General features: G+C 65.6%; 45 protein-coding genes, 3 tRNA genes, 1 other RNA gene and 1 pseudogene. 16 read left to right on the top strand and 34 right to left on the bottom strand.

The features are described 5' to 3' along the window. A pseudogene (locus QRO95_RS09480) lies at positions 1 to 2,018 on the top strand (hypothetical protein); the annotation flags it as partial. 75 nt (positions 2,019 to 2,093) lie between these two features. Here QRO95_RS09480 and QRO95_RS09485 read toward each other — a convergent pair. The 14 genes from QRO95_RS09485 to QRO95_RS09550 all read right to left on the bottom strand — a co-directional run bounded on the left by QRO95_RS09485 (position 2,094) and on the right by QRO95_RS09550 (position 13,425). Then, positions 2,094 to 2,168: transfer RNA gene (locus QRO95_RS09485), tRNA-Val, on the bottom strand. Positions 2,169 to 2,303: 135 nt separating this feature from the next. Further along, positions 2,304 to 2,657 carry a PilZ domain-containing protein gene (locus QRO95_RS09490; protein WP_005412452.1) on the bottom strand — a complete coding sequence of 118 codons (354 nt, stop codon included), beginning with the start codon at positions 2,655 to 2,657 and terminating at the stop codon, positions 2,304 to 2,306. Continuing rightward, positions 2,654 to 3,610 carry a DNA polymerase III subunit delta' gene (locus QRO95_RS09495; protein ID WP_164079917.1) on the bottom strand — a complete coding sequence of 319 codons (957 nt, stop codon included), beginning with the start codon at positions 3,608 to 3,610 and terminating at the stop codon, positions 2,654 to 2,656. Before QRO95_RS09495 ends, QRO95_RS09490 begins: the two co-directional genes overlap by 4 nt. Then, positions 3,607 to 4,272, bottom strand: coding sequence for a dTMP kinase (gene tmk / locus QRO95_RS09500; RefSeq protein WP_032127760.1), 666 nt, complete (start codon positions 4,270 to 4,272; stop codon positions 3,607 to 3,609). The genes QRO95_RS09495 and tmk overlap by 4 nt, the downstream gene beginning before the upstream one ends. Beyond that, positions 4,269 to 5,330: an endolytic transglycosylase MltG gene (gene mltG / locus QRO95_RS09505; RefSeq protein ID WP_049400647.1), complete on the bottom strand. Its 1,062-nt coding sequence runs from the start codon at positions 5,328 to 5,330 to the stop codon at positions 4,269 to 4,271. The genes tmk and mltG overlap by 4 nt, the downstream gene beginning before the upstream one ends. Before the next feature lie 151 nt (positions 5,331 to 5,481). Further along, complete coding sequence (locus QRO95_RS09510; RefSeq protein ID WP_285302412.1) at positions 5,482 to 6,846, bottom strand: aminodeoxychorismate synthase component I; 1,365 nt, start codon at positions 6,844 to 6,846, stop codon at positions 5,482 to 5,484. A 134-nt stretch (positions 6,847 to 6,980) separates the two neighbouring features. After that, positions 6,981 to 8,243 carry a beta-ketoacyl-ACP synthase II gene (gene fabF, locus QRO95_RS09515; protein ID WP_049400645.1) on the bottom strand — a complete coding sequence of 421 codons (1,263 nt, stop codon included), beginning with the start codon at positions 8,241 to 8,243 and terminating at the stop codon, positions 6,981 to 6,983. A gap of 143 nt (positions 8,244 to 8,386) precedes the next feature. Then, positions 8,387 to 8,626: an acyl carrier protein gene (gene acpP, locus QRO95_RS09520; protein WP_005415509.1), complete on the bottom strand. Its 240-nt coding sequence runs from the start codon at positions 8,624 to 8,626 to the stop codon at positions 8,387 to 8,389. A 152-nt stretch (positions 8,627 to 8,778) separates the two neighbouring features. Then, on the bottom strand, positions 8,779 to 9,522 hold the full coding sequence (gene fabG, locus QRO95_RS09525; RefSeq protein WP_004146899.1) for a 3-oxoacyl-ACP reductase FabG: 744 nt from the start codon (positions 9,520 to 9,522) through the stop codon (positions 8,779 to 8,781). Between the two features lie 82 nt (positions 9,523 to 9,604). Beyond that, entirely contained in the window at positions 9,605 to 10,549 is a 945-nt protein-coding gene (fabD, locus tag QRO95_RS09530) for an ACP S-malonyltransferase (RefSeq protein WP_032127764.1), read from the bottom strand. A 135-nt stretch (positions 10,550 to 10,684) separates the two neighbouring features. Next, positions 10,685 to 11,467 (bottom strand): hypothetical protein, encoded by a 783-nt coding sequence (locus tag QRO95_RS09535; protein ID WP_032127765.1) that lies wholly within the window; start codon positions 11,465 to 11,467, stop codon positions 10,685 to 10,687. Between the two features lie 77 nt (positions 11,468 to 11,544). Then, positions 11,545 to 12,522 (bottom strand): beta-ketoacyl-ACP synthase III, encoded by a 978-nt coding sequence (locus QRO95_RS09540; RefSeq protein WP_032127766.1) that lies wholly within the window; start codon positions 12,520 to 12,522, stop codon positions 11,545 to 11,547. Positions 12,523 to 12,613: 91 nt separating this feature from the next. Continuing rightward, a complete protein-coding gene (gene rpmF / locus QRO95_RS09545; protein WP_004154640.1) occupies positions 12,614 to 12,808 on the bottom strand; it encodes a 50S ribosomal protein L32 in 195 nt (64 codons plus the stop codon). A 107-nt stretch (positions 12,809 to 12,915) separates the two neighbouring features. Then, positions 12,916 to 13,425 carry a YceD family protein gene (locus QRO95_RS09550; RefSeq protein ID WP_032127767.1) on the bottom strand — a complete coding sequence of 170 codons (510 nt, stop codon included), beginning with the start codon at positions 13,423 to 13,425 and terminating at the stop codon, positions 12,916 to 12,918. A gap of 113 nt (positions 13,426 to 13,538) precedes the next feature. Here QRO95_RS09550 and QRO95_RS09555 point away from each other — a divergent pair, with 113 nt between their 5' ends. Then, positions 13,539 to 14,108: a nucleoside triphosphate pyrophosphatase gene (locus QRO95_RS09555; protein WP_285302418.1), complete on the top strand. Its 570-nt coding sequence runs from the start codon at positions 13,539 to 13,541 to the stop codon at positions 14,106 to 14,108. Positions 14,109 to 14,206: 98 nt separating this feature from the next. Here QRO95_RS09555 and QRO95_RS09560 read toward each other — a convergent pair whose 3' ends face one another. Then, positions 14,207 to 16,042, bottom strand: a complete 1,836-nt coding sequence (locus tag QRO95_RS09560; RefSeq protein WP_032127769.1) for a glycosyltransferase family 39 protein — start codon at positions 16,040 to 16,042, stop codon at positions 14,207 to 14,209. Positions 16,043 to 16,084: 42 nt separating this feature from the next. Here QRO95_RS09560 and QRO95_RS09565 point away from each other — a divergent pair, with 42 nt between their 5' ends. Genes QRO95_RS09565 through QRO95_RS09580 form a run of 4 tightly spaced genes read left to right on the top strand, consistent with a single transcriptional unit; the run spans position 16,085 to position 20,451 of the window. Further along, entirely contained in the window at positions 16,085 to 17,038 is a 954-nt protein-coding gene (locus QRO95_RS09565) for a MoxR family ATPase (RefSeq protein ID WP_032127770.1), read from the top strand. A gap of 23 nt (positions 17,039 to 17,061) precedes the next feature. After that, positions 17,062 to 17,985 (top strand): DUF58 domain-containing protein, encoded by a 924-nt coding sequence (locus QRO95_RS09570; protein WP_285302432.1) that lies wholly within the window; start codon positions 17,062 to 17,064, stop codon positions 17,983 to 17,985. Beyond that, entirely contained in the window at positions 17,978 to 19,927 is a 1,950-nt protein-coding gene (locus tag QRO95_RS09575; RefSeq protein ID WP_149908909.1) for a DUF3488 and transglutaminase-like domain-containing protein, read from the top strand. The genes QRO95_RS09570 and QRO95_RS09575 overlap by 8 nt, the downstream gene beginning before the upstream one ends. Continuing rightward, entirely contained in the window at positions 19,924 to 20,451 is a 528-nt protein-coding gene (locus QRO95_RS09580; protein WP_032127773.1) for a Slp family lipoprotein, read from the top strand. Before QRO95_RS09575 ends, QRO95_RS09580 begins: the two co-directional genes overlap by 4 nt. Positions 20,452 to 20,549: 98 nt before the next feature. Here QRO95_RS09580 and QRO95_RS09585 read toward each other — a convergent pair whose 3' ends face one another. The 4 genes from QRO95_RS09585 to dnaX all read right to left on the bottom strand — a co-directional run bounded on the left by QRO95_RS09585 (position 20,550) and on the right by dnaX (position 24,080). Further along, on the bottom strand, positions 20,550 to 20,909 hold the full coding sequence (locus QRO95_RS09585; protein ID WP_014646179.1) for a histidine triad nucleotide-binding protein: 360 nt from the start codon (positions 20,907 to 20,909) through the stop codon (positions 20,550 to 20,552). Between the two features lie 66 nt (positions 20,910 to 20,975). Continuing rightward, a complete protein-coding gene (gene recR / locus QRO95_RS09590) occupies positions 20,976 to 21,575 on the bottom strand; it encodes a recombination mediator RecR (protein ID WP_032127775.1) in 600 nt (199 codons plus the stop codon). A 141-nt stretch (positions 21,576 to 21,716) separates the two neighbouring features. Then, complete coding sequence (locus tag QRO95_RS09595; RefSeq protein WP_004154630.1) at positions 21,717 to 22,037, bottom strand: YbaB/EbfC family nucleoid-associated protein; 321 nt, start codon at positions 22,035 to 22,037, stop codon at positions 21,717 to 21,719. A 6-nt stretch (positions 22,038 to 22,043) separates the two neighbouring features. Continuing rightward, entirely contained in the window at positions 22,044 to 24,080 is a 2,037-nt protein-coding gene (gene dnaX / locus QRO95_RS09600; protein WP_183080197.1) for a DNA polymerase III subunit gamma/tau, read from the bottom strand. 162 nt (positions 24,081 to 24,242) lie between these two features. On the opposite strand from dnaX, the gene QRO95_RS09605 reads away from it, so the two are divergent. From QRO95_RS09605 to QRO95_RS09615, 3 genes are all read left to right on the top strand, one after another. Beyond that, positions 24,243 to 24,335: transfer RNA gene (locus QRO95_RS09605), tRNA-Ser, on the top strand. A gap of 371 nt (positions 24,336 to 24,706) precedes the next feature. Next, positions 24,707 to 25,813, top strand: coding sequence for a DUF3667 domain-containing protein (locus tag QRO95_RS09610; RefSeq protein WP_285302422.1), 1,107 nt, complete (start codon positions 24,707 to 24,709; stop codon positions 25,811 to 25,813). Between the two features lie 75 nt (positions 25,814 to 25,888). Continuing rightward, positions 25,889 to 26,332, top strand: a complete 444-nt coding sequence (locus QRO95_RS09615) for a GNAT family N-acetyltransferase (RefSeq protein ID WP_182267333.1) — start codon at positions 25,889 to 25,891, stop codon at positions 26,330 to 26,332. A gap of 57 nt (positions 26,333 to 26,389) precedes the next feature. Here QRO95_RS09615 and QRO95_RS09620 read toward each other — a convergent pair whose 3' ends face one another. Both QRO95_RS09620 and sugE read right to left on the bottom strand, forming a co-directional pair. Continuing rightward, positions 26,390 to 37,291, bottom strand: a complete 10,902-nt coding sequence (locus QRO95_RS09620; protein ID WP_285302423.1) for an autotransporter-associated beta strand repeat-containing protein — start codon at positions 37,289 to 37,291, stop codon at positions 26,390 to 26,392. A gap of 357 nt (positions 37,292 to 37,648) precedes the next feature. After that, positions 37,649 to 37,966 carry a quaternary ammonium compound efflux SMR transporter SugE gene (sugE, locus tag QRO95_RS09625; RefSeq protein ID WP_010483859.1) on the bottom strand — a complete coding sequence of 106 codons (318 nt, stop codon included), beginning with the start codon at positions 37,964 to 37,966 and terminating at the stop codon, positions 37,649 to 37,651. A gap of 300 nt (positions 37,967 to 38,266) precedes the next feature. Between sugE and ffs the strand changes: the two genes are divergently transcribed. Beyond that, positions 38,267 to 38,363: signal recognition particle sRNA small type (ffs, locus tag QRO95_RS09630), an RNA gene on the top strand. 78 nt (positions 38,364 to 38,441) lie between these two features. On the opposite strand, the gene QRO95_RS09635 is transcribed toward ffs, so the two are convergent. From QRO95_RS09635 to QRO95_RS09645, 3 genes are read right to left on the bottom strand one after another with little or no spacing between them, the layout of a single operon-like run. Further along, complete coding sequence (locus QRO95_RS09635; protein ID WP_180838460.1) at positions 38,442 to 38,831, bottom strand: DUF4440 domain-containing protein; 390 nt, start codon at positions 38,829 to 38,831, stop codon at positions 38,442 to 38,444. Next, complete coding sequence (locus QRO95_RS09640; RefSeq protein ID WP_285302424.1) at positions 38,828 to 39,595, bottom strand: MBL fold metallo-hydrolase; 768 nt, start codon at positions 39,593 to 39,595, stop codon at positions 38,828 to 38,830. The genes QRO95_RS09635 and QRO95_RS09640 overlap by 4 nt, the downstream gene beginning before the upstream one ends. Continuing rightward, positions 39,595 to 40,344, bottom strand: coding sequence for a 3-deoxy-D-manno-octulosonic acid kinase (locus QRO95_RS09645; RefSeq protein ID WP_049400634.1), 750 nt, complete (start codon positions 40,342 to 40,344; stop codon positions 39,595 to 39,597). The genes QRO95_RS09640 and QRO95_RS09645 overlap by 1 nt, the downstream gene beginning before the upstream one ends. A 20-nt stretch (positions 40,345 to 40,364) precedes the next feature. Between QRO95_RS09645 and QRO95_RS09650 the strand changes: the two genes are divergently transcribed. Beyond that, entirely contained in the window at positions 40,365 to 41,411 is a 1,047-nt protein-coding gene (locus QRO95_RS09650) for a glycosyltransferase family 9 protein (RefSeq protein ID WP_049421589.1), read from the top strand. A gap of 18 nt (positions 41,412 to 41,429) precedes the next feature. Here the strand turns inward: QRO95_RS09650 and QRO95_RS09655 are convergent, their stop codons facing one another. Further along, a complete protein-coding gene (locus tag QRO95_RS09655) occupies positions 41,430 to 41,834 on the bottom strand; it encodes a DUF6165 family protein (RefSeq protein WP_046982834.1) in 405 nt (134 codons plus the stop codon). A 476-nt stretch (positions 41,835 to 42,310) separates the two neighbouring features. Between QRO95_RS09655 and QRO95_RS09660 the strand changes: the two genes are divergently transcribed. Continuing rightward, on the top strand, positions 42,311 to 42,733 hold the full coding sequence (locus QRO95_RS09660; RefSeq protein WP_101363584.1) for a hypothetical protein: 423 nt from the start codon (positions 42,311 to 42,313) through the stop codon (positions 42,731 to 42,733). A gap of 19 nt (positions 42,734 to 42,752) precedes the next feature. After that, positions 42,753 to 42,977: a hypothetical protein gene (locus QRO95_RS09665; protein WP_285302425.1), complete on the top strand. Its 225-nt coding sequence runs from the start codon at positions 42,753 to 42,755 to the stop codon at positions 42,975 to 42,977. Positions 42,978 to 43,048: 71 nt separating this feature from the next. Here the strand turns inward: QRO95_RS09665 and QRO95_RS09670 are convergent, their stop codons facing one another. The 5 genes from QRO95_RS09670 to QRO95_RS09690 all read right to left on the bottom strand — a co-directional run bounded on the left by QRO95_RS09670 (position 43,049) and on the right by QRO95_RS09690 (position 48,015). Next, complete coding sequence (locus tag QRO95_RS09670) at positions 43,049 to 43,543, bottom strand: hypothetical protein (protein WP_285302426.1); 495 nt, start codon at positions 43,541 to 43,543, stop codon at positions 43,049 to 43,051. 27 nt (positions 43,544 to 43,570) lie between these two features. Continuing rightward, the gene (locus tag QRO95_RS09675; protein ID WP_285302427.1) at positions 43,571 to 44,770 is read right to left on the bottom strand and encodes a hypothetical protein; all 1,200 of its coding nucleotides are present in this window, start codon (positions 44,768 to 44,770) and stop codon (positions 43,571 to 43,573) included. Between the two features lie 532 nt (positions 44,771 to 45,302). Further along, the gene (locus QRO95_RS09680; RefSeq protein WP_152904905.1) at positions 45,303 to 45,500 is read right to left on the bottom strand and encodes a hypothetical protein; all 198 of its coding nucleotides are present in this window, start codon (positions 45,498 to 45,500) and stop codon (positions 45,303 to 45,305) included. An 892-nt stretch (positions 45,501 to 46,392) separates the two neighbouring features. After that, a complete protein-coding gene (locus QRO95_RS09685; protein ID WP_005408278.1) occupies positions 46,393 to 47,844 on the bottom strand; it encodes a site-specific integrase in 1,452 nt (483 codons plus the stop codon). An 80-nt stretch (positions 47,845 to 47,924) separates the two neighbouring features. After that, a tRNA-Ser gene (locus QRO95_RS09690) sits at positions 47,925 to 48,015 on the bottom strand. Between the two features lie 164 nt (positions 48,016 to 48,179). Between QRO95_RS09690 and QRO95_RS09695 the strand changes: the two genes are divergently transcribed. After that, positions 48,180 to 48,884 (top strand): PP2C family serine/threonine-protein phosphatase, encoded by a 705-nt coding sequence (locus tag QRO95_RS09695; RefSeq protein WP_032129328.1) that lies wholly within the window; start codon positions 48,180 to 48,182, stop codon positions 48,882 to 48,884. A 69-nt stretch (positions 48,885 to 48,953) separates the two neighbouring features. Here the strand turns inward: QRO95_RS09695 and dnaQ are convergent, their stop codons facing one another. From dnaQ to QRO95_RS09710, 3 genes are read right to left on the bottom strand one after another with little or no spacing between them, the layout of a single operon-like run. Continuing rightward, on the bottom strand, positions 48,954 to 49,685 hold the full coding sequence (gene dnaQ, locus QRO95_RS09700) for a DNA polymerase III subunit epsilon (protein WP_279913910.1): 732 nt from the start codon (positions 49,683 to 49,685) through the stop codon (positions 48,954 to 48,956). Between the two features lie 4 nt (positions 49,686 to 49,689). Then, the gene (rnhA, locus tag QRO95_RS09705; RefSeq protein WP_032129326.1) at positions 49,690 to 50,142 is read right to left on the bottom strand and encodes a ribonuclease HI; all 453 of its coding nucleotides are present in this window, start codon (positions 50,140 to 50,142) and stop codon (positions 49,690 to 49,692) included. Positions 50,143 to 50,155: 13 nt separating this feature from the next. After that, positions 50,156 to 50,800: a methyltransferase domain-containing protein gene (locus tag QRO95_RS09710; RefSeq protein WP_049400387.1), complete on the bottom strand. Its 645-nt coding sequence runs from the start codon at positions 50,798 to 50,800 to the stop codon at positions 50,156 to 50,158. A gap of 11 nt (positions 50,801 to 50,811) precedes the next feature. On the opposite strand from QRO95_RS09710, the gene gloB reads away from it, so the two are divergent. Together gloB and QRO95_RS09720 are read left to right on the top strand one after the other, a co-directional pair. Next, entirely contained in the window at positions 50,812 to 51,576 is a 765-nt protein-coding gene (gloB, locus tag QRO95_RS09715) for a hydroxyacylglutathione hydrolase (protein ID WP_285302428.1), read from the top strand. Further along, positions 51,573 to 52,772 (top strand): lytic transglycosylase domain-containing protein, encoded by a 1,200-nt coding sequence (locus tag QRO95_RS09720; protein WP_071228862.1) that lies wholly within the window; start codon positions 51,573 to 51,575, stop codon positions 52,770 to 52,772. Before gloB ends, QRO95_RS09720 begins: the two co-directional genes overlap by 4 nt. Positions 52,773 to 52,962: 190 nt before the next feature. Here QRO95_RS09720 and QRO95_RS09725 read toward each other — a convergent pair whose 3' ends face one another. Beyond that, positions 52,963 to 54,918 (bottom strand): peptidyl-prolyl cis-trans isomerase, encoded by a 1,956-nt coding sequence (locus QRO95_RS09725; protein WP_100437402.1) that lies wholly within the window; start codon positions 54,916 to 54,918, stop codon positions 52,963 to 52,965. Positions 54,919 to 55,156 lie beyond the last annotated feature (238 nt).

Here is a 55,156-nt window from a genome sequence, read left to right on the forward strand (position 1 = left end):
TGAAACAGTTCAGCAAAGAGGCGGCTGCCGCCGGCACCGCGATCGGCACTGCGTTCGCTGGCGCTGCAACCGCGCTGACGGCGATGGTGGCCAGCTCGATCAACAGCATGGACGAGCTGTCCAAGGCCGCACTGCGCTCCGGGGCAAGCACGGAGGAGTTCTCCAAGATGGCCTATGCGGCCGGCTTGGCAGACGTATCCATGGAGGCCATGCAGGGCAGTCTTGGCCGTCTCGCAAAGGCTCAGGGTGACGCCCTGAAGACCGGCAGCGAGCAGGCCAGGATCTTCGATGCACTCGGTATCAGCGTGCAGGACGCCACCGGCAGGCTGCGCCCGGCCACCGAGGTGCTCAACGACTTCGCCGATGTGTTCCAGCGGCAGCAGGGATCACCGGAGATTGTCGCCGCCGGAATGAAAGTGTTCGGGCGGAGTTTCCAGAACCTGATTCCGTTGCTGAAGGACGGCGCCGAGGGCCTGAAGGCTGCAGGTGACGAGGCGCAGGCCTTCGGCCAGGTGATCTCCACGGAGACCGGCCTGCAGGCGGAGGCGTTCAACGACAACCTGTCGCGGATGAAGATGTTCGTCACCGGTGTCGGCAATGCCGTGGCGGCCGACCTGCTACCCGACCTGGAGCGCCTGACGAACCAGTTTGTGGACAGTGCGCGCAGCGGCCAGGCCGTCGAGGAAACCGCACAGGGCATCAGCGACGTGATCCGGGTGATGGGCAGCGCCATGGAAGTGGCGATGAAGCCGATTCAGGCGCTGGATGACCTCATTCAAGGCCTGACCATCGGCATGGTCGGGTTGGCGGAAGCCGGCAAGGGCGTCATCGGCCTGGACTGGGACCGGATCAAGATCGGCTGGGATGTTGCCAACAACGGTGCTGACCTCGCCTATTACGGCCGCGACCAGGTGGGCCGGGACGGCCGAGGGGTGACGCCGGCCGTGCCGAAGGTCAACTTCATCGACCCCGCCGACCTGCTGGCGCAGGACAAGCAGGCCGTGGAGCAGCTGAGGCAGGCACGCGCCGAGGCAGACCGCCTGCGCAAGCTCGCGTTCGGCGACGCGCCCACGGGCGGCAAGGGAACCAAGAGCCGCGCCGGCGCCGTCCGCGAAGAGCAGGACGCGGTAACCAAGCTGATGGCCGACTACGACGCCCTGTATGGCAGTGGCAACGAGAAGGCCGCGGGCTTCATTGCTCAACTCGAGCGCGAGATCGCCCTGCACGGCGACGTGAGCGAGGCGGCGCGGGTCAGCTACGACATCCAGACCGGCGCCTTCGGGCAGCTGAGCGAGGCGCAGGCGGAGCTGCTGCGCAACCTGGCTGCGGTGAAGGATGCCCAGGACGATTACTCGGCCCTGTACGGCGACGGCCTGCAGAAGATGGCCGACGATACGATGGACAAGACGTCCACCATGAAGACGGTCACCGACCAGGCCGCCCGGAACATGCAGGACGCCTTCGCTGACTTCCTGTTCGATCCGTTCGAGCAAGGGTTGGGCGGGATGGTGCGCGGCTTCGCCAAGGCCATGCAGCGCATCGCTGCGGAACTGGCCGCCTCGGAAGCCATGAAGGCGATCGGCAGGTGGGCATCGGGCTACACCGGCGCAGGTGCCGGCTGGGTCAATGCGCTCGGCTCAGCTATCGGTGCGTCTGCTGGTGGCCGCGCCGGCGGTGGTCCGGTAGCGGCAGGAAGCATGTACCGCGTGGGCGAGGGCGGCCGTCCGGAGCTGTTCGACCAAGGTGGAAAGACCTACCTGATCCCCGGTGATGCCGGCTCGGTGCGTCCGATCACTGCTGGCTTGCCGGCGTCCTCGATGGGTTCGGGCGGTGGCATCACCAACCAGTTCAACACCACCCTCAACGTGACCAGCGACGGCAGCAGCAGCACACAGCAGGGCGACGGGAGCGAAGACGCACGACGGATCCAGCAGTTCTTCACCCAGATGATCAACCAGTGGGCGGTGCAGCAGTCGCGGCCTGGCGGCATGTTCCACCAGATGCGCACCGGCGGCTGATGCGTTTTGCAGGAGCGTTGCAGGACAACAAAAAACCGGCTCTCGCCGGTTTTCTTGCAACACACTGATTTTGAATGGTGGGCGGTACAGGGATCGAACCTGTGACCCTTGCCGTGTGAAGGCAATGCTCTACCGCTGAGCTAACCGCCCGGTGTGTTGCTGAGCCGCTCATTATAGGGGCTTTTCAGAGGCCGTCAACCGTTTTTCACATTCGTGTTCACAGGCATTTCGAGGGACGCCGCCGGGCATGGCCCGGCGCTACCGAGGGCGGCAATCCGCGCGCCGTTACATCGTATGGGTCGGCTTGTCCGAGCCGGTCAGGCCGGCCAGCAGGGTCTCGATCTTGTGGCGCACGCCCTCGCCTTCGGCACCGTCGGCCAGCTGCACGCCGATGCCGGCGGTGCGGTTACCCTGCGCGCCGGCCGGGGTCACCCAGATCACCTTGCCGGCCACCGGCAGGCGTTCGCTGGAATCGGGCAGGGTCAGCAACAGGAACACTTCGTCACCCAGGAAGTAGCGCTTGGGCGTGGGCACGAAGATGCCGCCGTTCTTCACGAATGGCATGTACGCGCTGTACAGCGCGGCTTTGTCCTTCACGGCCAGGGACAGGATGCCCTGGCGGGCGTTGCTGGCACTCATCGATTTCCCCTTGCGGCAGGCCGCTCGTTCACCTTGTTCCAGGCCAGCAGCAACTCGACCACGGCAAGGTCTGCACGCACCGTGGTGCGCAGCAGGTCGCGGGTGCGGTTGGCCGCATCGAACCAGGCTGCAAGCTTGTGCAATCGCTCCGGCGTGGTCAAGGCATCGGTGCTGGCCTGGGCCAGCGCCAGGTCGGCAGCGAAGCGCAGGCGCAGCGCCGCGTTGTCATCACCGCACCACTTCTGCGCCAGCTCCACCGCGCCGGTCTTGCCGGCGGCCAGCTGTTCCAGCTCGCGGCCCACTTCGCGGCGCAGGCTCAGGCCATCTTCGCGCAGCCAGTTGTCGGCCTGGCCGGGATGGCCGCGCGCTGCGTCCAGCGCTTCGCGCGCCGATGCTTCGCTGTGGCCCTGCTGCTGCAGCCAGGCCAGCGCTTCGTGCTGCGGCGGCAACTTGAATTCCAGACGTTGGCAACGGCTGCGGATGGTCTGCGGCAGGCGCGCCGGGTCGCTGCTGATCAGCCACAGGTAGCGGCCGGGCTGCGGCTCTTCCAGCGTCTTCAGCAGCGCGTTGGCCGCCGAGCGGTTGATCGCATCGGCCGGGTCGACGATCACCACCTGCGCCACGCCGTACTGCGGGGTCAGCGCCAACTTGTCGGTGATCTCGCGCACCTGCTCGATGACGATCTCGGTGCGCAGCTTGTCGCCGCTCTTGTTCGGAATGAAGCTGACCAGCTGCAGGTCAGGATGGGTGCCGGCGGCGATCAGCTGGCGCGTGCGCATGGCATGCGCGGCATCGCCGCGCGCCAGCACGTGGTCGGCCAGCGCCAGTGCCACCTCGCGTTTGCCCAGCCCGGCCGGGCCGCAGATCAGCAGGCCATGACCAAGGCGGTCGGCATCGAGCGCTGCCACGGTCTGGTCGAACGCGCGCTGCTGCCACGGAGAGAATGTGCTCATGCGCCCTCCCCGCCCTGCAGCCACCGCTCGACCTGTGCGACCACATCGGCCGCTACACGCGCCTGCACCTGGCCGGCGTCGATCAGCGCGAAGCGCTGCGGGTCCTGCTGCGCGCGGCTGCGGAACACTTCGCGCACGCGCTGGAAGAAATCATCCTGTTCGCTTTCGATGCGGTCCGGCCACAGGTCGCGGCCATTGGCGCGCGCGCGGCCTACTGCCACGTCCACGTCCAGCAGCAGGGTCAGGCCCGGCAGCAGGCCCACCGCGCGTCGTTCCAGATCGGCAATCCACTGCGGGTCGAGGCCACGGCCACCGCCCTGGTAGGCGTAGCTGGAATCGGTGAAGCGATCGCTCAGCACATAGGCGCCGCGCTGCAGCGCCGGCTGGATCACTTGGCGCACATGCTGCGCACGTGCGGCGAACACCAGCAGCAGCTCGGCTTCGGCGCTGAGCGGTTCGGCAGCAATCTCGGCATCGGGCTTCAGCACCAGGCCGCGGATGCGCTCGGCCAGCGGCGTACCGCCCGGCTCGCGGGTCAGCACCACCTCGTGGCCGTGGCTGCGCAGGCAGTCACGGATGGCATTGATAGCGGTGGTCTTGCCTGCGCCCTCGCCGCCTTCCAGGCTGACGAAACGCGGGTGGCGAAGCAGCGCGGGACTCATTGCGCCGGGGTCTCCTTGGTACGTTGCTGGCGCAGCTGCTGCAGGTAGCGGGCCACTGCGGCGTTGTGCTGGTCCAGGCTGGGCGAGAACACGTGCGCGCCACTGCCATCGCCCACGGCGACGAAGTACAGCGCGTCGCCCGCTGCGGGTTGCGCGGCTGCCATCAGCGCATCGCGGCTGGGCATGGCGATCGGGGTCGGGGTCAGGCCGGCGCGGGTATAGGTGTTGTAGGGCGTATCGGTGGTCAGGTCGCGGCGGCGGATGTTGCCGTCATACGCAGCACCGATGCCGTAGATCACGGTCGGGTCGGTCTGCAGGCGCATGCCGATCTTCAGGCGGCGCATGAACACGCCGGCGATCTGCGGGCGCTCGCTGGCCAGCGCGGTTTCCTTCTCGATGATCGAGGCCATCGTCAGCAGTTCGTAGGGCGTGTTGATCGGCAGGTCCGGCGCGCGGCTTTCCCAGGCTTCATCCAGTGCGTCCTGCATTGCAGCGTGAGCACGCTTGAGCACATCCAGATCGCTGTCGCCACGCTGGTAGACGTAGGTCTCCGGCAGGAAGCGGCCTTCCGGATGCTGGCCACCGAAGCCGAGGCGCTGCATCAACGCGGCGTCATCGAGGTTGTCGGTGGTGTGCAGCAGCGGCTCGGCGCGCTTGAGCGCGGCACGCAACTGGCGGATGTTCCAGCCTTCAATGATCGTGACGCGGTGCTGCAGCACCTTGCCGGCGCGCATGCGCAGCAGCAGATCACGCGGGGTCAGGTCGCTGCTGAGCGCGTACTCACCCACCTTCAGCTTGCCGGCCGCATCGAGCTGGCGCGCCAGCAGCTGCCACTGCGCGTCCTGGCCCTCGTCCACGCCGGCGTCGCGCAGCTTGCGCAGCACGCTGTTCATGCCATCGCCGCTGGCGATGACCACGCTCTCGGCGGACGGGGTGATCGGAGCGTCGGCGAACCGGGTCTGCTGGTAGAAGAACCATGCGCCCGCGCCGGCCACGACGGCGGCCAGCACCACCACCAGCGTTACCACGAACAGACACCCGCGCTTGGCTCCCGCCATGGACTACCTCTGAACTCGATTCCGTCGTGCAGGATACCGTGCCGGTGGATTGGGGTCATGACCGGGGTGGCGCCTGCGTGCCGACCAACGGTCGGCACCCACCGTGGGGGAATGGGGTTGCCGGCCAGCGGCCGGCACTACCGGAATACGCCTACCCCTGCTGGCCGAGCGCGCGCAGCAGGCCGCGGGCCTTGGCGCGGGTCTCGTCCAGTTCTTTGTCCGGGTCCGAGTCGACCACGATGCCGGCGCCGGTGCGGAAGCTCACCTCGTGGCCATCCACTTCGGCGGTGCGGATCAGGATGTTCAGGTCCAGGTCGCCATCGCGGTTCAGCCAACCGAACGCGCCGGTATAGGCACCGCGCGGCACTTGCTCCAGCTCGCTGATGATCTGCATGCAGCGCACCTTCGGGCAGCCGGTGATGGTGCCGCCGGGGAAGGTGGCGGCGATCACCTCGCCGGGGGTGACCTCCGGGCGCAGATGGCCGCTGACATTGCTGACGATGTGGTGCACATGGGCGTAGCTCTCCACCGTCATCAGCTCATCGACCACCACGGTGCCGGGCAGGCAGATGCGACCCAGGTCGTTGCGTTCCAGGTCGATCAGCATCACGTGCTCGGCACGCTCCTTGGGGTGACCGACCAGCTCCTGGATGCGCGCGGCATCATCATCCCCCTCGAAGCGCGGACGCGTGCCGGCAATCGGGCGGGTCTGCGCGTGGCCGGCATGCACCGACACCAGCCGTTCCGGCGAGGAACTGACCACATGGCGGCCGTGCGCGCTGAACAGGCCGGCGAACGGTGCCGGGTTGGCACGGCGCAGCTGCGCGTACAGCGCCTGCGGACTGACCGGCGCGGCGAACTGCGCGCTCCAGCGCCGCGACAGGTTCACCTGGAACACATCGCCGGCACGCAGGTACTCGATCACCCGGCGCACACCGTCGGTGAAGCGCTGCGGCGCATCCTCGCCCACCGACTGCGGCGGCTGCCAGCCCTGCCCGGCTTCGGGCAGCACGGCCGAGGCCAGTGCCACCAGCGCATCCAGCAACGCCTGCTCACCGGCTTCGGCGATGACGAAGCTGGCCTCGTTGTGGTGGTCGTGCAGCACCGCGGCCGGGCAGCGCAGCGCCAGCGCGGTCGGGCGGCCGTCCTCGCGTGCGCGCGCCGGCAGCACCGGTTCTATCTGGCTGGCCACTTCGTAGTCCAGCATCAACGCCCAACCGCCGCGGAACGGCAGGCTGTGGCTGCCGTCATGCGGCAGGCGTTCGTGCTGCCAGGCGCGGTCCAGCACCTGCAGGAAGTTGCCGGCGTGTACCGCATCGTGCTGGTCGCGCACCTGGCCATCGGCATCCAGCCGCAGGCTATCGCCCTGCGCGGCCAGCAGCAGGCTCCAGCGGCCCTGGGCGGTGCCCGAGGCGGTGGATTCCATCAGCAGCGGGAAGCGCGACGGGTCGTGCTGCTGCAGGGCCAGCAGATCGATCGGGTGCGGCAGCGGGTGGATCAGCGGTGCGTGGGTCATGGCGGCCAGTTCGGGGATTCAGATGCACGGAAGCCGCCTTGCGGCGGCCTCCTCGTGCGTAACGCACGTTCAGTCGAGCATGGCTCGACTCTACACAAGGGCGGAGTCGAGCGTGGCCCGACGCTACAACTCGGTCAGACGCGCTTGAAGATCAGCGTGCCGTTGGTGCCGCCGAAGCCAAAGCCATTGGACATCACCACGTCGACCTTGGCCTGGCGTGCTTCGTTGGGCACGTAGTCCAGGTCACAGCCTTCGCCGGGCTGCTGCAGATTGATGGTCGGCGGAATGATGTTGTCCTGCAGCGCCATCACCGAGAAGATTGCTTCCACGCCGCCGGCAGCGCCCAGCAGGTGGCCGGTCATCGACTTGGTGGAGCTGACCATCATCTTGTAGGCGTGGTCGCCGAAGGCGGTCTTCATCGCCATGGTCTCGCCCAGGTCGCCCAGCGGCGTGGAGGTGCCGTGCGCGTTGAGGTAGCCCACCTGTTCCGGGGTCACGCCGGCGTCCTTCATGGCCATGACCATGCAGCGGGCGGCGCCTTCGCCGTTCTCGCTCGGTGCGGTCATGTGGTACGCGTCGGAGCTGGCGCCGAAGCCGGCCAGTTCACAGTAGATCTTCGCACCACGCGCCTTGGCGTGTTCGTACTCTTCCAGGATCAGGATGCCGGCGCCGTCGCCCAGCACGAAGCCATCGCGGTCCTTGTCCCACGGGCGCGAAGCCTGTTCCGGGGCGTCGTTGCGGGTGCTCATGGCCTTCATCGCGCAGAAGCCACCCAGTGCGGTCGGCGACGAGCCACGTTCGGCACCACCGACCACCATCACGTCGGCATCGCCGTACTGGATCATGCGCATCGCGGTACCGATCGAATGGTTCGAGGTCGCGCATGCCGACACCGCCGAGAACGACGGGCCCTTTAGGCCGGTGATGATGCTCAGCTGGCCCGGCAGCATGTTGATGATGGTCTTGGGCACGTAGAAGGGCGAGATCTTCTTGCCCTCGTGGAACTCGATGGTCTGCTCTTCGATGCCGAGCAGGCCGCCGATGCCGGCACCGACGATGGCGCCGATGCGCTCGGCATTGGCGTCGGTGATCTCCAGGCCCGAGTCGTGCAGGGCCATGAACGAGGCACCGAGGCCGTAATGGATGAACGGGTCCATCTTCTTGGCATCCTTGCCGCTGACCCGGAACTTGCCGAACAGTTCATTGTCGGCGGTGATGTCGAATCCCTTGACCTCACCTGCAATCTTGGTGGTGAACCGATCCAGATAGGCATCAGAAACGTTGGTCAGCGGACCGATGCCCGAACGACCCTGGGTGATGCCTTCCCAGCTGCTGGCCAGATCATTGCCCAACGGCGAGACGATACCCAGGCCGGTTACGACGACGCGACGCTTCATTGCTGATTCTCCTGGCCCGGATGATTTCAACGGGCAACTCGGTTTGCTTCGGTGTGATGCTCAAACACACGGGGCCGCAACAGCGGCCCCATGGGGTGCGGTGCGCGGCGAGCGTGAGCCCGCGCGCGCACTGCCGTCTGACATCAGGCCTTGACGTGGGCCTTGATGTAGTCGATGGCGGCCTGCACGGTGCTGATCTTCTCGGCTTCTTCGTCCGGGATCTCGCACTCGAATTCTTCTTCCAGGGCCATCACCAGCTCGACGGTGTCCAGCGAGTCAGCGCCCAGGTCATCGACGAACGATGCGCTGTTGGTGACTTCTTCTTCCTTGACGCCAAGCTGTTCGACGACGATTTTCTTGACGCGTTCTTCGATGGTGCTCATGGGATCTCGCTCCAGATGGAGTTGTGGTTCAAAAGTGGTCGCCATCAAAGGCGATGGCCGTGGGATAGTGTAGTGGAAACCGGCGCGGCCTTGCATCGCAGCAAAAACCTCCGCAGATCAACCACTTGCGGCGCAATCCCTGCGCCCCTTGCTTACGGCATGTACATGCCACCGTTCACATGGAGGGTTTCGCCGGTGATGTAACCGGCAGCCGGGCCGGCCAGGAAGGCCACCGCATGGGCGATGTCTTCCGGCGAACCCAGGCGTTCGAGGGCGATGTCGTTGATCAGCGCGGTACGCGCTTCTTCCGGCAACGCCTTGGTCATGTCGGTGTCGATGAAGCCGGGTGCGACAACATTGACGGTGACACCGCGCGAACCGATTTCCTTGGCCAGCGACTTGCTGAAGCCGATGATGCCGGCCTTGGCGGCAGCGTAGTTGGCCTGGCCGGCATTGCCGGTCACGCCCACCACCGATGCGATATTGATGATGCGGCCCTTGCGCGCCTTCATCATGCCGCGCATCACCGCCTTGCTGGTGCGGAACACGCTGGTCAGGTTGGTGTCGATGATCGACGCCCAGTCCTCGTCCTTCATGCGCATCAGCAGGTTGTCGCGGGTGATGCCGGCATTGTTCACCAGGATCGAGATCGGGCCGAATTCCTTGGCAATGCCATCGAGCACGCTGTCCAGCGCGGCGGCGTCGGTGACGTTCAGCGCGCGGCCGTGGCCACCGTGGGCGGCCAGGCGCTCACCGATCGCGGCGGCGCCGGATTCAGTGGTGGCGGTGCCGATGACGGTGGCGCCCTGGGCGGCCAGCAGATCGGCGATGGCGGCACCAATGCCACGGCTGGCGCCGGTGACCAGTGCGATTTCACCCTGCAGGGGCTTGCTCATGATGTTTTCCTCAGGCTGGGACGGCCGCCGTACCCGTACCGCTTGCAGCGGCCACCGGTACGGTCGGCAGGAACAAGGGGGATCAGGCCGACCATGCCTCGCGGGCGGCTTCGAAGTCGCCTGGCGTGGCCAGCGAACGGCCGTCGATGGCCTTGTCGATGCGCTTGACCAGACCGGTCAGCACCTTGCCCGGGCCGCACTCGGCGATCCGGGTGACGCCACGGCCAGCCAGCGCCTGCACGCACCCGGTCCACTGCACCGGCTGGTACAGCTGCTGGACCAGCGCGGTACGGATCGCGTCAATGCCGTCATGCACCTTGGCGTCGACGTTCTGCACCACCGGCAGCTGCGGCGCCTGCCAGGCCAGGCCGGCCATCACTTCGGCCAGGCGGTTGGCGGCTTCGCGCATCAACGGGGTGTGCGAGGGCACGCTCACGGCCAGCTTGACCGCCTTGCGCACGCCCTTCTCGGCCAGCAGCGCCAGCGCACGGTCGACCGCGTCGGCGTCGCCACCGATCACGATCTGGCCCGGCGAATTGAAGTTGGCCGGCACCACCACCTGGCTGCCTGCGGCTTCGGCGCAGACGTCCAGCACCAGCTGGTCTTCGGCGCCGAGCACGGCGGCCATGGCACCGACGCCGGCCGGTGCGGCTTCCTGCATCAGCTGGCCGCGCAGGCGCACCAGGTGCGCACCGTCATGCAGGCTCAGCGCGCCAGCGGCAACCAGGGCGGTGTACTCGCCCAGGCTGTGACCGGCCAGCACCGACGGGCGCGGACCGCCCACGGCGTTCCAGGCGCGCCACACGCCGATGCTTGCGGCCAACAGGGCCGGCTGGGTGTATTCGGTGCGGTTGAGCATTTCCTCCGGGCCACCCTGGGACAGCGCCCACAGGTCGACGCCGGCACCATCGGATGCCTCGGTGAAGGCTTCACGCACCTGCGGGTGCAGTTCAGCCAGCTCGGCCACCATGCCCACAGACTGCGAGCCCTGGCCGGGGAAGACAAAAGCGAGGGTGGATACGGTCACGCGGTCATCCGCTTGTTGCAATCGAAGCGGGCCATGATAAGGGGGAACATGCCGTGTCGTCTGTACGTGCGCGTATGCACGCGTATGGTGGGCCAGCCGCGGAACGCCGCCGGGCATGGCCCGGCGGACGCACAGTCAGCAGAACAGCTGCAGGACATCCAGATCGCCGTCGGCGAGGAAATCCACGCACAGGCCCACCAGCATCAGCACGCCAGCGGTGCTGGCGCCATGGGCGATGAAGATGGAGTGGGCCAGCGCGCGCGCCGAGCGGCCCAGCTTCATGCAGACCCGGGCCAGGCTGCGCAGGCGGCCAGTGACCGCGTGCACGTGCTCGCGCACCGGCGCCTGCGCATCGCCCATCGCCTCGGCCATCATCGCCTGCAGGTGCTCGGGGCGGTCGGCGTAGTACTTGGCCACGCCATAGCCGAACATCAGCCAGTCGCGGGCCTGCGCTTCGGACAGATCCATCACTTCCAGCGGATCTTCCTCGAAGTCGATGAAACCGACCTTCTCGCCATCCCAGGTGAGATTGCGCGGCAACGGCTGACCGAAATAGGCGCCGCGCGCATGCGCTGCGGCAATGGCCAGCATGGCCGCCATCACCAGGCGGTCGCGACCGGCCTCGTCGGCTTCGCGCAGGCAGGTATTGAACGAACTGCCGTTGTCGCCGATCACCAGCGCAGCATGGCCGGTGCCCAGCACATCGGGCACGTTCACGCCCTGCGCCTGCAGTTCTGCAAGGCGACGGGCTTCGGTTTCGCGCGCGGCGTCACCGCCACGGTGCGGCGGCGGGCGCAGGGCATCCAGATGAAAACGACGGGCAACAAAATTGAGCAGGCCAAGGGCCAGCGCGCGGCTTCCCTTGCCGTACTGCTTCAGCCAGGCACGTTGCCCTTCGATGACGATGGGCTCAACCATGACAGGTCCTCCTTAAACGCGTTACGGCCCCAGAGGGGCCGCAACGACAAAGCTTCACGTTGTCGTAACTTGCACTATCAATAGCGCAGCAGAGCCGAACCCCACGTGAAGCCGCCGCCGAAGGCTTCCAGCAGCAGCAGCTGGCCACGTTCGACCTTGCCCGAGCGCACGGCGGCATCCAGCGCCAGCGGCACCGAGCCGGACGAGGTGTTGCCGTGCTTGTCGACGGTGACCACGACCTGGTCCATCGACATGTCCAGGCGCTTGGCGGTGGCTTCGATGATGCGCAGGTTGGCCTGGTGCGGAATCAGCCAATCCAGGTCGGACTTGTCCAGGCCGTTGGCAGCCAGAGTCTCGTCCACGACCGAGTCCAGCGCCTTGACGGCGTACTTGAACACGTCGTTGCCCTTCATGTTGATGGTGCCGCCGCCATTGGCGCCGTCCTTGAAGCCGGTCGAAACGCCAACCGGGTTCCACAGCAGCTCCTTCTTGCTGCCATCGGCATGCAGGTGGGTGCTGAGGATGCCGGTGTCTTCGTCGGCCTTGAGCACGACGGCGCCGGCGCCATCGCCGAACAGCACGCAGGTGGTGCGATCGTTCCAGTCGACCATGCGGGTCAGCGTTTCGGTGCCGATCACCAGCACGTGCCTGCAGTCGCCGGAGCGGATGAACTTGTCGGCCACGCCCAACGCGAACACGAAGCCCGAGCAGGCGGCGTTGACGTCGAAGGCGGGGCACCCGGCCACACCGAGCTTTGCCTGGATCAGGCACGCGGTGGACGGGAAAATGAGATCAGGGGTGGTCGTGCCGACCACGATCATGTCGAGCTGCGAGGCGTCGATGCCTGCGGCTTCAAGCGCGCGCAGGGCGGCGTTGTAGCCAAGGTCGCTGGTGGTTTCGCCTTCGGCCGCGATGTGCCGCTCACGAATGCCGGTGCGCGACTGGATCCACTCATCCGAGGTTTCGACCATTTTTTCCAGGTCGGCGTTGGTCAGGACTTTTTCCGGCAAATAGCTACCGGTGCCCGCGATCCTCGAGTAGATCCGCTTGCTCATCATGTTTCCTGTTGCGCGGGCCGCCGATCACCGGCACACCCGGGAAAGAAGGCAAAGGCCGCTGCCCGGGGGCAGCGGCCTTCCCGGCACATCAATCTTCTTCGACGGCCGAGGTCTTGGTCTGGATGACCTTCTTGCCGCGGTAGAAACCATCGGCAGTGATGTGGTGACGCAGGTGCACTTCGCCGGTGGTCGGGTCGGTCGACAGCTGCTTGGCGCTCAGGGCGTCATGCGCACGACGCATGCCGCGGCGGGACGGGGTGACACGGGATTTCTGCACAGCCATGGGATTGCTCCAAACTCGGTTCGTTTTGCTTCGTCGTATCGTCGCGCAGGACGCCAGCGCCCAGCACACTTTCGCTTTCGCCGCAGCCGCCGACGACAATCCGGCTGCTATTGTTTCTTCAGTGCCGCCAACGCCGCGAACGGGTTGGCCTGCTTTGTTTCTTCTTCGCTCGGCGCCCAGTCCTTGTCGACTGCTTCACCGTCGGGCGACAGCGGCACCACAGGCACCGCCAGCACCAGCTCGTCCTCGACCAGATCCAGCGGACGCAGCTGGCCGTCTTCCGGCACCAGCAACGCCTCGTACTCCTCCGGCAGGGACGATTCCTCGTCCTCGTCGCGGATCAGGCCAAGCCTCTGGGTCATCTTCACCGGCAACAGGAATCGCTGCATGCTGCGCTGACAGGTCAGCGGCAACGCGGTGTCGATGGTCAATTCCACATAGGATACCCGCAAGACGTCGTCGCGACCGAATTCAAGCGAGTAATTGCACTCACCGTCGGTATCTGCGACCAACCCCTGCAGGCGGGTCAATTCAGCCAGGGACACCTGACCGTCGAAGCGCCTTCGCGCTACAACCATCCGCCAGGCATCCAGCGTTTCGGGCACGTTCGCGGACATAAGCCGCTGAATACTAAGGATCGGGGCGGCGGCTGTCAAATGCCCGCCATGCAGGACTTGCCGCTGGCGCTGCGGACACGCCAGACTGCCGCGCCCTGCCCCGGTATTCTCGCATGTCACTGGTCCTGGCCTCCACCTCCCGCTACCGCCGCGAGCTGCTGCAGCGATTGGGCCTTGCCTTCGACTGCGCGCGCCCGGAGGTGGATGAAACCCCGTTGAATGGCGAAGCGCCGCGGGCTCTGGCCACGCGCCTGGCTGCGGCCAAGGCCGCCGAGGTGGCTGCCCGCCATCCGGGCGCCTGGGTAATCGGCTCGGACCAGGTCGCGGACCTGAACGGCCAGCCGCTGGGCAAACCCGGTACGGTCGTGGCCGCCTGTGCGCAGCTGGCAGCGATGTCCGGGCAGACCGTGCGCTTCCACACCGCCGTCTGTCTCAGCCGTGATGGAGAATCATTCACGTCCGTCGATCTGACCGAAGTCTGCTTCCGCGCACTGGAACCGGACGAGATCGCCCGCTACGTGACCACCGAGCAGCCACTGGACTGCGCCGGCAGCTTCAAATGCGAGGGCCTGGGCATCAGCCTGTTCGACGCCATCGACAACCGCGACCCGACCGCGCTGGTCGGCCTGCCGCTGATTGCGGTATGCGGATTGCTGCGCAGGGCCGGTTTCGCGGTGCCCTGAACTGTAGCGTCGAGCCCTGCCCGACTGCTTCTGCTGTAGATGGCAGGCGGCCCGGAAAAAGCAGTCGAGCATGGCTCGACCCTACAAAAGCAGAGGCCTCAACGGACCTCGAACGGCTGCTCCTGCCATTGCTCCACGCTGCCATCGCGGCCATACAGGCGCAGGCCCAGCCAATGCCTGCCCGGCGCCAGCGTGGTGGTATCCAGCGATGCGTCGAAGCCCACCGCCGGGTGCTGCGGATCGGTGCTGTCCGGCCACACGGGGCGCACGTCGAACACACGCCCATAGCGGGCGTCACCGATGGAACGGCCATCGACCAGCACTTCGACACGTGCCAGGCCGACGCCATCCTTGAACGCCCAGCCCTTGATCGCGAACGTGCCGGACACCTTCTCGCCATTGGACGGCGCATCCAGCCACGCCATCGCCGGCGTCACGCACGGCCCTTCCGCGCGCTGCACCGGCAGGCGGAACAACAGGAAGCGCTGGAACCCGTGATCACTGCTGACCACGCGTGGCGCAGGCATCGGCCCCACCTGATCGCAGATGGCGTGATAGCGCTCCAGCAGTTCGCGATAGCGCTGGTCGCTGGGTGACAGCACCAGCAGCATCGGCGCCGTGCGCTCACCCTCATGCAGCAGGCCCCACTGTGCCAGCTGCGCGGTGCGGCCATGCTTGTCATTGAGCGGATGCGGCAGCACCTCGATGTTGCCATTGCCCAGCTGGAAGCCCAGTTCGGCGCCGACCTTGAAGTTGCCGGCCAGCACGCGCGTCCCTTCCGGCATCTGCCGAAGCTCTTCATGGACCGCTACGGCCAGTGGTTGCCAGCCAGCGAAATTGCGCGGGTAGTACTTGCTGCCGGCCATCTGCTCGCGCAGTGCCGGCGTGGATGCCATCAGGTAGTAGCCGAACGCCAGCACCATGCCCGCGCCTGCCAGCCACCAGCCGGTGCGGCGCAGCCAGCGCGGCCAGCCGTTGAGCACTACCGGCACCGCCACCAGCAGTGCGAGGTAGCCCGGCAGCGGCCAATGGAAACTGATCCGCTCGACGTCAGTGAAGAAGCCAAGCACGAAAATGCCCAGTGTGGATACGCCGCCCACCAGGCCGAAATAGCGCCACTGCACGCGCGCACCGCCACCGCTCCGGGTTCCTGCCAGCGCCACCTTCCACATCGCCATGCACAGGATCGGCGTCACCAGCATCGGCTGGATCACCAGGAACCACAGCCCGCCCCATTCAAAGGCCCAGGGATGACGCTCGACCACCTGGAATTTCAGACCGGCATCGTGGTTGTCCGCATTCCACGCCAGCAGTGGCAGCCATGCCAGCACGCCCACCGCCAGTGCGACCCATACGCGCGGATCGGCCAGCATGCGCCGCCCCTGCGGCAATGCCAGCAGCGCGATGAAACCGACGCCGATGACACCGATGAAACGGTAGTGGCTGAGCGCACCGATCAGCAGGCCCAGCGCCAGCTTCATCGCCGAAGAGGCATCCACGTTGTGCAGCAGGCGCGCACCGGCGTGCAGGCAGATCACCGCCGCCAGCGCCATCGGCACGTCGGGTACCGCCAGCAGGCCCAGCGTCGCCGACAACGGCATCAACAGCGTGAGGCTGCCCGCCTGCCAACCCGCCACATTGCCGAACCAGCGCGTGGCCGTGCGCACCACCAGCAGCGGCAACAGCGCACCGATGGCCAGGAACGGCAGGCGCAGCGCAAGCACGTGATGACCGCCGAGCTCCACGCCCAGGCGGGCCAGCCAGGCGGTCAACCCGGGCAGATCCGAATAGGCCGCGGCCAGATGCTGGCCTTCCTGCCAATAGAACGCTTCGTCGACGAACAGCGGCAAGCGCGCGGCAACGATCAGCTTGGCCGCTGTGACCAGCGTCCATAACCAGAGAAATATCGTCCGTGCGCGCTGTTCGCCTTGCATTGCTCTATGGATAATCGAGTGGATTCCAGATCTGAGACGATCATGCCAGCTTCGTCCCCCAACCCCAGCATGCTAACCGATCAATTGCGTCAGGCCCTGCGGGAGGCACAGGATCAGGTGAACGCACTGGTACTGGGCAAGGTGCCGGAAGTCAGGCTGGCGTTCGTCGCATTGCTGTCCGGCGGTCACCTGCTGATTGAAGATCTGCCCGGCCTGGGCAAGACCACGCTGGCGCATGCGCTGGCCAGCAGCCTCGGCCTCAGCTTCCAGCGCGTGCAGTTCACCTCCGATCTGTTGCCCGCCGATGTGCTGGGCGTGTCGGTGTATGAAGCCGGCAGCCGTCAGTTCCAGTTCCACCCCGGCCCGGTGTTCACCCACGTACTGCTGGCCGACGAGATCAACCGCGCACCACCGCGCACGCAGAGCGCGTTGCTGGAAGCGATGGCCGAGCAACAGGTCACCCTGGATGGACAGACCCATGCCCTGCCCGATCCTTTCTTCGTGATCGCTACGCAGAACCCGGTGGATCTGTCCGGCACGTTCCCGCTGCCGGATTCGCAGCTGGACCGCTTCCTGTTGCGGCTGGCGATGGGTTACCCCAGCGCGCAGGCCGAGCGCGAGCTGCTGCGTGGCAGCGACCGTCGCGACCTGATCGCGCGTGCCGTACCGAAACTGGATGACACCCAGGTGCGCGCGCTGCGCGACGCAGTGAACCAGGTGCATGCCAGCGACGCGCTGATCGACTATGTGCAGGCGCTGCTGACCCGCAGCCGCCAGCATGCCGGTGTGCGCGTGGGCCTGTCGCCACGTGCGGGCCTGGCGCTGCTGCGCGCGGCCAAGGCACATGCACTGCTGCTGGGGCGCGGCCATGTGGTGCCCGAAGACGTGCAGACCCTGTTCGTGGCGGTGGCCGGTCACCGACTGGTGGCGGAAGCCGAATCCAGTTCGGGTCCGGCACTGGCGCGCGCGATCCTGCAGACCGTCGCGGTGGACTGAGCGTGGCCACACGCTGGGCACGCATGCAGCTGCTGGCTCGGCCACGCAGGCCCGAAGCCTTGCCGAGGCGGCTGGACCGCCATCGCATCTATGTGCTGCCCACCCGCTTCGGCCTGTTCGTTGCCACCCTGCTGACGGCCATGCTGCTGGGCGCACTGAACTACAACAACAACCCGGCGCTGCTGCTGGCCCTGCTGCTCGCGGCAGCAGCAATCGCCAGTGCCATTGCCGCGCATCTCCAGTTGTCCGGCGTGCAGATCGATGCGATCTCCGCCGAGCCGGTAGCGGCCGGGCAACCATTGCGTCTGCGCGTGGACCTCTCACTGCGTGACCCGCGTGCGCGGCACGGCCTGCATCTGCAGCTGGGTGACAGCAACGCCTGGACCTCGCTGCCTGCGCACGGCCGTGGCGAAGTGGAACTGGACGTTCCCAGCGAACGCCGTGGCTGGCTGGAACTGCCGCGCATCCGACTGTCCACCAACCAGCCGCTGGGCCTGGTGCGGGCGTGGTCGTGGGTGTGGCCGGAACAGCCGCTGCTGGTCTACCCGCTGGCCGAAGCCGTGGCGCCTGCACTGCCGGAGAGCGGCAGCGATCCGCTGCACACCCGCGCCCATGCCAGCGGCGAGGAACTGCATCAGCTACGCCCCTACCGGGCCGGCGATGCGCCGCGCAGCATTTCCTGGAAGCACTCGGCACGCCGCGACAGCCTGCTGGTGCGCGAGTACGAAAAGCCGGTCGGCATCGAAGTGATCCTCGACTGGCGCTCGTTGGCGCCGTTGGGCCATGAAGCACGCATCGCTCGATTGGCGCGCTGGGTGGATGTGGCCGAGCGCGAGGGCCGCCGCTACACCCTGCTGCTGCCTGCACACCCGCCGTTCGGGCCCGGTCAGGGCGCCAGCCACCATCACCTGTGCCTGCGCGCGCTGGCGCTGATGCCGCATGACTGAGACCCCGGCCCTGCTCGACCGCAATGCCCGCAACTGGACCCTGGCCAGCGCGGCGCTGGCCTTGTTGCCGTTGCTGCTGCAGCTGCCGCCACTGCTGGCTGGTGTGATCGCGCTGGCGGCGATCATCACCGCCGCCCTGTCGTGGCGGACAGTGTTGCCGATGCCGGTACGCCTGCTGCTGGTGCTGGGCATGCTCGGCGCCATCGTCTGGCAGATGGGCATGGTGCGCCCCGGGCGCGATACCGGTTGCGCACTGCTGGCCGCGATGCTGGCGATCAAGTCCAGCGAGCTGCGCAGCCTGCGTGATGCCCGCAGCCTGCTCGGCTTCGCGCTGTTCTCGCCCTTTGCAGCATTCCTGCTCGACCAGGGGCCGCTGACAACCGCGCTGGCCGCGCTGGCCGGGGGCAGCGCACTGATCGCGCTGCAACGCCTGGCCCAGGATGAAGGTCATGCCGGCCGCCTGCCACTGCGCGGGCAGCTGCATGGTGTCGGCCGCCTGTTGGCGATCGGCCTGCCGCTGGCATTGGCCTGCTTCTGGCTGTTCCCGCGCCTGGCCACACCACTGTGGGGTGTTCCCGAGCGCGCCGTGGGTACACCGGGGTTGTCCGACAGCATGGAGCCCGGCCAGTGGTTGGACCTGATGGCCGACGACAGCCCGGCGCTGCGCGTGCAGTTCTTCGGCACTCCACCCGAGCCGGCGCAGCGTTACTGGCGCGGCCCTGTACTGACAGCCTTCGATGGACGGCGCTGGACACGCGACCGCGCCAGCGCGCGGCGGCCTGCTGCGGTGGTTGAAGCAAGTACACAGGGCTGGGATTACCAGATCGACTACGAGCCGACCGACCGCCGCCAGCTGGTGGCGCTGGACCTGCCCAGCCGCGCGCCTGCAGGCAGCATGCTGGATGCGGACATGAGCCTGAGCAGCGAACGCCCGCTGGCCTCGCTCAGCCGCTGGCGGTTGCATTCGGCCCCTCCCCTGCGTTTCGACAGCACGCTGTCGCCCTATCTGCGCCGCGCGACGCTGCAGCTGCCAACCGGCTTCAACCCGCGCACCGCCACGTTGGCGCAGCAATGGCGACAGGAGGCTGGCAGCGATGACGAGGCCATCGTGCGCCGCGCGCTGCAGTGGATCACCACCGACTTCTCGTACACGCTGGACACCCCTGCGGCGGGACGCGACCCGATCGACGAGTTCCTGTTCGGCTACAAGGCCGGCTTCTGTGAACACTTCAGCTCGGCCTTCGTGGTGCTGATGCGCAACGCCGGCGTCCCGGCGCGGGTGGTGACCGGTTTCGCCGGCGGCACCCGCAACCGCATCGGCGACTACTGGGTAGTGCGGCGAATGGATGCCCACGCCTGGGCCGAGGTGTGGCTGCCGCAGCGCGGCTGGGTCCGGGTCGACCCGACCGCAGCCGTGGCACCGGAACGCATCCTGGACACACTGGATGACCGCCTGCAGGCCGGCACGGACACGCCACTGCAGCAGCGTTGGCTGCAGCTGGGCCAGCTGGGCGACTGGCTGCGCCGCGGCTGGAACGACCTGGTGCTGTCGTTCGATGCGCGCCGCCAGCAACAGCTGCTCAAGCCGTTCGGGCTGGACGATCTGGGCCCCGGGCAGCTGGTCGCTGGCTTCGTGGTGGCCGCACTGCTGGCGCTGGCGTGGATGGCCTGGCTGCTGGCCCGTGGCGAGCGCGAACGCGACCCTCTGCTGCGCGCCTGGCACCGGCTCGGACGGCGCTACGCCCGCCTCGGTCTGGCCCGTGAACCGCACGAAACCGCCCAGGACTGGGCACAGCGCGTACACCGGCAGCGTCCTGACCCGGCCCTGCTCGCGCTCAGCCAGCGTTTCGCTGATGCGCGTTACGCTGGAACTTGCACCGACCTCGCTTCATTATTGCGGGACCTGCGCAGGCATCGCCCGACTTCCGGAGCCTCCCCATGAACACCAAGTTCCTTCTCACCGCTGTGGCCACGCTGGCCCTGTCGGCCTGCGCCACGGCCCCCAAGCCGCTGCAGGGACAGTTCAGCCTGGTCTCCCCTCGCGATTCAGTCGCTACCCAGCAGGTCGGCACGCCGGTCCGTTGGGGCGGTCGCATCATCGAAACCAAGCCCGGCCAAGGCGAGACCTGCTTCCAGATCATCTCGCGCCCGCTCAATGGCAGTGGCCGCCCGAACACCACTTCGTCCGATGCCAGCGACGGTCGTTTCATCGCCTGCCGTGCCGGCTTCTACGACCCGGCGGTGTTCGAAGCCGGTCGTGACGTGACCTTCATCGGCAAGATCGACGGCTACCAGAACACCCGCATCGGCGAATACGACTACCGCCTGCCGAAGCTGTCGGCCGATGTGATCTACCTGTGGCCGGAACAGCGTCAGGTCGACGTGGTGCCCTATCCCTATGGCCCGTGGGGCCCGAGCCCGTACGGCCCGTACTGGGGCGGCTATGGTCGCTGGGGCTGGTGGTGATCATCACCGCACAGGCATGACGGAAAAGGCCGCCCTCGGGCGGCCTTTTCCATCCACGCCGGGATACGGTAGATCCACGCCATGCGTGGATAGGGGCTTCAACGCCCCGGGGTACCGAAGTGCCCCAGCGGCGCACCGGCCAGCAGGTGCATGTGGATATGGAACACGGTCTGCCCGGCATCCTCGCGGCAGTTCATCACGATGCGGTAGCCGTCCTGAGCAAAGCCCTCGCGGCGCGCGTACTCGGCGGCAGCCAGCGCCAGCTTGCCGATCAGGTGCGCCTGCGACGGCTGCAGGTCATCCAGGGTCGGAATGATCTCGTTCTTCGGAATGAACAGCACGTGCACCGGCGCCTGCGGTGCGATGTCCTTGAAGCCCAGCACCTCGTCATCCTCGTAGACGATGGTGGCCGGGATCTCGCGACGGATGATCTTGCTGAAGAGGGTTTCGTTGCTCATGATCGGCCTCGGCGGGTATGTCGTCCGCATTGTAGGCCGCCCGCGCCCGGCCATGCCGGCCGTTGCTCAATCGCGGAATTCGCTGCGCGTCCCGAACGCGTGCGACAGCGTGCCACGATCGACGTATTCCAGTTCACCGCCCAGCGGCAGGCCCTGCGCCAGGCGGCTGGGCTGCACCTTGCGTGCGCGCGCCAGCTGCGCCAGGTAATGCGCGGTGGCCTCCCCCTCCACAGTGGCGCTGGTGGCGATGATCAGCTCCTGCACCTCGCCTTCGGCCAGCCGCCGCTCCAATTGCTCCAGGCCCAGCTCGCGCGGGCCGATGCCATCGAGCGGCGACAGCCGCCCCTGCAGCACGAAGTAGACACCGCGGAAACCTGTGGCGTTTTCGATGGCCAGGCGGTCGGCCGGCGATTCGACCACGCACAGCTGGCTGCGTTCGCGGCTGCTGTTGGCACAGGTCGGGCACAACTCGGTTTCGCTGAAGTCGCGGCATTGCGCGCAGTGGCCGATGCGCTCCACCGCCAGCGCCAGGGTTTCGGCCAGGCGCTGGCCACCTTCGCGCTCGCGCTCGAGCAGGTGGTAGGCCATGCGCTGCGCCGTCTTCTGGCCCACGCCAGGCAGCACCCGCAGTGCGTCGATCAATTGTTCAAGCAGGGGTGCGGACACGGCGGCAGGCTTTCATTGCGTCGAGCAGGCTCGACGGCTGTTTGTAGAGTCGAGCCATGCTCGACTGAAGGTTGGAGCAGTCGAGCAAGCTCGACTCTACGGGATCCGTGGCACCCGGTTACACGGGTGCCACGCTGAAGATCAGAACGGCAGCTTCATGCCCGGCGGCAGCTGCATGCCGGCGGTGGCCGAACCCATCTTCGACTTCGACTCGGCATCGATCTTGTTCGAGGCATCGTTGAAGGCGGCGGCGATCAGGTCTTCCAGCATCTCCGGGTCGCTGGCCAACGACGGGTCGATGCGCACCTTGCGGCATTCCTTGGCGCCGGTCAGGGTCACGCTGACCATGCCGCCACCGGCGCTGCCGGTCACTTCGATCTTGGCGATTTCTTCCTGGGCCTTCTGCAGGTTTTCCTGCATCTTCTGGGCCTGCTGCATCAGTTGGGCGATGTTGCCGCGCATAGTGTCTTACTCGTCAAAAGAACGGATGGAATCGGAAACAACCCGGGCGCCGTGCTGTTGGATCAGCACCTGCACTTCCGGATCGTCCATGAAAACAGCCTCTGCCACCTGCTGCCGCTCGCCACGCTGGCGATCGGCACGCTGGTGCAGGGTCTCGGCCGGAACGTGTTCGGTTTCCACGGTCTCGACCACGATCTTCGGCGCTTGGCCGAGGGCCTTCTCCAGCATCTCGCCCAGGGCGGCCAGCGCGCGCTCCGAGCGCAGATATTCAAATCCGGGCGAAAGACCCAGTTTCAAGGTCCCGTGCTGGCAACTGATGAAGGCGGCGTTGGCGGCCAACTGCCGCGACGGGCCGCTCAGGCCACTGTTGGCGACCAGATCCAGCCAATCCTCGGCGCTGGCCAGATCGCTGACACCTTCCTGCGGCACGGCATCACGTGCCGGGGCCGGCTCAGCCGGCGCGATGGCAATGCCTTCAGTGCGGAACGGGCGCTCGGGCGGCGCAGGCTCGCTGGGAGCCGCGACGGGAGCTGGCGGTTCATGCCAGGGCGCCACCATGGCGGCGTCCGGCCCAGCCATCTCGGCCGCCAGCGCCTCGTCACGCGCCTCGGCTTCGTCGGTGGCCCACGGCGGCAGGTCGTCGCCCGCTTCGGCTTCAACGGATGCCGGTGCCGCTGCTTCGGCCTTCACCGGCGGCGGTGACACGGGCTCTTCCACCGGAACCGGCTCGGGCTCCGGGGTCGGGTCCGGTTCGGGTCGTGGGGCCGGCTCAGGTTCGGGTTCAGGTTCGCGCGGCGCGGCCTGCGCCGGAGCGGCCACCTGCGCTACTACGGCCGGGCTTGCCGAAGTGGCGGCAGCAACCGGTGTCGCTTCGTGGGTACCCGTACCGCTGCCACCACCGGCAGCATTGCCACCCGGCGCATTGCCTGCACCGTCCACCGACTTCGGCACCGGCGGGACCGCCGCGGCCGGGCGGAACGCCAGCATGCGCAGCACAGCCATTTCAAAGCCCGCGCGCGGGCTAGGCGCCAGCGGCAGGTCACGACGGCCGTTCAAGGCCATCTGATACCAGAGCTGCACCACTTCCGGACGCAGGCGTTCGGCGAACACCGTCGCATCCAGGCCTTCGGCAGCCGCTGCGGCACCCGGTACCAGCTGCTGCACCTGGATGCGATGCAGGCCTTCGGCCAGCGCTTCCAGTACGCCGCTCCAGTCCGGCGAGAACTCCGCCAGCGCAGCCACCACCTGCAACAGGCGCGGACCATCGCCTTCGGCCAGCGCATCGAGCATCGCTGCCACCTGGGTGCGGTCGACCGTGCCCAGCATGGTGCGCACCACGTCCTCGCGCAGCGCGCCGCCGGCGTAGGCGATCGCCTGGTCCAGCAGCGACAGGCCGTCACGCAGGCTGCCGTCGGCGGCCTTGGCCAGCTGCACGATGGCGCTGCCGTCGGCCTCGATTTCCTCAGCCGCCAGGATGCGGGTCATCTGGCCCTGGATCTGATCCTCGTCCAGGCGCTTGAGGTTGAACTGCAGGCAGCGGCTGAGCACGGTGACCGGCAGCTTCTGCGGGTCGGTGGTGGCCAGCAGGAACTTCACATGTTCCGGCGGCTCTTCCAGCGTCTTCAGCAGCGCGTTGAACGCCGCCTTGGACAGCATGTGCACTTCGTCGATCAGGTAGACCTTGTACTTGCCACGCGAGGGCATGTACTGCGCGTTCTCGATCACCTCGCGCACGTCATCCACACCGGTGTTGGACGCGGCGTCGATTTCCAGCAGGTCGATGTAGCGGCCGGCGTCGATGTCCAGGCAGGCCGCGCACTGGCCGCATGGGTCTGCGCTGGTGCCCTGCTCGCAGTTGAGCGACTTGGCGAAGATGCGCGCGATCGTGGTCTTGCCCACGCCGCGGGTACCGGTGAACAGGAACGCATGGTGGACCCGGCCGCTGTCCAGCGCGTTGCTGAGCGCACGGACCACGTGTTCCTGGCCCACCAGCTCGGCAAAACGCTTCGGACGCCACTTGCGGGCAAGGACGAGATAGGACATCAGGCCACCGTTTTCCATCGGATGTTCCATTGTGCCATGCCTGTCCAGCCCCCTCGCCTCCGGCACCTCCTTCGCAGGTTCCTGACCGGGGTGCTTGTGAAGTGCCGCGCAGCCCGCTAGAATCTGCGCCCCTGCTGAGGCGTTTGCCGATGGCAGGGATCCGGAGAGGTGTCCGAGTGGTTGAAGGAGCACGCCTGGAAAGTGTGTAAGCGTCTAAACCGCGCTTCGGGGGTTCGAATCCCCCTCTCTCCGCCAGACAAACGCAAAAGGGCCGCCCACAGGGTGGCCCTTTTGCGTTTGTCTGGCGGATGGGATGGGTGGTGAGAAGCCACGCCGGGGTTCGACGGTTCTGCAGGAGCAGAACCGGACCGCCGCAGGCGGGTCCCGAGGCGCAACGCGCATCGGGATCGGGTGCATGGATGCACACGACAATCCCCCTCTCTCCGCCCCTGTCGGGGCAGCCCCTCAACAGAGGGGCTTGTTCCTCCAGCTGCATCAGTAGATCCACGCCATGCGTGGATGCTTCTGGTCGCCTTCCGCACGCTCTGGGCACCCCAAAACAAAACTGAACGAAACCTGAAAATTCGCTATCGTAGGCGCCTTCATCCGACGCCTACCCATCGCCCATGAGTTCGACCGAGAGCGCTCACGTCGCTTGCGAGAACTGCGACACCGCCCTGCAGGGCCACTACTGCCATCGCTGCGGGCAATCGGCGCACAACCCGCTCAAGCACGTGGGCCACGCCATTGAAGAAGTGTTCGAATCCTTCTGGCACCTGGACGGGCGCATCTTCCGCACGCTGCGCGATCTCTGGGTTCCCGGCCGCATCACGCAGAACTACCTCAAGGGCCGCCGGGTCGGATACGTGCAGCCTTTGCGGCTGTTCGTCATCCTCACCCTGTTTACGTTCTTCATCGGCAAACTGTTCGTGCACGTCGACGACATCCGCATGGGCGGAGGCGATTCGCTGTATGCCAAGTCCAACACCGTTGAACAGGTCGAGGCCGCACGCGCGAAACAGCTCGCGACGATCGATCGCCAGCAGGCCAACTCACCCGCTACCGGCAACGCCGGCTTCGCCATGGCCAGAGCGGCGGTGAATGCGGCAGCCGCACAGCGCAAAGCCGAGCTCACCGGCACCAGCAAGGAGGTCGCCACAACCGAGCCCGGCACCTTCTTCAACCACACCGTCAACGGCAAACCGTGGGACGCTGACACCAACCCCATCGTGGTGGCCGGCTGGCCCCGGTTCGCCAACAACTGGCTCAACAAGCGCCTGCACAACGGCAACGCCAACATCCAGCGCATGGGGGGCAAGACCGATCTGTACATGCAGGCGATCCTGACCGCATTGCCCGGTGCCCTGTTCTTCCTGATGCCGGTGTTCGCGCTGGTTCTGCGCATCGCCTACGTGCCACGGCAGATGGGGTATCTGGAACATCTGGTGGTGGCGCTGTACAGCCACTGCTGGTTGATGATGGTGCTGCTGGCAACCTTCCTCATCGCCGGCATCAGCAGCGCGCTCGCATCCCCCGCCTTCGCCGCCGCCAGCCAATGGCTGTATGCCCTGCTGTGGCTGGCGGTCCCGGTCTATCTGCTGTGGATGCAGCAACGCGTGTATGGCGGCAACAAGGCGCTGACCGTGTTGCGCTACCTTGCCATCGGCGGCGTCTACCTGTTTCTGGTGAGCTTCGTGGTGATGTATGCGGTGCTGGCGGGAATCTCGGCCTGAGGGATACACGCACGGCATCCGGCCCATGAATCCACGTGTAGCGTGGATCTACTGACGATCGTCTATCGTGGGCCCATGAACCTCCGCCTCTACCGACCCGCAGATGCCAGCGCCTGCCTGTCGATTTTCGACAGCAACGTGCCCACCTACTTCGCGCCCGAAGAGCGCAGCGACTTTGAACGCTTCCTGCGTGAGCAGGCCATGGACTGCGCCTTCCAGGTGATCGAGCGCGACCACCGCATCGTGGCCTGTGGCGGCCTGTCGCGACGCGGTGATGGCAGTGCCGGTTTCTGCTGGGGCATGGTGCAGCACGCGCTGCACCGGCATGGATTGGGACGCGAACTGGCGCTGGCGCGCCTGCGCCAGGCCGAAGCGGATCCCTCGATCAATCGCGTCACGCTCAGCACCAGCCAGCACACCCAGGGCTTCTACGCCGGCCTGGGCTTCCAGGTGACACGTGTGGTGCCCGATGGCCACGGCGCCGGGATCGACGCTGTGGAAATGGAGCGGGAGCTCTAGCGCTCCCGCCCCGGTCCCATCCACGCCCGCCGTGGTTCTACCGCTGGCCCGCTCCCCTCAGAAGCCCACGCGCAGGTTGATCTGCCCGCCGACATCGCGGCGACCGTCGCCGTGCTGGCCCTGCACGAACATCGACAGCTGGCTGTTGCGGCCGAGCCCAACCGCCACGCCGACCTGACTGACCAACGCATTGCGTGCCATCACCGCGCTATAGACGTCGAAGGAATTGCCACCGACCGCGAAGCGGTTGCGGCTGGCCACGTCGGTGTCACCCGATGCATGCTGCCAGCCGAGGCCGACCGTCAGCTGTGCCGGGAAGCGCTCGCCGCTGCCCACGTCCCAGCGGCCGCGCACACCCACGGTGCTGACATTGAGCGTGTCCTTGCCGCCTTCCAGCTCCAGCGCAACAGTGCCGCCCTGCTCCACCGCGCGATCACTGTCGACCCAGTGCTTGGTGAACTGCACGTACGGCTGCAGCTGGGTCCTGCCGTGGGTCCAGGTCCAGCTGCCCTCCACCTGGGCGATGGTCACATCCGAGTCCTGGCGGCTGTACAGGGTCTGGCCCAGCAGCGGCACCTCACGCGTGGTGCGCGTGCGGTAGTCGCCGCGCGACACGCTGCCACCGACCGCAAAGCCGTTGTTCCATTGGCCCTGCGCATACAGGCCGAAGGTGTTGCCACGCAGGCGGGCGCGCGAGCTGCGATCGTACAGGCGCGTATCCAGCCGTTCGTTGCCGGCCGCTGCACCCAGCACCACGTGCTCGCCCAGCTGCCAGTCCACGCCGGCCATCAGCGCATTGCGGTTGGAGCGGATGTCGTCGCCGTTGCCATCACCATCCTGCCTGAACACCTTGCCGCTGCCGGCCAGCCAGGCCGAGGCACGCTCACCGCGCACGGTCGGCAGCTCACTGCCCAGGCGCTGGCGGATACCCTCTTCCAGGTAATTGTCGTACAACAGCACCGCACGGCTGGCCGCATGCACTTCACCGGACAGCTGGTCGAAGGCCGCGCGCGCGGTACCCGCGTCATACATCAGCAGCGTGTTGTACAGGCCCAGCGCCGGACCACTCTGCGGCAGGCTGTCCAGCGCTGCGGCGGTGTTGTACTGGTTGCGCGTCTTCGCCGCCGTGGTGAAGGCTGCGGTCTGCGCCACATCGATCTGCAGATTGGCCGTGTTCGCCGTGTAGACCGGGGTGATGGTCAGGAAGGCCGACGGCGTCTTCGCCGAAGCGAACTGCCCGCTCACGCCACCGCCCGCATTGACCACGGTGTACTGCTGGCCCTGCTGGTAGCTGGTGCTCGGCGAGATGGTATTCACCTGCACGCTGCTGCCACCCACGTTGGCACTGCCACCCACCTGCACCGTGTCGCTGCCGGTGGCACCCAGATCGATGCCCAGCGTGCTGCCCGGCGACAAGGTCAGGTTGCCACCCACCGTGATCGTGCCGGTGCCATTGCCCGCACCGCTGCCATTGCCTGGGCCATTACCCGGCGACAGCACGCCGCCACTGGATACCGTCACGCCACCACCGGTACCCCCGATGGTGCCGGTGCCGGACAGCGTGGTACCGCTGCCGATGGTCCACTGGCCGCCGATGTTGCCGGTGACATTCAGGCCACCGCCGGTGACCTGGCCGGTGCCGCTGAAACCACCACTGTTGCCGCCGAGATTCAGCCCGCCCGGGCCGGCCTGCACGATGCTGCCACCTCCGCTGATGGTGCCACCCAGCGTGGTGCTGCCACCGGTGTTGATGATCAGCCCACCGTTGTTGGTGATGTTGCCGGTGATCGAGCCACTGGCGCCGCCATTGCCAACCTGCACCGTGCCACCGGCGTTGATGGTGGTGCCGCCGGTGTAGGTGTTGTTGCCGGTCAGGGTGATGGTGCCAGCGCCGGCCTGGGTCAGGCCACCGCTGCCGCTGATGGTGCCGCCAACGGTGGTATTGCCACCGACGTTGAACACCAGGCTGCCGTTGTTGCTGACGTTGCCGGCAATCGATCCGCTCGCGCCGCCGTTGCCGACCTGCAGCGTGCCGCCGGTGTTGATGGTGGTGCCGCCGGTATAGGTGTTGTTGCCGCCCAGGATCAGCGTGCCGCTGCCGGCCTGGGTCAGGCCACCGCTGCCGCTGATGGCGCCGCCGACGGTGGTGTTGCCACCCACGTTGAAGATCAGGCTGCCGTTGTTGGTGACGCTGCCGCCAATCGCACCGGTCGCGCCGCCATTGCCCACCTGCAGGGTGCCACCGGCAGTGATGGTGGTCGGGCCGGTGTAGGTGTTGTTGCCGGTCACGGTCAGCGTGCCACTGCCGGCCTGGGTCAGGCCACCGCTGCCGCTGATGGTGCCGCCCAGCGTGGTGTTGCCGGCCACGTTGGACACCAGCGTGCCGTTGTTGGTGATGTCGCCGACGATCGAGCCGGTCGCACCACCATTGCCCAGCTGCAGCGTGCCGCCGGCATTGATGGTGGTACCGCCGGTGTAGGTGTTGGTGCCGGTCAGCACCAGCGAGCCACTGCCCGCCTGGGTCAGGCCACCCGTACCACTGATGGTGCCGCCCAGCAGGGTGTTGCCCGCGACGTTGGAGATCAGCGAACCATTGTTGGTGATGTCGCCAGCGATCGAACCGGTCGCTCCACCATTGCCCACCTGCAGCGTGCCACCGGCAGTGATGATGGTGCCGCCGGTGTAGGTGTTGTTGCCGACCAGCGTCAGCACGCCGGCACCGGCCTGGGTCAGGCCACCACTGCCACTGATCGCGCCGCCGACCGTGGTGTTGCCCGCCACGTCGAACACCAGGCTGCCGTTGTTGGCGACATTACCGGTGATCGCACCGGTCGCACCGCCATTGCCGACCTGCAGCGTGCCACCGGCATTGATGGTGGTGCCGCCGGTATAGGTGTTGTTGCCGGTCAGAGTCAGCGTGCCGGCACCGGCCTGGGTCAGGCCGCCACTGCCGCTGATGGTGCCGCCCAGCGTGGTGTTGCCCGCCACGTTGGACACCAGCGCGCCGTTGTTGGTGATGTCGCCGACGATCGCGCCGGTCGCACCACCGTTGCCCACCTGCAACGTGCCGCCGGCATTGATGGTGGTACCGCCGGTATAGGTGTTGTTGCCGGTCAGCACCAGCGTGCCGCTGCCGGCCTGGGTCAGGCCACCGCTACCGCTGACCACACCGCCCACGGTTGCGGTGCTGCCCAGGTTGTAGACCAGGCTGCCGTTGTTGGTGATGTCGCCCAGCACCGAACCGGAGCTGCCACCGTTGCCGAGCTGCAGCGTGCTGCCACCGTTGATGGTGGTGCCACCGGTATAGACGTTGTCGCCGCTCAGGGTCAGCGTGCCGGTGCCGCTCTGCACCAGGCCACCGGTGCCACTGAGCACACCACCGAAGGTGGTGCTGCCGTTGTTGCCGCCGGTGGTCAGGGTCGCACCGCCCAGCACCACGCTGGATCCGGTTACGCCGGCCAGGCCTCCGATGCTCTGGTTGCCACCGGCACTGATGTCCAGCGTACCGGCACCGGTCAGATTGACCGTGCTCGCACCCGACAGGGTGCCACCGGCCGCCACCGCCAGCGTGCCGCTGTTGATGGTGGTGTTACCGGTGTAGGTGCTGGCACCGCCGAGGGTGACCGTTGCTGCGCCATCCTTGAGCAGGCCGCCAGCGCCGCTGATCGGGCCGTTCAAGGTCAGCGCGTTGCTGCCGGCAAGGGTCAGCGTGCCGCTGGCCAGCTGCACGGTATTGGCCAGGGTCAGCGCGCTGGTGCCGTCCAGGCTGGCATTGCCGCCCACGGTCAGCGTGCCGGTTCCCAGTGCATTGTTGTTACCCAAGGCAAGGCCACCGGCGTTGAGTGCCACGCCACCGCTGAAGGTATTGCTGCCGGTCAGGCCCTGGATGCCCGCACCATTCTTCACCAGGCCACCGGTACCGGTAATGTCACCAGCGAAGGTCGTGTTTCCTACGCCATTGAGGGTCAGCGTGCTGCCGCCGAGCGCAACCGTACTGCCGGTAACACCCGCCAGTGATCCGATGCTCTGCGCGCCACCGGCAGAAATATCGAACGCTGTTCCGGCGTTGGCCAGTGTCACCGCGCCATTCGCTGCCAGGCTTCCTCCGGCGCCAATCGCCAGCGTGCCCGCATTGATGGTGGTGCCACCAGTGAAGGTATTGGCACCGGTCAGGGTCTGGGTGCCAGTGCCTTCCTTGATCAGCCCACCGGTACCCCCCACCGAACCACTGAACGTGCCATTGACGGGACCACCAATGGTCAAGGTGTTGCCGCCCAGGTTCACCGTGCCGTTGCCGATCAGGGTACCGAACTGCTGCGTGCCGCTGCCCGCCGACAGATCGAAGGTCGCACCACTGGCCAGGTTGACGATGCCACTGGCATTCAAGCTCGCGCCGGCGCCCAATGCCAACGTACCGGCATTGATGAAGGTGCCACCGGTATAGGTATTGGCACCGTTCAAGGTCAGCGTTGCCGCGCCCTCCTTGGTCAGCGAGCCGGTGCCACTCAGGCTGCCGTTGAGGGTGAGGTTGTTGCTGCCGAGCACGGTCAGCCCGGCGTTGAGGACGAAGTTGTTGGCCAACGTCACCGCAGTGTTCGAATCGAGCGTACCGTTGCCACCCACCGTTACCGCCCCGGTGCCCAGCGCAGCATTGTTGCCGACCACCAGGCCACCGGCATTGAGCGTTACACCGCCACTGAAGGTGCTGGCGCCGTTGAGGGTCTGCACGCCTGCGCCGTTCTTGACGAGGCCACCATTGCCGGTGATCGCACCGTTGAACGTGCTGTCTACCGTGCCGCCCAGGGTCAGCGCACTGCCCCCCAGCGCCACGGTGCTGCCGGCCACACCGGCAAGCGAACCGATGCTCTGGTTGCCGGCCGAGATGTCCAGGGTACCGGTACCGGCCAGGTTCACCGCGCCGGTCGACGCCAGGCTGCCGCCGGCGCCGATCGCCAGCGTGCCGCTGTTGATGGTGGTGCCTCCGGTGTAGGTATTCGCACCGGTCAGGGTCACGGTGGCCGCACCGTTCTTGATCAGCCCACCGGTACCGGAAACCATGCCGCCCAGGGTCAGTGCATTGCTGCCCAGCAGGTTGAGGTTGGCACCTGATGCCAGCGTGATGTTGTTGGCCAGGTTGGCCGCGGTCGAAGCATCCAGCGTAGCGCTGGCCCCCACCGTCAGCGCACCGCTGCCGAGCGCAGCGCTGTTGCCGACCACCAGGCCACCGCCGTTGAGCGCCAGGCCGCCGCTGAACAGGTTGGCGCCACCCAGCGTGAGGATGCCGGTGCCGTTCTTGACCAGGCCACCGGTGCCGGAAATCGCGCCGTCGAACACGCTGTTGCCGTTGCCGCCGAGGATCAGCGACTGCGCGCCCAGAGTGACCGTGGAGCCGGTCACGCCGGCCAACGAACCAATGGTCTGGCTGGCACCGGACGTCGAGATGTCGAAGCCGGTTCCCGCTGCGGTAAGTGTCACTGCACCGGTGGCCGCCAGGCTGCCGCCCGGACCGATCGCCAGTGTGCCGGCATTGATGAAGGTGCCGCCGGTGTAGGTGTTGGCACCGGTCAGCGTCTCGATGCCCGCACCGACCTTGGTCAGGCCACCCGTACCTGCGATAGAGCCACTGAAGGTGCCATTGGTCGCCCCGCCGACTTCGATCGAATTGGCGCCCAGGTTGACCGTACCGTTGCCGACCAGGGTGCCGAACACCTGCGTGCCACTGCCGGCCGACAGATCCAGCGTCGCGCCGGTGGCGAGGTTCACGGTACCGCTCGCCGCCAGGCTTGCACCGGCACCCAGCGCCAGTGTGCCGGCGTTGATGTTGGTACCACCGGTATAGGAGTTGATACCGTTCAAGGTCAGCGTTGCGCCACCATCCTTGGTCAGGCTGCCGGTACCGGAAATCATCCCGTTGAGCGTCAGCGCATTGGTGCCCAGTACGGTCAGGCCTGCGTTGAGCGCGATGTTGTTGGTCAGTGCTGCCAGGCCGGTGGTGTCCAGCGTGGCGGCCCCGCCGACGGTGAGCGCGCCAGAGCCCAGCGCCGCGTCATTGCCGAGCACCAGCCCGCCTGCGTTGAGCGTCACGCCGCCGCCAAACGTGTTGGCACCGGACAACGTCTGCACGCCTGCACCCACTTTCACCAGGCCGCCGCCGCCACTGATCACGCCATCGAACGCAGCGTTCGTCGCTGTGCCGAAGGTCAGCGAGTTTCCGCCCAGGGCCAGTGTGCTTCCGCCCGCACCGTTGAGCGCGCCGATGGTCTGGCTGCTGCCGGCACCGGAGATATCGAAGCCAGCGCCTGCGCCCAGCGTGACATCACCCGCCGCGGCAAGGCTGCCACCTGTTCCCAGTGCCAGCGTACCGGCGTTGATGGTGGTACCGCCGGTATAGGTGTTGGCACCAGACAGCGTCAGCGTGGTGGCACCGTTCTTGATCAGGCTGCCGTTGCCATCGATCACACCCGACAGCGTCAGCGCATTGCTGCCCGGCAATGTCAGTGCGACACCCGAGCCCAGCGTGACCGCATTGCCGAGCGTCGCTGCAGCACCCGCATCCAGCGTGGTGCTGGCATTCACCGCCAGCGTGCCGGAGCCGAGTGCGCCGTTCGCGCCGACCACCAGGCCACCACCGTTCAAGGTCAGGCCGCCACCGAAGGTATTGGTGTTGTTGAGCGTCAGCAGGCCTGCACCGTTCTTGATCAGGCTGCCGCTGCCGGCCACCACGCCTGCAAGGGTGAGATCGCTGCTGCCGCCCAGCGTCAGCTGCGTACCCCCACCGAAGTTCACGGCGTTGGCCAGGTTCAGTGCCGTCGTTCCGTCCAGGCTGACGTTGCCGCCGATGCCCAGCGTGCCCGTGCCCAGCGCCCCCGAATTCCCGAGGATCAGGCCACCGGCATCAAGCGCGACATCGCCACTGAAGGTATTGGCACCGGACAGCGTCTGCACGCCAGCACCGACCTTGATCAGCCCACCGCTGCCATCGATGACACCGGCAAAGCTGCCATTGCTGGCGCCACCGAAAGTAAGGGTCTGCGTGCCCAATGCCACATGGCTGCCTGCCACGCCGTTCAACGCGCCAATGGTCTGCCCGGCACCCGCTGCGGAGATGTCCAGCGTCGCGCCGGCACCGGCGAGGTCCACCGCACCGATGGCGGCAAGACTGCCACCCGCGCCGAGTGCCAGCGTACCTGCGTTGACCGTGGCGCCACCGAGGAAGGTATTGGCACCGGACAAGGTCAGCGTCGAGGCGCCGTCCTTGATCAGGCCACCGGCACCACTCACCACACCGCTCAGAGTGAGATTGCTGCTGCCCGGCAGGGTCAGCGTATTGGCGCCCAGGTTCACTGCATTGACCAGCGAAACCGGGGCGCTCGCATCCAGAGAAACATTGCCGCCGATGTTCAGTGCACCGGTACCCAACGCACCGTTGGCGCCGACCGACAGACCGCCCGCATTCAGCGCCAGACCACCACTGAAGGTGTTGCTGTTGTTCAACGACAGCACACCAGTGCCGGTCTTGATCAGGCCACCGGTGCCGGTGATCAGTCCGCCCAGAGCAACATTCTCATTGCTGGTCAGGCTCAGCTGCGCACCGGCATCGAGATCGATGGCATTGCCCAGGTTCAATGCCACCGTACTGCCCAGGGTCGCGTTCGCGCCCACGGCAAGCAGCCCGGTTCCCAGTGCGCCAGCGTTGCCCAGCATCAGGCCACCGCCGTTGAGCGTCAGCCCACCGGCGAAGTTGTTGGCGCCGTTGAGCGTGAGCGTGCTGGCGCCGTTCTTGACCAGGCCACCGGCTCCGGAAACCACCCCGCCAAGCGTGATCGCCTGCGAACCCGGCAGCGACAGCGCAGCCCCACTACCCAGAGTGACATTGTTGACCAGGTTCAACGCCGTGCTGCCATCGAGCGATGCATTGCCACCCACGCTCAATGCGCCCGTCCCGAGTGCACCGCTGTTGCCCAGCAGCAGGCTGCCGGCATTGAGGTTCAGGCCGCCGCTGAAGGCATTGGTGCCGTTCAAGGTCAGCAGCGAGGCACCGTTCTTGGTCAGGCTGCCGGTGCCGGTGATGTTGCCGCCCAGGGTGAGGTTCTGGCTGCCCGGCAGGGTCAGCACCGCGCCAAGGTTGATGGCATTGCCCAGATTCAGTGCTGCGGTTGCGTCGAGCAAGCCATTGCCGCTGACCGTCAATGCGCCGGTACCGAGTGCACTGCCGTTGCCCAGCAACAGGCCACCGGCCGCCAGGTTCAGGCCACCACTGAAGGTATTGGCGCCGCTGAGCGTCTGCGTGCCCGTTCCCTGCTTGACCAGGCCACCGGTACCGCCGATCACGCCGCCGAATGTCTGGTTGGTGGCATCACCGAAGGTGAGCGTGCTGCCGCCCAGCGAGAGGATGCTGCCTGCCGCACCGGACAGCGCACCGATGGTCTGGTTGCCGCCGAGCGAGATGTCCAGTTCGGCGCCGGCCCCCGCCAGGCTCACCGCCCCGGTGGCCGCCAGACTGCCACCACTGGCCAGTGCCACCTTTCCTGCGTTCACGTTCAGACCGCCGGTGAATGCGTTGGCCCCACCCAGCGTGAGCGTGAAGGCGCCGTTCTTGACCAGGCTGCCGGTACCACCGATCACGCCGCCCAGCGTCAGCGCGTTGGAGCCCAGCACGTTGAGCGAACCACCCACCCCCAGGTTGATGCCGTTGCCCACGGTCAGTGCCGAGCTGGCATCAAGCGTCACCGCGCCACCGACATTCAATGCGCCAGTTCCCAGCGCACCGCCGTTGCCGAGCACCAGTCCTCCAGCCGTGAGCGACAGCCCTCCACCAAACGTGTTGGCGTTGTTGAGGGTCAAGGTGGCCGCGCCGTTCTTGACCAGGCTGCCGGAGCCACCGATCACGCCGTTGAAGGTCAATGCCTGGTTCCCGGACAGATTGAGGATGCTGCCCGCGCCCAGATTGACCGCGTTGGCGAGAGCGAGCGCCCCGGTGCCATCGAGAGACACGTTGCCGCCAACACTAAGTGTTCCAGTACCCAGCGCGCCTGCATTGCCCAGCAGCAGGCCACCGCCGTTGAGCGTGACGCCACCTGTGAAGGTATTGGCGCCCGACAGGGTCTGGGTACCCGTACCGACCTTGACCAGCGCGCCGCCGACACCGCCGATGACGCCGGAGAAGCTGGTGCTGGTGTTCAAGCCACCCAACGTGAGGCTGCGCGCGCCAAGGTTGAGCGCACCGGATCCGGCGAGTGAGCCGATGGTCTGGCTGGCCGCAACCGAGAGATCGAGGTTGGTACCTGCGCTCAGCGAGATCGCACTTGTCGGCGACAGACTCCCACCGGCGCCCAATGCCAGCGCACCACCGGTGACCGCGAAGGAGCCCGTAAGCAGGTTGGCACCATTCAAGGTGAGGGTACCCGGACCCGCCTTGACCAGGTCGCCAGCGCCGGAGATCGAACCATTCAGGCCCAGCGCGTTGCTGCCCAGCAGGTTGAGCGTGCCGCCACCGTTGATGACGAGGTTGTTGCCCAGATTGAAGTTGGCCGAGGTATCCAGCGAAGCGTTGCCACCGACGGTCAGATTGCCGCTGCCGAGCGCACCGGCATTGCCGAGCACCAGGCCGCCAGCATTGAGGTTGACGCCACCGCTGAACAGGTTCGCACCGCCCAGGGTGACGATGCCGGTGTTGTTGACCGTCAGCCCACCAGCGCCTGAAAGCACTCCGCCCAGACCGAATGCATTGGTTCCGGACAGAGACAGATTGCCACCGAGGCTGAAAGCGTTGGCCAGGTTCAGACCGGCCGTGGAGGACGCGATGGCACCGCCGCTGGCGGTGAACAGCCCTGTGCCGAAGGAACCGGCATTGTTGAAATTGATCAGACCATCATTGAGTGTGGTCGTACCTGCACCAGCCCACGCACCCTGCAGGTTCCAGGTACCGCTGTTGACGGTGAGCCTCTGGAAGTTGATGTACTGGTTCCAGCCCAGCGTGGTCACCGCCCCACCGGTACCGCTGCCCGGGCCGGTTGGGCTGTTCTGCAGCACCAGCCTGTTGTTGGACGCCGAACCACCGTCGACGATGCCGGCCGCGGCCAGATTCACCGCAAGCACGCCGACCTGTCCAGCGACGCCGATACCGGCGGTATTGACGCTGGAACCAGACACGGCGGTGAAGGTGTTGCCGGTGACCGAACTACCCAGGTTCACGCTGCCGTTGATGGTTCCCGCATTGAGGAAGGTATTGCCGGCCCCCGCCGTGGCCGAGCCTTGGAACCCTATGCGGCCGGTAATGGTGCCGGTGTTGTTGAGATTGGTCTGCGCACCACCGTAGCTGACGATCGATGCCGCATCGGCCGTGGTCAACAGGCCTGCGCCAAGGATCGACATGTCCACATTGCCGGCGTTGATGATGTTGCTGACACCGCCGGAAGCGTTCTGCATCACCAGCGCCTGTCCACCGAAACCGAGAATGGAGCCGATATTGACCAGGCCTTTGATCGCCCCGCCCGCCTGGTTGTTGACGTTGATGGTGTTTCCACCGACGGTGTTGTTACCCAGCACCATGCCCGACGCCGCCAGGCTCAGGCCACCGTTGAGGGTGGGATCGATCGTGCCCTGGTTGTTCACGGTGATGCCGTTACCGCTCAAATTCACGGCACTTCCGCCAACGATCGGCGGCACGCTGAGCACAGCGCCGGTCTGGATATCCAGCGTCACGCCATTGATGCTGTTGGCCAGCGAATTGGTATTAGAGCCAGTCGCGCAGGTCACCGTGGTGCCTGCGGTAGTGCACGCCGCGAACGCCGAACCACTGGCCAGCGTGGCCGCCAATGCCACCGCCAACTGGTGCGCCCTCAATCGCGGCACCCGCCCTGCGCAGATCGCGCTTCCCCCGGGATTCTGGGCGACCTCCGAAGCAACCTGCATTACGCCGAGGGCACGATTGAAAACCAGACGGTAAATGCGGTTCATCGGTAAATCTCCATGAAAAGACCGGATGGCACTGCAGGCAGGTTTTTTGAAGACAATGCGGCCCACCCCGGCTCCCGACACGGGAACAAGGCCTGGCTTCATTAACTTCTGAAAATCTTCACATCTTCACGCGACCGCACCTGGAAAAGGCAGGTCAACGTGTCCGTCAAGGCGAAAACTCCCCGATTTCGCATGACGAATGGCGGCACTGTGCGGCCGATGGCGCCAGCGGCATGTGAATCACGCTCGTTATTTTCATGACGCACGTCAAATAAAACGGGCGGACAAAATGGTTTTGCCGAAAATGCATATACCTGCAGCAGGCGGAGATTCCTTTCTCCGCCCAACTAAATGCATTCAGCTGCTCGAGAGTTTCATCAGCACCAGGCCGGAAACGATCAGCACCGCCGCACCGATCCGCATCGGGCTGACCTGCTCACCGAGGAAGACGATGCCGACCACGAACGCACCGACCGCGCCGATGCCGGTCCAGATCGTGTAGGCGGTGCCCAGCGGCAGGCTGCGCATGGCCACCGCCAGCAGCCAGAAGCTGGCGATCATGCCGATGATGGTGACCACGGTAGGGGTGAGCTTGGTGAAGCCTTCGGACTGCTTCATGGACACGGCCCAGACGATTTCCAGCAGGCCGGCGAACAACAGATAGATCCAGGCCATGACAGCCCTCCTCTTGGTAGGGCCAGGCCGTCCTGGTCATTGATTCCCGATGCGGGGGAGGTCGTTCCTCCTGGCCGGTATTCTAGCAACGCCGGTCGGCGCGGGGCGTTGCCGGCAGACGCGGGTTACAGCCGATTCAGTGCACGAAGCTGGCGTCGATGTACCTGCCTGCGCTATAGTTGCCGTCTGCCATCGGCCAGCCGATGTGCAGTCCGGCTGTGGTCTCCGGCGCATCGCGCGCTGCTTCCCCTGATCCGTGAACCGGCCGCCCACTGGGCGGCCAACGTCTCTATGGTGGCCCCGTCGGCCCCTCGCGACGCTAGGTCGAAAATCCCGCCAGGGCCGGAAGGCAGCAACGGTATCGATCGACGCGGGCGCCGAGGTCAGCCGGCGGGGCCATCGCCTTTTCGGGCGTGGCCCCACTTCTGGTAGCTGCCAATCTTGGTTGGCGCTTTTCGCCGGGCATGGCCCGGCGCTACCGCGCCTCAGGCGTGCCCTGGTGAAACACCACCCTCCATTCCTGCGCATGCCGTCGCCACAGCGAACTGCGCAACACCCAGCCCTGGGCCTGGCCATCAACGTGATAGCGGCTGCGGTAGCGCACCTGGGCCAGATCCTCGGCCAACAGCCACACCGCGTACTGTTCCGATTCGATCAGCACCTGAGCGCGCTCCAGCGGGATCTCCTGCAACGCCGCATCACGGCCGTAGCATCGCCCGGAACTGCCGATCTCGCTGAAATCCTCGTCCAGAAGTGCCGCCAGTTGCTCGCGATCGGCCCGCACCTGCGGCGCATGCAGCGCGCGTTCCAGCGCCTCCAGCTCGGCAGCCAGCGCCGCGTCGGCGGGCTGGCCAGCACCGCTCACGGCGGATCCTGCACCAGCACGTGCGCTGCAGTGGGGTTGGCCAGCGGCACGCACTGCCCCGGCTGCGCCACACGGTGCCCCCGCGCGGCCAGCGCCTGGCCGTCGGCCGCGCTCGCATAGTGGTAGAGCATCATCCGCGCCTGCAGTTCGGCGCTGTACTCGCGCTCCAGGTCGTCCACGCCAGTATGCGACGGGTTGCCGTGCAGGCCGCAGTCGTGCGCGATCAGTTCATTGTCGTTGGCGAAGCGGGCCAGCATCTCCGGAATCGGCCGGGTATCGCCGCTCCAGGTCAGCGCGCCCTGCAGGCGCAGGCCATAGGCCGTCTCCGGCCAGTGGTGGCGCACCGGGAACACTTCCAGGCGCACGCCCTCGTGCCAGAACGCCTCGCCCACCACGACCAGCTGGAACGCATCCCAGAAGTTGGCACCGCCCTCGGCCAGCACATTCGGATAATCACCGATGCGCTTGTGCAGCAGCGGCACCACCGTGGCGGGCACGTACAGGCGCACCTTGCCGCACCGGTGCGCGTTGAAGAAGGTATCGACGAACAGCCGCTCGAAGCCCGCTACGTGGTCCAGGTGCACATGGGTGACGAACAGCGCCTGCGGCATGTGCCCGTAGTGCGCCTTGAACGCGGTCAGGCCTTCGCCGCCACAGTCGATGGTCAGCCACGGCCGACCGTCCCTTTCGATCACCGACATCGGCGACCCCAGCTCGACCGCCGACGCATTGCCGACGCCGAGGAAACGCAACGACCAGTCCATCAGGTGCCCCGGTTCCAGGCCATGTCATAGGCGCGGCGCAGCCGCGCGTAATCCTTCTGCACGTCTTCCATGCTGCGCTCGCCGCGCAGCTTGATCAGCGAGCGCAGCAGGCGCTTGAGATTGCGTTCGCGCCAGGCGGTCGCCGGGATGCGGATCACCCCGCGGTCGAAGTCGATCAACCAGCCGTGGCCGTTGCCGTCGAACAGGATGTTGTGCGCATTGAGGTCGGCATGGTCCAGGCCGGCACGATGGAAGCGGGCGATCAGCCGCCCGGTCTCCTCCCACGGTGCGCCCCGGCCCGCGACCAGCGCACGGTCGGCCAGCGAACGGACACCCTCGATCCGCTCCATCAGAATCGCAGCCCGGTAGCGCAGGCCCTCGCGCATGTAGAACGCCGCCAGTGGCCGGGGCACCGGCAGCTTTTTCTCGCGCAGCGCGCGCATCAGCCGGAATTCGGCGAAGCTGCGCGTCCGGTCCGCGCCGCGCCAGAGGTACTGGTCATGGCTGATCTTCGCCGCCAGGCCACCGCGCAGGTAGTGGCGCAGCACGCTGGCGCCGAACGGCGCATCGACGAACCAGGCGCTGCCACGACCGCCCTCGCCCACCGGCCGAGCCCTGCTGCCCCAGTGCTGGGGCGAGAACAGGCCGATCTCGGCTTGCCGCAGCCGCTCGCGGTCGAACAGAATGGCCCCGATGCCGCGACCCTCGCGGCATGGCGTCAGCGCTTCATTGGCGTCGAATGCGACCATTTCATTGAGTCTAACAACACATGGCATCAGCGTCCTCCTCCTTGTGCCTCCTGCGCCTGTCCGCACTTGGCGATGTCACCCACGTGGTGCCCCTGGTGCGCACCCTGCAGGCTGCGCGCCCGGATACGCCGATCCACTGGATCATCGACAAGGCCGGCCACAAGCTGCTCGACGGCCTGCCCGGTGTCACCTTCCATGCCTACGACAAGAAGAGCGGCATGGCCGGGGTCAAGGAACTGCGCAGGCAGCTGCCGCCGGGGCGCTTCGAAGCGCTGTTGCAGATGCAGGTGGCGTTCCGCGCCAACCTGCTGTCGGCCTTCATTCCCGCAGAGCGTCGCATCGGCTATGACCGCAGCCGCTCGAAGGACCTGCATGGTCTCTTCATCAACGAACGCATCCCCGACCGCCCCGGCATCCATGTGCTGGATGCCATCGGCAGTTTCTGTGAACCCCTTGGCCTGCGCCAGACCGAGGTCAGCTGGGACCTGGCGGTGCCGCAGTCCGCATATGAGTGGGCCGCCGCGCAATGGCAGGACGATGGCCGCCCGGTGTTGATGATCTCGCCCTGTTCCAGCCACGTGCGCCGCAACTGGTATGCAGACCGCTACGCCGCCGTGGCCAACCACGCCGCACAGCGCGGTTGGCAGGTGGTGCTGTGCGGAGGCCGCAGCGAACTGGAGCGCAGCATGGCCGATGCCATCCAGGCGCAGCTGCACACACCGGCGCTTGACCTGGTCGGCAAGGACACCTTGAAGCAGCTGCCGGCGCTGCTGGCCCGCGCCAATCTGGTGATGACCCCGGACTCGGGCCCGATGCACATCGCCAACGCGATGGGCGCCAAGGTACTGGGCCTGCACGCGGCCAGCAACCCGAACCGCAGCGGTCCCTATTCCGACCGCCGCTACTGCGTGGACCGCTACGACGATGCCGCGCGCAAGTACCTGGCCAAGCAGGCCACCGATCTGAAGTGGGGCACCAAGATCGAGTTCGACGATGTGATGGAACTGATCACCGTGGAAGACGGTATCGCTGCGTTCGAACGCTACGTCGCCGACCACCTGGGGTGAGCGGCAGGCTGCCCCGGATTACGCGCGCTGCGCGTAATCCTGGTAAGACTTCTCTTCCACGTACGCCGAACCCAGCGCCAGGTTGATCGCCTTCTTGATGCGCGCGCGTTCGTCATTGCGCAGATAGACGCTGCGCGCCAGGTCGATGAAACCCTGGTCGAACGCCTGCGCCTTCTCTTTCAGGCGGATGTCGTCCTCGATGTCCCACAGCTGCTCGTTGACCGCCTTCAGCTCGGCACGCAGCTTGGCGATGTCCTTCACCGCCGCCGGGTGTGCCATCCAGGTCTGCTCCAACGCCGACAGTTCTTTGCGCACATTGGCCAGCTTGCCCTCGTCACTGATGCGCTCGGACTTGATCTGCAGGATCGAGATCTTGTCCAGCAGCTCGCCGAAAGAAACGGGAACGAGGATTTCAGCGGTCATGGGGAAAGCTCCAACAGGTGATGCAGGCAGTTTAACCCGCAGCTCGCGATGGAATGGGTAGATCCACGCCATGCGTGGATGAGCCTGCCAGCAGGAACAGCATCCACGCATGGCGTGGATCTACTGATGCATCTGCCCCGACAGGGGCGGGGAGAGGCAGGCAAAGGGAGGGGCCCACAGGTTGCGCAGCAACGTGTGGGGCAACGCGCAGAGCGCGGCGCGTCCCGCGCCAGATTAAAGAAAAAGGGCTGCCTTTCGGCAGCCCTTTTTCTTTAATCTGGCGGAGAGGGGGGGAGTCTAAGCCACATCACTCCCAAAACCCTTGCAGCGCAAGACTTAGCGCCCGAGGCACCCACGCAAGGTGTCCAAGGAAGTGCCCACGATATCACCGCCGTTCCGACGCCACAACGCAAGATCCGCGCATTCGGCCTGTACAATTGCATCGCGCCAAGGTAGGCGCGCCCACAGGGGGATCAATGAAGAAAATTACAGGGCTCGCCTGCGTTCTTCTGGCAGGATGTGCGACAAGTGCCGCGCCGAATTTCTTCAACGGCAACTATTACATGGCTGGGGACGCGACCTGCAAGCAGGTTCGGGCCCTCTCGCCCACCCGAGTCATGTGCATCGACAAGAAGGGCAATGACACAGGCTACCGCGACGCCTTGACCGCTGAACAATTGCAGATGTACCACATGCAAATGCAGTACCAGCAGGCTCAAGCACAGTTGTATAGCCAAGAACTCCAACGTTCCAATCAAGCCCTTCAGAACAGCACTCAACAGTTGCTACAGCAGAGTCAGCAGTACACTGCGCCTCAAGTGACCCCCATAACTCCACCCGGCGGATATCAAACGCGCTGCCTTGTGAATGGGATTTACGTTAGTTGCAGGTCCAACTAAAACGAATTCGGAGAGCGTAATGGGCGACTTTGAGCGTACCTTCGGGGCAGGGGCCAATCTCGACTCTATTATCGGTGGATTCAATCGAGATCACTTCCGTGAGCAGCGATCCACGCGCAGCAGTTCAACGCCCAGAAAAAAAACGTTCAAGACGTTTCGGGAGGCCAGTGACTGGGCGAAGAATAATCCGGGGCGTTCTTTTGGGCGCGTCCCTGGTACAGATGAATTTGAGCCCAAGGGGTGATCAAATTTAGTTTGAGTCCGCCCCTGTTAGGCCGACGGCTGGCGTACTAGCCAGCCGTCAAACGGTTCGCCTTAGGCTTGCTCTTCCTGTTCCTTTACCCAATCTAAGACCGCGCGCATCTCTCTCTGGTCGTAGTAGGAAGGCGCAGAGCGCGGTTCAAACACTCCGTTAGCAATCGCGGCATCAAAATGATGGCGTGCGGCCTCATAGTTTGGCACATGCAGGCGCTTGATCAGTTCCAGAACCTCGCTCTCTTCCGAGAAACGCTTATCCGATAGGAACGACAGGAGCGTAATCAGGCCATCGGGACCCACAAAACTGGAAAGCGGCAGGTCGGCAACCGTGTACCTCTTGGCGGCAAACCACTGGTCCTCGTCGTGGTAGCACGCGCTTTTTCGGTCCGCATTTGGCGATGCGTGTCGGTGGTGCACAAGGCGGAGATGGTGGGCACTCCGCTGAATGTCATCGGGTCCGTTTCGTCCGTTGAGCCACTCTACCCAGCCATCGTCAACGCTGAGGATCGGATTGCCACACTGATCGCAAGTCCACGGTGCATCGACTTCCATATTTGCCCCCTGTTGGTCGTTGAGCCTCTAGTTGTAGCGTGGCCGAAGACCGGCGGCAAGCGGCGTTTGCGGCGCACGCGTCTGCGCGCGCACCTGGGCGGGCGAAGCCCCCACCAAAATTGCTTTTGCTTTTGCTTTCGTTGCCTTCGCATGCGCTCTGATCTTTGTTCGTGCGGCCTTCGTTACCGCCACGTCCTTTACGGGGCCGGACACACTCGCGCGCGGCCGCTGACCACCCCGGCCGCGCCGTTTTGTACCGTAGGACATGAGGGATGCTGTAGAACGGTGACCCATAATTTTCGCAGCCGTCTCCGGCGTCGTCTTTCCGTCCGAAATGTCTCCTTTCAGATCGCTCCCGACAGCATGGCGGAAGGTGTAGCAACTCATGCCTTGCACCTGCAACGCACGGTTTAGGCTCCTGTAGTCGGCGGGCGTCGTGGCAAGCGTGTAGTGCCCGCCACGCTCGGCGCACAACAGCGCAAGCCCTTGGACAGCCTTGCCGCCGCCCGACAGGGGGAAGGCCAAGCGGCGCTTTTCATGGCCCCGTAGTGCGTCTACCTTCGCTCCAATTATTTCTACGCCGATGCCGCTGGGCTCTCCATGCTTGTCCCTCAACAATTTCACACTAACCCCGGCCATCAACTCTGCCGGGCGGCATCCAGTCAGCGCCAACAGCGCCAGACGCTCGCTGTGCCGCTCTAGGAGCCTCGTTCCACGGTGCCTGCTGTCCAGCAGCGCACAAGCAGCGGTGTCGGCCTTCGGCGCACCGCTGAGGCGCTTGGACTTGTCCACCGGCTTGCGGCCCTCCGTTTCTATTTTGAGGGCCTTCGCCGCCCAGGCTTCTCGACCGGCCGCCAAGAATTGGGCATCAAGTGCAACCGCCAATTTCCATGCTTCTGCGGTGCATTGTTGGGCATGAGCCAGGTCGCCGGATTTGCGCGCCTGTTCGGACAGTGCGCGCCATGCCCGCACATCCTCGGCCATTGCCCAGCGGCACGCCGTGCGCAACTTGTTCCAATGCTGCGCACTGTTCGCCTTCTCCCATGCCGTAACTCCCTCGCGTACCAATCTCGTGTACACGCGGCGGTACTCCGTTGACGTTTCCAGCGTTAGCGCGCGCTCCGGACACTCGGCCAGCACCTTCCGCGTGTACTTGTCGGCTTCCAATGTCCACGGCTTACCTGTGGCAATGGCCTGCCTGCGGTGCCACTGTTCATCGCGTTCCAATTTTTCTTTGTGCTTACTCGTCCAACCACTACACAGGGGTAGTGGTCGAACATCGTGCGCACGTTCGCCCGTTTCATATTCTGAAACGAGCGAGGGGGCTGTGCCCCCGTGTGGCCTTATGGGGTTACGCTCTCGCTCCACCCCGTCCACACTCCCCCCATTCTCGGACGGTATAACCGTCCGAAAATGGTTTGAAGCATGTAGGGCTGAGGGTGATTTCTGTTTCATATTTTAATTGAAACAGAAAAACGAAAGCGCGCAATGGGTGCAGGCCACCAAACTCCTGCGCGCTGGTGAAGCATCAAACGGCTCGCTAGCGCTGACTAATCACGAGCGTCGCCAGAGGTGCGGACGCTTGGTGCCGTGTGCAAAGGAAAGCGCAGCGATGGGGCGTGTGGGCGTTGCGACCGGAAGCGTGTCGGCGCGCGGGGTCAGATAAAAAAGCCGCAGGGGCCGATAGATGTTGGGTGTGTGTTAGTGACTGTCCTGAACGTATGCACATGTCGCACCTAGGGTGTTGTAACGCCGTGTGTCAGTTTTTCTGAAAAATCACCCCAAGACCATTGCCCCGCAAGGATTTCGGCGTGTACACGTGCGTGTGACGATCTGAGACGAAAAAATGGCTGATAGCCAAGCGCCGCAACGGTTTCATCGTGCGCCCTTCAAACACGGGAAATCGCCCATTGAAAAAGGGGCCGTTTCCGGCCCCTTCTTCATACGCATCAATCATCAAGAAATTGAGTTTAATACTTTATCGGCCATTGACTCTTCTATTTCAAGCCCCACGTGTGGGGCAAATTGAGCCGACAAGGTCAAACTAGCATCACTGCGAAATATGTCAATAGCGATTGATTGACAATTAAACAATAAACCCCGCTTGACAATCAAGCGAGGTTTATTATGTTGAATACATGGCCACACGGTTGACAGACCATGTGGCGAGTAAGGCAAAAAGAGACTTTGCGCTACCCAAGCAGTTGCTCCTACCCCTTCAAGGTAGCAACGAACGCAAAAAAATCAAGCCCCTTTCTCGCCCACTTCTCTGCTCAACCGATAGGCCATCGGATATTGAAGAAACGGGGCAAGTAACCACGCCGCAAATATTCGGGACTGTCGCGCAAGGCGGGGATTATTGAACACGGCGCACTGCATAACTAGGTACGAAGGGCTGGACGATTTCCCCCCGACGCACTGGCCCTGACCAGGTTCAAGGCGGAGTTTATTCCGCGCACAGGGCTGGCAACACCGATAAACCGCGTGTTGCTTGTGGGCTACGGCAGGGTGGGTTTGAAATCACATTCCGAGTGTTCACAGACAAGTTCGTTGCCCTTGGGGGAGTTTTCCCTGTGGGAAAACGAATAACATCTGTGAACACCCTCAAGCCAAAGCTAAAAGCAACATTGTGGATAAATCCACCCCTAAGTCTAACGACCTAATACTTTAGAAAAGCTAGGTTTTTCTAGTGGTAAAGCTTTACTGTGCCATGGAAAGCCAATAAATAAAATACAAGCCCGGAGGGGCGTAATGAAATGAAGCCGGTGCGCGCGCCCTCAAATGGGATTGTCGGGCTGGTATGGAATTATAAAAACAGGCGGGGACAGAGCCCCGCACGCATCCGCGCTTTAGGCAGGAGCAAACAGAGGCGTCAGCGCCGCCACTTTCACCACACCCAAATTTGCCCAGTCCAGTGCTGGAAAACACTGCGCAGCCAAGACGGTCGGAGACACCTTCTTACCATAGACCGCCGAATGATCGTCATCAAGGTCACGACCTCCTTCGTGTCCGACGTAGGCGACACGAAACTCCTTGCCCACCAAGCCATCTTGCATCCGCTGAATGACCGTCTTGCGGAAACTGTGCAGTCCAATACGCCCATCGCCACGAGCGGCGATTTTCAGCGTATCGCTCAGCAGATGACTGAACGCCTTTTGAGGACCATTGGCCGGGCCGTTCTTGGCGTCGAAAGTCAGATTGGGAAACAACTTGCTCTCACCATCATCTTGCAACCTTTCGACCAACTTCCACAGCCCCAGCGCGAGCAAGTCCGGGTGGATTGGGATCGTCCTTTCACTGGCCTCCGTTTTGAGACTCTTATCCGCGCCTTCGGTCGTAATATGGATGCACTTGACCCCATCCACAATCTTGAAATCGGCCAATTCCAATTGCGCGATTTCATTGGAACGTGCGCCCGTGTAAAGCGCGATCATGGCGACCCAGCGAGATGACTGTCGGCGCATAGCCTTCAGTGCTGGGAAAGCGAAAATCATTTTGAGTTGGGCGACTTCAAAAGGCTGCCAACCGGTCTTTTTGGACTGGAGTCGCTTTGCTTTCTTGCTGACCTTGATATGGCCTCGGGCAATGTTGTCACCCTTGGGGTAGTAGCCTGCCGCCATGGCCCAGTCAAAGAACAGCGACAGCCAACGCGTCTTTGTTTCAATATAACTATCCGTCAGCGGCTTGCCGGTCCGCGCTGCGGGAGTTTGTTTCAGACTGATGACCCATTCCGCGCAATCAGTCTTGGACAGATCGCCCATTGCCACCCGCGCCGGTGAGCGCTTACGCGTGGAGTTCTTCCACGCTACAAAAGCTTTCACGGCCTCCAATTTCTGGCCTGGAGTCTTACGGGCCCCGCTGGTCAAGGTCTTGGACCATTTTTCGACTGCCATCTCCAAGGCGATGCGAGTGGACGCGGACAGCGGCGCACCACCAACAGAGGCCACCCCTTGCGCGTTCAGCAACCGGACGGTTTCCAAAGCGGCAGCGTTGTCCTGCGCCGAACCGTCCGTTTTGACTGTGTAACCGTGAGGACCGGCTACTACTTCAAAGTCAACCTGCCCCTTCTGCGCGCTGCGGAGCAGTTCATCCACGCTCTTTGCCATATCCCCTCCTTGAAGGGCCACAGCATAGCGGGAGGCGAGCACAAGGGCTTGCAGATGCGCCACACGGGCATCACGCGTACCGAGCGAGCGCTTGACCACCTTGAGGCCCAATGGGCCTTGGAAGCGCTTAGGAACCTTCCAGCGGAAGTGATAGACCCCAGTGGGGGATAGAACAAGGTAGTTCGGCAATCGCATGAGAGTGTCCAAGCGAGTGCCCAAGAGCCTAAAAATGAAAACGCCCGCAAGTCATTGACTGGCGGGCGCTTCATCTAATCTGGCGGAGAGGGGGGGATTCGAACCCCCGAGGCGCTATAAACGCCTGCCTGATTTCGAGTCAGGTACATTCAACCACTCTGCCACCTCTCCGGGTGGTCCCCGGAGGACCGGGGACGCGCATCATACGAGGAAGTGAGGCCGACGACAAGTCATTCCGGCCAACGAAGTGAAAATTTCCTGAGCGCACGCCTTGCCGGATGCGCGCAGCCACCCGATGATGCCTGTCTCCCCAGCAACACCCCGCCCCAGCGCCCATGATCGAATTCGGACACCTCACCCACCCCGGCATGCGCCGCGAGCTCAACGAGGACACCTACTACGGTGACAGTGAGCTGGCCCTGTGGCTGGTGGCCGATGGCATGGGCGGGCACGCCTGCGGTGAAGTGGCCAGCGCGCTGGCGCGCGAGACCATCGTGCGCGAGATCCGCCGCGGCGCACCGCTGGCGCAGGCCATCCGCACCGCCGACGAAGAGATCATCCGCGCCTCGCGCCGGCGCAACGACACGTTGCCGATGGGCACTACCGTGGTCGCCGCACGGGTACAGGGCAACCGCTATGAAGTGGCGTGGGTCGGCGACAGCCGTGCCTACCTGTGGCGCGACGGACAGCTGGCCCAGCTCAGCCAGGACCACAGCGTGGTGCAGGAGCTGGTCGCGCAGGGCAACCTGACCGCCGAACAGGCGCGTGCGCATCCGCACCGCAACGTGGTCACCCAGGCGCTGGGCGTGACCGATCCGGCGCATCTGAACGTGGCCACCACCAGCGGCGAACTGCGTCCGGGCATGCAGCTGCTGCTGTGCAGTGACGGCCTGACCGAAGAAGTGGACGACCGCAGCATTGCCCGCACCCTCGCCTTCGAGGATGCCAGCGCACAGGAATGCGTGGACACGCTGGTTGCCGCCGCGCTCGACGGCGGCGGCCGCGACAACATCAGCGTGATCCTGGTGCGCTGCCACTAACCGGTAGATCCACGCCATGCGTGGATGCGGCGCTGCCGGCCAGCGGCCGGCACTACCCCACTCCAGGCATTACGCGCTGGCGGGCTCTTCCACCTTCGGGCCATCCCACAGCGCGTGGCCAGCCTTCTTGCGCAGCCGCTCCAGTCGCGCCGCATGCGCTTCCAGCTCCGACGGCGTGGCCACCACGCGCGGGCGCGGCAGCAGCTTGCTGGTGTCGAAGGCCTGCAGCGCCGCACCGGCACCACCGCCATCGTCATCGCCCAGACCGAAGCCGATTTCTTCCTGGCCCGAGGTCAGCGCGATATAGACGTCGCCCAGGATCTGCGCATCGAGCAGGCCGCCGTGCAGCGCACGGTGCGAGTTGTCCACGCCCAGCCGCTTGCACAGCGCATCCAGCGAGTTGCGCTGGCCCGGGAAGCGCTCACGCGCCATCACCAGGGTATCGATCACGGCGCAGCGGTCGGTGATCTTCCCGTACTGCGGCCCCAGCAGCGACAACTCGTTGTCGAGGAAGCCGAGGTCGAACGCCGCGTTGTGGATGATCAGCTCGGCGCCATCGATGAAGGCCAGGAACTCGTCGGCAATCTGCGCGAAGTCCGGCTTGTCATCGAGGAACTCCAGGGTCAGGCCGGTGACTTCCTGCGCACCCTGTTCGAACTCGCAGTCCGGCTTGATGTACTGGTGATAGTTGTTGCCGGTCGGGCGGCGCTTGAACAGCTCCACGCAGCCGATTTCGACGATGCGGTTGCCCTTCTTCCACTCCAGGCCGGTGGTTTCGGTATCGAGGATGATCTGACGCATGGGCTCAGTTTACCGGGCTGGCGTCGCGGATCTGGATCGCCGCGTTGCGGGCCAGCGTATCCACCCGCTCATTGTCCGGGTCGCCGGAGTGACCCTTCACCCAGCGCCAATCGATCTGATGCCGCAGCGTGGCCGCCTGCAGGCGCTCCCACAGCTCGCGGTTCTTTACCGGATCGCCGCCAGCCGTCTTCCAGTTCTTGCGGATCCAGCCCGGCATCCACTGGGTCAGACCCTGCCGCACATACTGCGAATCGGTATAGAGCACGATGTTGCACGGCTCGGTCAGCGACTCCAGCCCGGAAATGGCCGCCATCAGCTCCATCCGGTTGTTGGTGGTGTGCGCCTCGCCACCGCTCAGTTCGCGCTCGTGGCCCTTGTAGCGCAGCAGCGCAGCCCAGCCGCCGGGGCCGGGATTGCCAAGGCAGGAACCGTCGGTGTGGATTTCGATGGTTTTCAATACAACTCCAGAATCAGGTAGCTACGGTGCCGTGCCAGCGCACCGGCAGCGGTTTCGGCCCAGGCAGGGCCAGCGTGCGTTTTTCCGCATGGAACAGGCAGGCCGCGCGCAGCGGTGCCCAACCTCCGGGACGACGGCTGCCCGCACCGCGCCAGAGCGGACCCAGGTAACGCATATCGTCGCATTCCAGCCCATGACGGCCGAGCAGCAGGCGGATCCGCTGTGGCGTGCGCACCACCAGTCCATGCTGGCGCCATCGCGTGCGATACGGACTGAACGGATTGAGGCTGCTCAGCCACAGATGGCCGCCCGGCATCAGTACGCGCTCGCACTCGTCGAGCAGCCGATCAGCGTCGGCCGCAGTGACATGCTGCAGCACGATCGCATTGACACTCTCATTGGCCAGCGGCAGCGGCAGTGCACAGCGGGTGTCGCCGGCATAGCCCTGCCCCTGCCGGAACAGGCGCAGACCGCGTCCGCCCAGCTGTGCATCGTCCAGCCAGGCCGCACTTGGTGCGATCCACAGCCAGGGCTGCGCCGGCAGCACCGACAGCTGCGGCAGCAGCAATTGCCGCTCCAGCACGCGCAAGGCCTCCGCCGGTTCACTGTCGAACCACGGGGTCTGGCTCGCTTGACGGGTGCTCTGCAGCGCGGGCATGGTCCAATTCTATGCGACTGACTGCCCTGCCCGCATTTGCGGATAACTACATCTGGACGCTGATCGACAACGAGGGCGCTGCCGTGGTCGTCGACCCCGGCGATGCCGCGCCAGTGCTCGCGCTGGCCGATCAGGGCCTGCGCGTGGACACGATCCTGCTCACCCATCACCACGACGACCACATCGGTGGCGTGCCGGCATTGCAGGCGCGTTTCCCCGGCGTACGGGTCATCGCGCCGGTCGAGGAACGCATTCCCACGGCCACCGAGCGGGTCGGCGAAGGTGAACGCGTTCAGGCACTGGGCCGGACGTTCCACGTACTATCCGTGCCCGGGCATACCCGCAGCCACATCGCGTTTCACACTGCTGAACATCTTTTCAGCGGAGATTCGTTGTTCAGCCTGGGCTGTGGACGCCTGTTCGAAGGTACGCCGTCCCAGCTGCTGGCGTCGATGCGCAAGCTGGGTGCCCTGCCCGCGCAACTGATGCTTTGTTGCGCTCATGAGTACACCGTGTCAAATGCCGTCTTCGCGCGGCATGTCGACCCCGCCAACGCTGCCTTGTGGCAGCGCCAAGAGGAGGCTTTGGCCATGCGCCGCGATGACCGTTCCACCCTGCCGGTAACCCTGGCCAACGAATTCGACTGCAATCCCTTCCTGCGTGTGCACGCTGCACCGATCCGTGCGTCGGTGTCGGCACACCTGGGCCGTGACGTCGTGGACGACGTCGACGTGATGGCCGGTCTCCGGCACTGGAAAGACGGCTTCCGCGCATGATGCGCCGAAGTCTGCCGCTGGCCCTGGGCCTTGCCCTGGGGCTGGCCGGAACCGCGGGCGCACAGTCGCTGGGCGCCGGCATCAGCCAGAACCTGACCGCCGCTGCGGCGCTGCCGCTGGATCCGTCCGCGCTGCCTGCGCCCTCGGTGCGCAATGGCCAGGAGATCTTCACCAGCTTCCGCGACGGCCTGGCCGAGCCCAGCTGCGATGCCGAGGCTACCAGCCCGCGCTGGCAGAAGCAGTTCGCCCACGCCCCCTCGCGCCTGGCCAACCAGGATGACGATGCGCTGGTGCTGTTCGGCTATGTGGTCGAAGAGCTGCGCAAGGCGAACCTGCCCACCGAATTCGCGCTGATCCCATTCGTGGAAAGCGGCTATCGGCCCAATGCCCGCAACGGCAGCGGCCCGACCGGCCTGTGGCAGTTCATCGCCACCACGGCGCGCAACCACCGCGTGCCCATGGCCAACGGCTACGACGGTCGCCTGTCGGCGGTTGATTCCACCCAGGCCGCGGTGCGCTACCTGAAAACCCTGCACGGCATGTTCGGCGGCGACTGGCGACTGGCCACCATGGCCTACAACGCCGGCGAGTACCGGGTGCTGCAGTCCATGCGCAAGGCCGGCATGAACGCGCAGAATGCCAAGCCGGCAGCCCTGCCGGGGCTGTCGCCGGTTACCCATGCCTATGTCGAGAAGCTGCATGCCCTGGCCTGCGTGCTGGAAGACGTGGAGGACCAGCCTCGCGTAATGGCCTCGCTGGACCGCACCGTGCCGGTGTTGAAGGACCACACCCTGCCGGCCGGCACCAGCGTCCAGCAGTGGGCCGCACAGCGCGCCCTGGACCCCGCCAGGATCGCCCGCCTCAACCCGGCCCTGGCCGCCGGCAACCGCGCTTCGGGAACCACTCGGGTCCTGGCCCCGGTCTCGGCCGCCAATGCGACGGTGACGGAAGCCGCGACCACGCTGGTGGCCAGCACCGCACCGGTTGCCACGACCACGCCGACGCCGCAGGTGGCCAAGGCCGTGGCCGCGATCGCCGACCGCCCGCGCAGCCGCCGCCACACCGTGCGTGATGGCGAGTCGGCCTGGACCATCGCCCGCCGCTACGGCATGCCGGTAAAGGCCCTGCTGTCGCTGAACGGCCTGAGTGGCAGCAGCGTGCTGAAGCCCGGCGCAGTGCTGCGCGTCGAGGACTGACGCGCTCCAACCCCGCTGTATCTGCTCTTTGTAGAGTCGAGCGATGCTCGACTGCATCTGCACGACTCTACAAAAGGCGGTCGAGCAAGCTCGACCACTACCAAAGCTCAAGCGCGCCACAGACGACGCGAAGGCACAAAAAAAGGCCCGGCATTGCCGGGCCTTCTTCGATCCTGCCCCGCCGCGAGGCTTACAGGTTCTCTTCGGTGGTCTGGATCACGAACTTCCTGCGCATCGCCTCGACGTAGGCCTTGGCTGCGGCCATGCCGTCGATCTGGCTCAGCTGATCCTTGAGCTGCTTCTGCTGCTCGGCGGTCACTTCCTTGATGTCGCCCGGGTTGACCTTGTTCACGGCGAACAGCAGCGCGTGGCCGTTGACGTCGACCTTGCCGTAGCTCGGCTTGCCTTCCGCCGGCACCGGCGCACTGAAGATCGCGCGGTTGATTTCCGGGGTCGGCACCGGCTGGCTGCGCGGCAGGCCCGGCATCGGGCTCAGCTGCAGCTTCTCGCTGGCGGCCAGCGACTGCAGGGTGGCACCGGCCTTCAGCTTGGCCAGCACGGCGTCGGCGGCCTTGTCGCTGGCCTGGCGCTGGCGGTCGGCGCGGATCGCGGCGATCACCTGTTCACGCGCCTTGTCCAGCGGCGTTGCCTGTTCCGGGGTATGCGCGGCAACGCGGATGACCACGCTGTGGTTGGTGGCACCACCCAGGGCGATCGGGTCGCTGGCAGTACCATCCTGCACCAGCACTTCGGAGAAGGCCGCACGCAGCACGGCCGGATCGGTGGCGATGCCACTGGCGGTTGCGCGGGTGATCGGGCCCAGGGTCTGCAGCGGCAGGTTCACTTCCTTGGCCGCAGCAGCCAGATCACTCGGGCTCTTGTTGATCGCATCGACCAGGTGGCCGGCCAGCTCGTTGAAGCCGCGCTCGCCGTCGGCCTTCAGCTGCTCGGCGGCCAGCGTGTCACGCACTTCCTCGAACGACTTGCCTTCGCCGCCACGCACCGCGGCGACCTTGATGACGTGGTAGCCGAAGTCGGTCTTGACCGGGCCGATCACGTCACCCGCCTTGGCGGCGAACAGGGCGTCTTCGAACGGCTTGACCATCGCGCCACGCTCGACCCAGCCCAGATCACCGCCCTGGTCCTTCGAACCCGGGTCTTCCGAATTGGCCTTGGCCAGTGCAGCGAAGTCGGCACCCGCCGCCTTGGCTTCGGTGGCGATCTTGTTCGCCTTGGCTTCGGCACCGTCACCGGTGATCAGGATGTGCGCGGCCTGGCGCTGTTCCGGCGAAGTGAACTTCGCCTTCTCGTCCTCATAGCGCTTGCGCAGGGTCGCTTCGTCGGCCGCGGTCGGTGCCGGCAGGTTGGCGCCATTGATCTCGACGTATTCCAGCGACACGCTTTCGGCCTGGCGGAAATCCTTGCCGTGGCTGTCGTACCACTGCTTGATCTGCTCATCGGTGACCGGCGCGGTATCGGCCGGAACCTCCGGCAGCGCGGCCAGTTCGACGTCGCGGGTCTCACCCAGCAGCTTCAGCAGGCGCTCGGTCTCGGCCTGGGTGACGAAGCCCGAATTCTGCAGGCCCGACGGGATCACCGACTGCTGCAGGCTCTCGCGCACCAGCTCCTGGAACTGCGTGGGGGTACGCGGCGGATTGCCACCGGCCAGAGCCAGGCGGTAGTTGTTCTCGTTGAACTTGCCGTTCGAATCGAGGAAGGCCGGGATGGTGGCGATGTACTCGCGCACCGCGCCATCGCCGATCACAACACCGGCCTGCTCGCCCACCAGGCGCACGACCTGCTCGTCGATCAGCTGATCGAGCACGGCCATCTTGTTTTCAGTGCTTTCGAACGCGCGCGGGTCGAAGTTCTCGCCCTGCTGCTGGCGCTCACGCATGCGCTCCTGCTCGAAGCGGGTGCGGAAATCCTGCGCGCTGATCTCGTGGTGCTGCCACAGCATGCGCACCGGCCACCACGACGGTGCCGAACGCCACCAGGTCGGAGGCGCGGAAACCTTGGCCACGTTCTGTGCGCCAACGCCACCCAGGTAGCTGTTGTCGATCACGAACAGGAACGGAATCATCAGCAGCCCCAGGATCACGGTGACGATCCAGCCTGAGGTCTTGTCGCGGAGTTTCTGCAGCATGGTGAGGAATCACAAGGCCTGATTGGCGAGCCCGGCAGTGTAACCCGCTTCGTCGCAGGGACCAAAAGCAGCGCCGGCGTGGCCTGCGCCGATCTCCGCGGACCTGTGCCGTCAGCACCTCGGCAGGCCTGCCGCAGGGCACAAAGAAAAAGCCCCCGGCTTGCGCCGAGGGCTTTTAAAGTTGGCGGAGCGGACGGGACTCGAACCCGCGACCTCCGGCGTGACAGGCCAGCATTCT

Source organism: Stenotrophomonas maltophilia group sp. Smal13, from assembly GCF_030236855.1.
Taxonomy (GTDB): domain Bacteria; phylum Pseudomonadota; class Gammaproteobacteria; order Xanthomonadales; family Xanthomonadaceae; genus Stenotrophomonas; species Stenotrophomonas maltophilia_A.

What these genes read in the sequence shown, in the direction of transcription:
- QRO95_RS09490 (WP_005412452.1), bottom strand. Translation starts at nt 2,657, where the DNA reads ATGAGTGCCAGCAACGCCCGCCAGGGCATCCTGTCCCTGGCCGTGAAG.
- QRO95_RS09495 (WP_164079917.1), bottom strand. Translation starts at nt 3,610, where the DNA reads ATGAGCACATTCTCTCCGTGGCAGCAGCGCGCGTTCGACCAGACCGTG.
- tmk (WP_032127760.1), bottom strand. Translation starts at nt 4,272, where the DNA reads ATGAGTCCCGCGCTGCTTCGCCACCCGCGTTTCGTCAGCCTGGAAGGC.
- mltG (WP_049400647.1), bottom strand. Translation starts at nt 5,330, where the DNA reads ATGGCGGGAGCCAAGCGCGGGTGTCTGTTCGTGGTAACGCTGGTGGTG.
- QRO95_RS09510 (WP_285302412.1), bottom strand. Translation starts at nt 6,846, where the DNA reads ATGACCCACGCACCGCTGATCCACCCGCTGCCGCACCCGATCGATCTG.
- fabF (WP_049400645.1), bottom strand. Translation starts at nt 8,243, where the DNA reads ATGAAGCGTCGCGTCGTCGTAACCGGCCTGGGTATCGTCTCGCCGTTG.
- acpP (WP_005415509.1), bottom strand. Translation starts at nt 8,626, where the DNA reads ATGAGCACCATCGAAGAACGCGTCAAGAAAATCGTCGTCGAACAGCTT.
- fabG (WP_004146899.1), bottom strand. Translation starts at nt 9,522, where the DNA reads ATGAGCAAGCCCCTGCAGGGTGAAATCGCACTGGTCACCGGCGCCAGC.
- QRO95_RS09535 (WP_032127765.1), bottom strand. Translation starts at nt 11,467, where the DNA reads ATGGTTGAGCCCATCGTCATCGAAGGGCAACGTGCCTGGCTGAAGCAG.
- QRO95_RS09540 (WP_032127766.1), bottom strand. Translation starts at nt 12,522, where the DNA reads ATGAGCAAGCGGATCTACTCGAGGATCGCGGGCACCGGTAGCTATTTG.
- rpmF (WP_004154640.1), bottom strand. Translation starts at nt 12,808, where the DNA reads ATGGCTGTGCAGAAATCCCGTGTCACCCCGTCCCGCCGCGGCATGCGT.
- QRO95_RS09550 (WP_032127767.1), bottom strand. Translation starts at nt 13,425, where the DNA reads ATGTCCGCGAACGTGCCCGAAACGCTGGATGCCTGGCGGATGGTTGTA.
- QRO95_RS09555 (WP_285302418.1), top strand. Translation starts at nt 13,539, where the DNA reads ATGTCACTGGTCCTGGCCTCCACCTCCCGCTACCGCCGCGAGCTGCTG.
- QRO95_RS09560 (WP_032127769.1), bottom strand. Translation starts at nt 16,042, where the DNA reads ATGCAAGGCGAACAGCGCGCACGGACGATATTTCTCTGGTTATGGACG.
- QRO95_RS09565 (WP_032127770.1), top strand. Translation starts at nt 16,085, where the DNA reads ATGCCAGCTTCGTCCCCCAACCCCAGCATGCTAACCGATCAATTGCGT.
- QRO95_RS09570 (WP_285302432.1), top strand. Translation starts at nt 17,062, where the DNA reads ATGCAGCTGCTGGCTCGGCCACGCAGGCCCGAAGCCTTGCCGAGGCGG.
- QRO95_RS09575 (WP_149908909.1), top strand. Translation starts at nt 17,978, where the DNA reads ATGACTGAGACCCCGGCCCTGCTCGACCGCAATGCCCGCAACTGGACC.
- QRO95_RS09580 (WP_032127773.1), top strand. Translation starts at nt 19,924, where the DNA reads ATGAACACCAAGTTCCTTCTCACCGCTGTGGCCACGCTGGCCCTGTCG.
- QRO95_RS09585 (WP_014646179.1), bottom strand. Translation starts at nt 20,909, where the DNA reads ATGAGCAACGAAACCCTCTTCAGCAAGATCATCCGTCGCGAGATCCCG.
- QRO95_RS09595 (WP_004154630.1), bottom strand. Translation starts at nt 22,037, where the DNA reads ATGCGCGGCAACATCGCCCAACTGATGCAGCAGGCCCAGAAGATGCAG.
- dnaX (WP_183080197.1), bottom strand. Translation starts at nt 24,080, where the DNA reads ATGTCCTATCTCGTCCTTGCCCGCAAGTGGCGTCCGAAGCGTTTTGCC.
- QRO95_RS09610 (WP_285302422.1), top strand. Translation starts at nt 24,707, where the DNA reads ATGAGTTCGACCGAGAGCGCTCACGTCGCTTGCGAGAACTGCGACACC.
- QRO95_RS09615 (WP_182267333.1), top strand. Translation starts at nt 25,889, where the DNA reads ATGAACCTCCGCCTCTACCGACCCGCAGATGCCAGCGCCTGCCTGTCG.
- QRO95_RS09620 (WP_285302423.1), bottom strand. Translation starts at nt 37,291, where the DNA reads ATGAACCGCATTTACCGTCTGGTTTTCAATCGTGCCCTCGGCGTAATG.
- sugE (WP_010483859.1), bottom strand. Translation starts at nt 37,966, where the DNA reads ATGGCCTGGATCTATCTGTTGTTCGCCGGCCTGCTGGAAATCGTCTGG.
- QRO95_RS09640 (WP_285302424.1), bottom strand. Translation starts at nt 39,595, where the DNA reads ATGGACTGGTCGTTGCGTTTCCTCGGCGTCGGCAATGCGTCGGCGGTC.
- QRO95_RS09645 (WP_049400634.1), bottom strand. Translation starts at nt 40,344, where the DNA reads ATGGTCGCATTCGACGCCAATGAAGCGCTGACGCCATGCCGCGAGGGT.
- QRO95_RS09650 (WP_049421589.1), top strand. Translation starts at nt 40,365, where the DNA reads ATGGCATCAGCGTCCTCCTCCTTGTGCCTCCTGCGCCTGTCCGCACTT.
- QRO95_RS09655 (WP_046982834.1), bottom strand. Translation starts at nt 41,834, where the DNA reads ATGACCGCTGAAATCCTCGTTCCCGTTTCTTTCGGCGAGCTGCTGGAC.
- QRO95_RS09660 (WP_101363584.1), top strand. Translation starts at nt 42,311, where the DNA reads ATGAAGAAAATTACAGGGCTCGCCTGCGTTCTTCTGGCAGGATGTGCG.
- QRO95_RS09665 (WP_285302425.1), top strand. Translation starts at nt 42,753, where the DNA reads ATGGGCGACTTTGAGCGTACCTTCGGGGCAGGGGCCAATCTCGACTCT.
- QRO95_RS09670 (WP_285302426.1), bottom strand. Translation starts at nt 43,543, where the DNA reads ATGGAAGTCGATGCACCGTGGACTTGCGATCAGTGTGGCAATCCGATC.
- QRO95_RS09680 (WP_152904905.1), bottom strand. Translation starts at nt 45,500, where the DNA reads ATGATTGATGCGTATGAAGAAGGGGCCGGAAACGGCCCCTTTTTCAAT.
- QRO95_RS09685 (WP_005408278.1), bottom strand. Translation starts at nt 47,844, where the DNA reads ATGCGATTGCCGAACTACCTTGTTCTATCCCCCACTGGGGTCTATCAC.
- QRO95_RS09695 (WP_032129328.1), top strand. Translation starts at nt 48,180, where the DNA reads ATGATCGAATTCGGACACCTCACCCACCCCGGCATGCGCCGCGAGCTC.
- dnaQ (WP_279913910.1), bottom strand. Translation starts at nt 49,685, where the DNA reads ATGCGTCAGATCATCCTCGATACCGAAACCACCGGCCTGGAGTGGAAG.
- QRO95_RS09710 (WP_049400387.1), bottom strand. Translation starts at nt 50,800, where the DNA reads ATGCCCGCGCTGCAGAGCACCCGTCAAGCGAGCCAGACCCCGTGGTTC.
- gloB (WP_285302428.1), top strand. Translation starts at nt 50,812, where the DNA reads ATGCGACTGACTGCCCTGCCCGCATTTGCGGATAACTACATCTGGACG.
- QRO95_RS09720 (WP_071228862.1), top strand. Translation starts at nt 51,573, where the DNA reads ATGATGCGCCGAAGTCTGCCGCTGGCCCTGGGCCTTGCCCTGGGGCTG.
- QRO95_RS09725 (WP_100437402.1), bottom strand. Translation starts at nt 54,918, where the DNA reads ATGCTGCAGAAACTCCGCGACAAGACCTCAGGCTGGATCGTCACCGTG.